Raw genomic sequence first — 56,578 nt, 5'->3', positions numbered from 1 at the left:
GCTGTTGCGGAACACATCCACCATATCGACCGAAACGCTGATGTCTGATAGCTGGGCGACCACCAGCTGACCGTGGATTGTGCTGCCTGCCTGCCCCGGATTAACGGGGATGACGGTATAACCCTGATCAAGCAGGAACTTCATAACCCGGTTTGACGGGCGTTCAGGTTTCGGACTGGCACCGACCAGCGCGATTGTTTTGGTATTATCCAAAAGCGATTTGATTTCAGGATCGGTGGGGTTTTCAAATTTTGTCATCAGTTTCATCCTGTTGGGGCGCGATTACACCATGATAGTGGTATGTTCGGCGGTGCGTCGCAACGGTGAAGTGGTTTATTCTTCTGACTGCGGTGGGGTATACCGGGGGCCTCGCGGAAAGTTGATGGCAATTTAGATGACGTTGCGTGTCAGATGCGCTTTGACTGCAGGGTCGATTACACCTGACAGGCATATATTGAATGTATCCTTGGCTTGATCCATCCGGACGCTTTTCGTTTTTCAAATTGACCGTTTTTGTCGCACTTCTTGTTCCGGCCATCGCTTTGCTTTGGCCCGTGATCGCGCAGGGCGGGGCGACCATACCCGTCAAGGAGGCCATTCTTGAAAGCGGTGAATGGACCATCCGGATTTTACTGCTGACACTTTTGGTCACCCCCTTACGCAGGATCACCCGGTTTTCCAAACTGGTCTGGATACGCCGACAGGTCGGTGTCGCCGCATTTTGTTACGCGATGGTGCATGTCGGGCTATATGCGATTAGCCAGAACCTTGATGTCCTGCGGATCGTAAGCGAGATCGTTTTGCGGATTTATCTGACGATTGGCTTTGTGGCCGTGCTTGGGCTGGCGGTACTGGCCGCGACATCGACAAGGTCTGCGATGCGCAGGTTGGGGGCCAAATGGGTTCGGTTGCACAAACTTGTTTATCCGATCGCCATTTTGGGCGTGGTGCATTTCTTTATGCAGTCAAAAATTGATGTCAGCGAAGCTGCCCTGATGGCTGGAATGTTTGTCGGCCTGATGCTGTATCGTTTTGTCCATTGGCGGGGATGGAAGCTTCGTTCTTTCGTGACGCTGCTTGGTGTTGCGATTGTCGCCGGGCTGGCAACCGCAGGCATTGAATATGCCTGGTACGCCCTGGCAACCGGTGTTCCGGCGGATCGGGTGGCGGCGGCAAATCTTGAATGGATGTGGCCGCTGCGCCCGGCATGGAATGTCTTTTCGGCCGGTGTGGTGATGCTTGTGATCTGGCCATTCGGGCGCGACGGGGCTGCGGGCAGGATGCTTGCAAACCTGATCGCAGCCATGAAGCTTAAACCGCAGCACTTGCGCGGCGGGTAAGGGCGGTCAGCAGGCCGGCCCCGATCATGACACCCCCGCCGATCCGTGTCAGACGCCGCATGGCAGACGGATGACGAAACCGTTCACGCAGTGCGCCGGCCATCATCGCCCAGATCGCAACATTGATCGCAGCAAGACTGACAAAGGTTGCCGTCATGATGATGAACTGCGGCAGGATCGGAGTTCCGGCTGTTACGAACTGCGGCACGAAGGCAATGAAAAAGACAATACCCTTGGGATTTAGGGCCGTGACAACATAGGCCTGCAGAAACATGCGCGATGGGCGATTGCGTTTGGCATCCGGGTTATCGTGAACGGCTTCGGGTTTTTCACGCCACATCTTGATGCCGAGATAGATCAAATAGGCCGCACCAACCAGTTTCAGCACGGTAAAGGCCTGTGCCGAGGCCGCAAGAATTGCACCAGCACCGGCCAACGAAATCGACATGGCGGTCAAATCGCCCAGTGCAACGCCCGGAACGGTGGCCCATGCTGTTTGACGCCCTTTGCCCAATGCATAACTGACAACAAGCATGATTGTCGGGCCGGGGATGGCCAGAACAACAGCACAGGCAAAAGCAAAGGCAAGCCAGATTTCAAACGGCATGGATCGAACTCCGTAACAAGATTATGCAATCAGGATTGCCGCATTTCACGGTCTTTTCAAGGGGCACGCCCCATACATGCCCGTATGTTTTATTCGTGTCGCCAGCTTGGGTGACGTTTCTCGACAAAAGCCCCGATGCCTTCGCGGGCGTCATGCTTTTGCATGTTGGCAGTCATGACGTCAGAAGCATAGGAATAAGCTTGGTTGAGAGGCATTTCGACCTGCTTGTAGAAGGCCTGTTTGCCAAGCCTGACGGTCATGCCGGATCGGGCGGCAATTCCCGCTGCCAATGTGTGGGTGTGATTTTCAAGATCATCACCGGCGACGACATCAGATATCAATCCCATCGAAAACGCCATTTGGGCATCAATCGGATCGCCGGTCAGAAGCATGCGCATGGCATGTTTGCGTGCGATATTGCGACTAAGCGCAACCATCGGGGTGGAACAGAAAAGCCCGATATTGACCCCCGGGGTTGCAAATTTGGCGGTATCTGCCCCAACCGCCAGATCGCAGCTTGCCACCAGTTGGCACCCGGCCGCGGTTGCCATGCCATGGACCTGTGCAATGACCGGTTGGGGAAGGCTTACGATCCGCATCATTAGTTCACTGCACTGGTTAAACAGGCTGGCGTGCTGATCGCATTCGGTGATGCCCTGCATTTCCTTAAGGTCATGCCCCGCACAAAACACCGGGCCATTGGCCGCCAGTATGACGCAGCGAACAGCTTGTTCGTCGGCAATTTCGTCGAATGCCGTGTGAAGGGCTGTCATCATGTCCCCCGACAGGGCGTTGCGCCGTTTCGGGTTGTTCATGGTTAAGGTGACAAAACCGTTGTGGTCTTGTCGGGTGACAAGGTCTGTTTGTGATGGGGCATCAGTCATGGCGTTTATCCCTGATAGCGGTTTGAGTATGATGCTTTTTTTGATTTTCCAAACACAGTGTCTCATAGTAGAATTCTATTCAACGGGTAAGGGGGCTGCCCCACATAATAAAACCCTTGAGATGTGCCGAATTGTCCGGGCAGTCTGCCCTGATGTCTTGAGTCATGTAAAAAACTGATTTCGGCAGTGGTTGTGGATGGCTGAGAATACACCCAGTCGGCGTGGACGCGCACCGGGGCGCTTTTTACCGACCCGTACCGTCCGGGAAGCCGTCAAGCGGCAAAAACCTGTGCGAGAAACACCGATCAAACGGTTTGATCGCAAGGATATGATGGAACGCGACCTTGAACGGTATCGCGCAGAAGCACGTGCGCGGCTGTTAAAAAACGGCTTTGATATCCCCGCTTTTCTGATGCCAAAGCCGAAAACCGAAACCAATCCCGAAGACAACGAGGATGAATACGATCCGGCACATGATCTTGATGTGCAGCCACCGGCATTGATCGGGCCCAAACCAACGCCCTTGATTAGCAATGCGAACCTTGCAAGCGCCAAACAGGAACGGGGGCAGGGCGCTGAGAAAGTTAAACCCCGTCGACATGTTCATGTGCAGAACAAGCCGGGTGGTCTGATGTCGATGTTCCTGCCGCAGGATGAACAGCAGGCACTGCAATCGTCGCAGGGTGGCCCCGCAGCCCAGCGACAAGATCCGACTGTTGGTGCTGATGCACATGCGGCTGCGCAAAAAGCAGCGATTGCCAAGGAAAAAACGGCTTACGAAGAATACATCGACAGCCTGGATGGGGGTAGAACCCTGCTGGATCATGCCCGTGGTGAGGACGACGGGGCGGGGCACAGTAAAAACGACATTTCCGGTCGGGTAGATGACCTGAAAGAAGCAGATGCCCGCAAGTCCCGGATTGATTTGCCTGACAATGATTCGAATTGGGCCTCGCAGGAAGATTTTGCTGCCAAACGCAAGGCAATACTGGAAAAACAGGGGCGCGCGGCAGGCGGGCGTTCCGGGAAGGATCAAAAAGGTTCTGGCCGGTCAAAGAGCTGGAACAAGGCGGTTGCGCGGTTTGCTGCCTATGTGATTACTGCCGTTGCTGTTGTTTATGTGCTGATCCTGACGGTCAATGAATTCTCGCTGATTATCGGGAAGTAGGTCCTGGCCCCTGGCCCGTTCTGCTATTGCCGAACTATTGCCGCAATACCCATATATCAAGAAGCATAGGCATGATCATGTTGGCCGAGGGGATACACATCGGCCGATACCGGGATGTGCCATTGACGGATACGAGGACAGTTTTCGGGGACGACTGAGCGATAACATCCAAAACGGGGGCGTTATGGTTGAAGCACGGCGACATATATGTTTCGACGATGACGAAGGTTCGTAAATTTACCCTTGTCGCAGGAGCCAGCGAGTGACGCTGTGAAATCGCCATGATGTATGACGAAAATGGTCAGGATGACCGTCAGCCTGTTTACTTACCTGAGACCCGCCATCACTGGGCGTCAAATGACGAAGTTGCCAAACCCGTCCAAGACTTGTCACGCGGGCCGGTTCGTCCGCGCCTGAAGTCCAAACGTGATACAGGGCCACGCCCGTCGCCAAGTGAGTGGATGAAGCAAAACCTGCCAAAGATCGGTGCGACAGCAATCGTGGCGATCATCATTTTATGTGTGGTGGTTGCGATCTATACCGATGTCGCGGGAATTGTTGTCGACTAGGGTGTGTTGCATCAAATGGGTATCAATGGACGCAAATTGTTGACGTTAACGTAAACGTTATGCGAGGCTGTCTTCCATCAACCAAAAATGCTGCATTACAAGCGGCAATCAAGGGAGGCTGCCAAGCCATGAACAGTTCCGAAACCCGGACCGGTGTTACGCCTGCGGATTTTGATGCCATAATGCGTGAAAAGGTCCCGTTTGTCGGGGATATGGGCGTGCGGACCGTAAGCTTGTCCGATGATACCGCCATCCTGCGTTTGCCGTTTAACGAACGTCATCTGCGTCCGGGCAATGTCATTACGGGGCCCGCAATTTTCGCTCTGGCTGATATCGCGCTTTATGCGGTTGCGTGGCTGGTTGTTCCCAAGGCGGATCTGGCCGTTACGACCGAGGCGACGGTACATTTCCTGTCCGGGGCAAAGCCCGGTGATCTGATGGCAGAGGCCAAAATCCTGAAGGCGGGCAGGCGGCTTTTGATTGCGGAATGCCATATTCGATCCGCAGTTGATGGCAGTCTTTGTGCGCATGTGGTTGGTACATATGCGATGCCACCGGCGGAAAAATAGACTGGATTTGTGTGGTAAAATAATACCGCGACAAATAAGTCATTGTTTTAAAAAGAAATATTCCTGTTGTTTTCCTGTTGAATGCTGGCATAATGCGCCGACTTTCAACGAGGGAACAATCCCTCCGTGGAACCCAGTTTTCGAGTATAGAAATAATGAAAACCTTCACTGCGACACCGAGCGACATCGAGCGCAAATGGTTCGTGGTCGACGCTGAAGACGTCGTCCTTGGCCGCCTTGCTGCTGTTGTTGCCAACCGTCTCCGTGGTAAGCATAAAGCTATGTTTACCCCGCACATGGATTGTGGCGATCACATCGTCATCGTCAATGCCGAAAAAGTCAAACTGACTGGCCGTAAACTTCAGAACAAGAAGTTCTATTGGCACACCGGTTATCCGGGCGGCATCAAAGAACGCACCATGGACAAGCTCCTGAACGGTGAGCACCCGGAACGCGTCATCATCAAAGCTGTTGAGCGTATGATGAGCCGTGGCCCGCTGCGCAGCCAGGTTCTTTCCAAGCTGCACGTTTACGCTGGTACCGAGCATCCGCATGACGCTCAGAAGCCGGAAGTACTCGACGTTGCGGCTATGAACGAAAAGAATAAGCGGAGTGCTAAATAATGGCCGAAACCAAAACTCTTGAAGATCTCAAGGATCTGGCACAGAGCGGCGACGTCGCTGCTGCTTCTGTAGAAGAAGGCACCCTGCCGGAACCGAAGATCGACGCACAGGGCCGTTCCTATGCAACCGGTCGTCGTAAGAACGCAATTGCACGTGTCTGGATCAAACCGGGTTCGGGCAAAGTCACCGTCAATGGTCGTGAGTTCGAAGATTACTTCGCACGTCCGGTTCTGCGCATGGTGATCAACCAGCCGTTCACCGCAACCGATCGTAAAGATCAGTTCGATGTTGTCTGCACCGTTACCGGTGGCGGTCTTTCCGGTCAGGCCGGTGCCGTTCGTCATGGTATCTCCCGTGCGCTGACCACCTTCGAACCTGCACTGCGTCCGTCACTTAAAGCTGGTGGGTTCCTCACCCGTGACTCGCGTGCTGTCGAACGTAAAAAATACGGTCGCGCCAAAGCCCGTCGTAGCTTCCAGTTCTCGAAGCGCTAAACCGGCACGCTTACGCGATACGCGATTTCAAGATGGCCCGCTGGTTCAGCGGGCCATCTTTTTTTGTGCTTTTTTCATGGAAGTTCCAGATGGGCTTTCCGAAAAGGCAGCCTTGAAACCCCTGATCTGAAAGGGACCCCCGATATGCAGTACAGAAAGCTGCACGACGCCGATCTTGATGCCGCAAACGCATTCCTTGCCAATCATGCTGCAACCAGCATGGTTCTGCGCGGGAACCTGCGAACTGCCGGTATCGAGCGACGTCGTCATCCCCTTTCTGGATGCTATTTTGGGGAAGTTGCCGCTGATGGGACCATTCATGCGATGGTGGCCCAGTTTGCAAACGGCAATCTGTTCATTGAGGCCGGTGATCATCCCGCGATCCCCGCCGGTTTGACCCGGGCCTTTATCAGTGATCCGCTTAAGTCTGTTGCGGGTGTTTTTGGCGATGCGGGCCCGGCGCAAGACATGCTGGGCCAGCTTGGTCTTGGAAACGCACAATATGCCATCAATGCATCTGACATCCTTTATGCGCTTGATCTGAAAGACCTGATCGTGCCGGACAATGCGCGTGCCGATGATTTTCAGATGGTCGATGCCGGGCAGGTCGAACGCAATACACTTTTACGGTGGTTGCGGGCCTATGAAATCGAAGCACTGGGGGCGCAAGATACGCCAAGTCTTGATGGCAAGATCGCCTCGCGGCTTGTGCACGCACTTGATGCGCGTAACATGTGGGGTTTGATCGTTGATGGCAGGCCGGTGTCACTGTCGGGCTTTAACGCGACGCTGCCCGATATGGTGCAGGTTGGCCCGGTCTGGACCCCGCCCGAACACCGATCAAACGGATATGCCCGTATTCTGATTGCCAAGACGCTTCTGGCGGCACGTTCACGCGGGGTTGGCCGCGCGATCCTGTCAACCGACAGCGAAGCCGCCGCCAAGGCCTATGCGGCGTTGGGATTTGAAAAGGTCGGTCGCTATCGCTTGGCGTTGCTGAAAAGCCCGGTTAAGCTTGACGAAATGTTCGTCACAAGCCCGTAAACCGGTGTGAGGTCTGCTCTGTTTCGCAGCCAGCCATTTCATTTCAAATACAGATTGTTCCCGTCATTGGCCGTATTGCTGATGGCGGGAATGGTTGTGTTTGGATGCATCGGTCGTTCGGCGCAGGCGCAAAATCTTGCGCAGGTTTTATACCGTTTTGAAAACCGCGCCTTGACGTTGGGGCGATATGGGTCGGTTGCTGTGTTTCAGCAAAACCTTTTTGCGCAGGCAGCAAATTGTAGCGGCAAATCCCCGGGCAGCTATGGCGGGGCAGACGGGATTGTCGGGGCCAAAACCCGCCAGGCGATCATTGATTTGCAACCGTGTTTGAACGCAGCCGTGAGGGCTGCAGTCGGGGCGGAAAATTATGGGGCGATCACGGTTGGGCTTTGGCGGTTGTTAATGCCGACCAACATGGCACCACCCGATGCGATCACACGTGCCAATCATCTGACCTTCGCGCTGGAAGGTACCGATTATGACGTGATCCAGTTCAATTTCTGTCAGTCGAGAAATCCGCGCAGTGGCAAGACGTTTCTTGAAGGTGATCCCTATTGCCATACAAACGATCCACGCGCCTATCTGACCTGGGGGCCGCGCGGGGCGACGGCCGGGGCCGGGGCGGAAATCCAGCAAATCCTTTTTGCCGCAGAGCGCGCCAATCCCGGCCTGCTGCAAAGCGTGTTTGGCCCGTTTACCGAAGACATGCACAGACTTGCCCTTGGCAATAATGACGCGGCCTTTGATGTATTGTGTGCGATCTGGGTGGATGATCAGAAGCGTGATGACTTTACCCGGCGCTTTGCTGCCTATGGCGCGCGGGCAGAAGTACAGGCCGCCTATCATCGGGTTTATGACGCAGTCAATGCAGATGGCGGTAAGATAGCGCGATTTTTCAATCTTTATGGTGCGATCAAATCGGTCATTGGGCGTGATCCGACCGAGATTGATCTGGCATTCTTCATCGACCGGGCAACGCACGGGTCCGTGCCGCCGGGTGATATCAGCCAGCTTGTGGAACGGATGACAAAATTCGTCACCCGAACAAGCGATGTCCCAAGCCCCGGCGAGCTGCGCAAACAGCTGGCGGCGTGGCTGCCGACGCATCATAAATACAATGACCGGCTGGCACGCGATGCGATCTTTTTGGTCGATGATCCGCAGGTTGTCCTGTCTGACGCCCATCAACGGATGTGGCTGCAGCGATCGGGTTTGAAGGCCAGCGACTTTGGACTGTCTGACCGTCGATATGTCGCAAGCTATCCGGTCGCACGCCCGACCGGGTATGAGGCGATCGAAAAATTCTATACCGTATTGCCCGAGGACAAGCGCGCCTGTCCGTCCACCGTTCGCCGCGCACGCCAGAAATAGTGGGGGGGGAACTGCGGGCATGTTCACGCCTCATGTGAGCCACGAGGGCATGTTGCGGAATATAAGCGATATTTGCCGCCTAATTGCTTGCATCTCGGGGGCTTGTTTGCCAACATCCGCGCGTTATTGATACCTGCCCATCTTCGGGCAGCTTTTAGGAGCAAGATTTGAAATGAGTGACGTTAAGGTCAAAGTCGGAATTCTCGGTGCCAGTGGCTATACCGGGGCGGAATTGGTTCGTATTCTTGCGCACCATGATGCTGCGGACATCACCCTGTTGACCGCAGACCGACGCGCCGGACGTCCATTCGGGGAAGTGTTCCCACATCTTGCCCATATCGATCTGCCGACCATGATCAAGATCGAAGATGCTGACTGGTCAACGGTTGACCTGATTTTCTGTGCGCTGCCGCATGGCACGACGCAGGAAGTGATTGCCGGTCTGCCTAAACATGTGAAGGTTGTTGATCTTTCTGCCGATTTCCGTCTGTTTGATCCGGCGACCTATAAGGAATGGTATGGCGCAGACCACGCCGCACAGGATTTGCAGAAAGAAGTGGCCTATGGCCTGACGGAACTGCACCGTGAAAAGATCAAGGCGGCACGTGTGGTTGCCAATCCGGGATGCTATCCGACGCCGGTTCAGTTGGCGCTGACGCCACTGATCGAAAGCAAGCTTGTTCATGCCGATGACATCATCATTGATGCCAAATCCGGTGTGACGGGCGCAGGCCGTTCGCCCAAGGAAATGACGCTTTATGCCGAAGTGACCGAAGGCATTCATGCCTATGGCACCGGCGGGCATCGCCATGCACCGGAAATCGAACAGGGCCTTGCATGGGCATCGGGCAGTGATGTTGTGGTGAACTTTTCCCCGCATCTGATGCCGATGAGCCGCGGCATTCTTGAGTCCATCTATGTCAAAATGACCGATGGCACGACCGCCGAGGACATTCAGGCCGCCCTTGCAAAACGGTTTTCTGACGAGCCGTTTGTGCGCATTCTGCCATTTGGTGTCACACCGCAAACCCGCCATGTGCGTGGGTCGAACTATGTCCTGATGGGGGTCGTCAAGGATCGTGTGCCGGGGCGTGTGATCATTGTTGCGGTGGAAGACAACCTGGTCAAAGGGGCATCGGGGCAGGCGGTTCAGAATATGAATGTCATGCTGGGCCTGCCGGAAACCATGGGGCTTGAGATCGAGCCACTGTTCCCGTAATCGGACCAACAACAAAGCATCAAGGGCGGAGCCAGACGGTTCCGCCTTTTTTATTTTGCGCTGTTGTTGTCTTTGGTTGGGCGTTGGTCGAATTTTGTCACAGCAGTCTTTCATGTCGGGGGCGTCGCCCTTAAACTAACAGCAATTGTCAGAGCGCCATTTTGTGAAAGGTCCCATAGCCATGCGTTTGTCTTATCGCGGGGTGAAGCCCACCATTGATGAAACCGCGTTTATCGCCCCCAACGCGACCATCATCGGCGATGTCGAGATTGGGGCCGAAACCGGTATCTGGTTTGGCTGCGTCATCCGTGGGGATGTGCATGAAATTCGCATCGGATCTCGCACCAACATTCAGGACCTGACCATGGTGCATGTCGCCAAGGGCAAGTTCGGGACCTATATCGGTGATGACGTTACCATCGGTCATTCAGCAATCATTCATGCCTGCACCCTTGAAGACCGAAGCTTTGTTGGCATGGGGGCGACCGTGATGGATGGCTGCGTGATTGAGCAGGGCGGGATGCTTGGCGCCAATGCGCTGCTGGCACCGGGAAAACGCATTCCCGCAGGTGAACTTTGGGCCGGTGTTCCTGCGCGCAAGGTGCGTGATTTGACGCAGGAAGAGATCGAATTCTTCAAAGTGTCGGCCGATCGCTATGCCGATCTGGCACAGGAATACGTTCAATCCATCCCGAAGGATTTGGCGTGATTGTGCCAAATCAGACCGTACTTGCGATCGAACGATCATTGAAAAGGCGAACTCTTTGATTTTGCACCATTTTGGTGCATGATCTTTGGCAGGTGGCGGAGGAAGCATTCACCAAAAGGCAATAGAATTTCAGACAGCCCGATGCGTTCAAAAGAAAAAGGGTGTGCTGAACCAATATGGGGTGAGGGGAGAATATCATGGCCGCTTGGCGCCGTTTGCCATGCTTGGCTTTGTTGTTGATCTTGCTTGTGGGGGGCGAGACGGCAAGCATGGCAGAGCCGCTCAGCGCGTGTACACGACCGCTGACAATCAGAGCTTCGGAGAGTTATAGCCCGTTTAGCGTCAAGGACTCGAATGGCGTGGCGGTTGGCATCGACAATGTTTTTATTGCCAAGGTCATGGAGGCTGTCGGGTGCGAATTCCGTTTTGTCTTCCTGCCCTGGAAGCGATCCCTTTATGCGCTTAAGCACGGTCAACTTGATGTGTTGCCGTCTGCTTCCTTTACCGAAGAAAGATCAAAGATTGGCTGGTTTTCGGTCCCGTATCGCAATGAATTGATCGGGTTTGCCGTAAGGCAGGGTGATGCACAGGCCCTGCAAATTGACAGTTTGGATGATGTGATTACACAGAATCTTGTAATTGGGTCTGTCAACGGCGCATATCGTGGTGAAGCGTTCGAGGCGTTTCGCAATAGCCCGCAAGGGGCCAAACATGTCAGTGGCGTTTCTATCAGCGGGCATGGTTTACAGTTGTTACTGGCAGATCGAATTGATCTTTTGCTTGGTATCCCGGCGACCTATATCGCGCAGGCCAAAAAACAGGGATATGGCAACAGTGTCGAAGAACACCCCTTTGTCTTGGGCAGGGAGCCAGTCCGCCTGATGTTTTCAGCCAAAAACATTTCGTCTGACTTGGTGCGCAAGATCAGTCACGAGATCATCCGCCAGTCGCAAACACCCGAGTACCGCGCACTTTATGGGAAGCACGGCATCGGGGCTAACTGAACGACCATTGACTTTTATCAAGGCAGGGGGCAACTCTGTAGGTGTAAATGCAAAGCGTTCGCGATAGAAAAGCTGTCTGAACGCCACCAATCGCCGCCCCAGTCAAAGTATTATCCATGCGTCACATCAGTCACCATCGTTTCCGTGTTTGCATCTGCGCCACCATTGCGGGCCTGATGTTTGGCGTTGCAGGTGCCAGCATACCCGCCAAGGCCGAGGAAACATCAGCGTTTCTTGAACGACTTTCCGCCGCAACACCGCGGGATATTGCCGAGGTTTCCGCCGCACAAGATAACCCGTTTGCCAGCAAGGCAGAATTGGGCGAGGCGCTTTATTTCGATCCCAATCTGTCGGCCAACCGGACGATGGCATGTGCAACCTGTCACGAACCGTCAATGGCGTTTCGCGATCCGCGGGTTGATGTTGCCGGTGGGGCATTTTCACTTGGCGATGATGGTAAAAGTCTGGGGGATCGCAACACGCCAATGGCAGCCTATACCAAGTTTTCCCCCCCGTTTCATGTGCGTGATGACGGTGTGGCTGTTGGCGGCCAGTTCTGGGACGGCCGGGCAAAGGACTTGGCCGAGCAAGCCGCAGGCCCGCCCTTAAACCCGATTGAAATGGGCATGGCTGATGCGCCAAGCGTTGTTGCGCGCCTGCGTGAAGATGAAGACTATGTCGTCGGGTTCAAGGCGCTGTTTGGCGATGATGTCTGGTCAGACAGTGATCAGGCGTACGCCGCAATGACGCAAGCGATTGCCGCATTTGAACAGCAAGACCAATTCGCCCCGTTTGATAGCAAATATGACCGTTTTCTGCGTGGGGAATACAAAATGACACCGCAGGAAGAACTGGGCCGTGTTTTGTTCTTCTCGCAGCAATTTACCAATTGCAACACCTGCCATCAGTTGAAAACCAGCCCAACGGCAGAAGGTGAAACTTTCACCAATTACGAGTTCCACAATATCGGTGTGCCGCGCAATGTCGCGATGCGTGATGCGCACGATAAGGACGTGGCGTTTACCGATAACGGGTTGCTTGATAATCCGGCGATTGATGATCCGGCCTATCGCGGCAAATACAAAACGCCGTCTTTGCGCAATGTCGCTGTGACCGGGCCCTATATGCATAACGGCGTGTTTGCTGATCTTGAGACCGTGGTACGGTTCTATAACAAGTACAACAGCAAGGCCGAAATCAACCAGACCAACCCGGAAACCGGCAAGCCGTGGGGGCCGCCAGAAGTCAGCGATACGATTTCGCTTGAAGAACTTGAGCAGGGCGATGCGCTTGATAACCAACGCATCGATGCAATTGTTGCCTTCCTCAAGACGCTGACAGATGAACGTTATGAGCCGTTGCTGACGGAGCAGAAGTAGAAATACCCCAATCAGTTTCCTTTTTGCGCGCCTGAAGCTCTAACCAAGTGGCATGGGGTCGCCGCCCAGGGCAATGGCGGTTTGCTCTGCCATGGTTTGCAGGGTTTCAAACAGGCTGTCAGACAAGGTGTTGTCTGTACCTTGTACTTTCACGGCAGCCTTGCGGGCGGCGTCCTGATTGAGCGTTCCGGTTTTGGAAACCTCGACCTCATCTTCCTCGACGAATTTCACAAACAGATCGGAAAGCAGGAAGTAACTGTTTTGCGTGTCATTGATGATGGATGTCGCCTGTTGTGCCGCACTGTTGGGCTTCTTGTTGCTGTCCAGTCCGATGGTGTCGGAGATTTTGTCAAACGCCGTACAGCTTGTGATGATGTCATCGACATATGTTTTCAGTCGCTTGATGTCTTTGCTGCTGCGCTTGGTTTCTTGCTGATAATATGTCCAGGCGCGCTGCGCGGATTTTGCGTAGGACGAACCCATTTTTGGTCTCCTTAAAAGTAACGTGGCAAAAGCCATGTGCCCCACGCGGGGAGGCTCCACCAATGGAAATCATCATATTGAAGCGGGACGATGTATGTTTGACCGGCGACAGGTGGCGCATGGCCGAAATTGGTGAAATTCGTCGTTGCACGCTGACGCCAGTTGTCGGGCGTAAGGCCCGCTTCCCAGTGATTGAAGATTGCGGTTCGTATTGCGGTGACTGTGGTCGGATCTTCGATCATGGCGGTGACTTCCCCGTCATAATCCATGCTGCGGAAGGTCCAGTTGCTTGATCCGACAAATGCAACCCGATCATCAAACAGGGCGATTTTCGAATGCACATAAGGCCAGCGCCGATTGTTATCCTGCACAATCGGACTGTACATAACCGGCGGCGCGACGATGTTTGAAAGGTTCTTGAATTTGGTCTGGCCAGTGGTTCCGTCATTCAGGCGCCAGTTAAAGGTGCGCTGTTCGGACCAGGCAAGGGCACGGCCCCCGTTCACACCGCTGACATTCGTAATCAGATTGGCAAGTGTTCGACGATTTCTGCGAAACTCCGTGCGGCCAATATTGTTGCCTGAAATGATCGTGGAACTGCCGCCGGGAATGAGTGACGACAACTCGCCGCGCGCGATTTGCGTGCGCGTCATATTGACATTCGGGCGCCAGCGCCTTGCCGTTACCGACGTCAGATTGGCAAGGGCAAGAGTCATGTAGGTGTAGTACATCATGTAGGAGTAACCCGCATAACTGCCCATACTGGTGTTGAGCGGATGCGGAACAACAATGATCACCCGGACATGGGGCTGTCGGGCGATTTTCTGCGCCAGCGCCTCGACGATAACCGGGTCTGTCATGACCTGATTTTCCATATAGATATATCTTGCCGCGCGATCAATCTGATCGAGGATGAGGGGGCGGATATCGCGTGCAGTGTTGGGCGCATCGGTTTCCGTGGTGGCTATTGTAACCGGGAAACCGTTCGCCACGGCCGGGGCTTGTGGGATCGCTGATGCGGCGACAGCGGGATGCTGGTTGCCAGCGACGTTCCAGCGTCGCCGCCACAAATCTTCCAGTGTGTCACAGACGGGGCCTTGCAAGGCACATCCGCCGTCATGCCAGTAATGGGCAACGGTATGTGCCGGTGGCGACATATAGGAATTGCCGATATTCAGGCCGCCGACCAGGCCGGTCATCACGTTATTTGCCCGAAACAGGGCAACTTTCATATGCATGCTTTGGGCAGGATTCCAGAAGGCGCTGCCATAGGGATCAAGGTATATCTCGACATTGGCGACCCCATTGAGTGCATTCTGAAAGGCCCGCCACGCATTGCGGACTTCGGGGTAAAGGCCCTTCCACAACATGATCTTGATCGGACAGCCTGCGGTGGCCACTGCTGTCAGTGCTGCATCGACAGTGCGGGCAACCTGACCTGGGATCGCCGGAAGCATGGTGTTCGGTTCGGCTTTCCAGAACATCAGGCGAATATACGCGCTTCCGGCAGCGGGTGCCGGACCAGCATAAAGAGCCTCAATAGCGGTCAATTCCTGATGAAAGCGCGCAAAGAAGTGGTCGCCATCAAGAAGGAAGTCTGACGTATTGTTTAGCGTTCGTTGCTGCATTTTGGCTTCCGCTGTTTTTTCGTGCTGCGCTACAACGACGAAAAGACAGGTGCCCCTGTGACGTGGAATTTTCCCACGTCAGGCAGAACAGAAAATGCATAAAGAGGGTCGGGAAATAGTCCCGGAGCCGGCCTAGCTTTTGGCGACAGTTTCAATCACGGCACTTTGTGCCAGATCGCCCAAGCCTGCCCTGGTGGTTTTTTCGAAGACATCATGGGCGGCCTGTCCGACAGGGACGGTCATCCCGTATTCCTGTGCCAACGCCAGCGCATAGGATGCGTCCTTGGCGCGCAGGGCGCCGGTGAAATGGATGCCTTCGTGATGGTTGCCACTGACCATGCCCGGCACAGTCATAAGCCCGCTTGGGCTGGCGTTGGCACCATTCGAAAAGGTTTCCGCAACAAGATTACCATCAAGTCCGGCCTGCTTGGTAACGGCCACCAGTTCGGCCGCTGCGGCGATATGAACCGCACCCAGCAGGTTATGCATCAGCTTATAAACCGTGCCCGAGCCAATCGGGCCGAAATGGATGGTTTTCTTGCCGGTGTCGCTCAGGATCGGGCGAATGCGATCAAGGGTATCTGCCGCAGCCCCAATCAGGAAAGTCGTATTGCCCGCTTCGATGTCTGCGGGGATGCCGGTGACCGGGGCATCGACATATGCGCATCCGCCATTTGTAATTAATTGCGACAATTCCAGCACAAAGCCATGTGACAGGGTGGAACATTCAATGGCAACAGCCCCGTTCGTCATGGCCGCAAGCGCGCCATTTTCATCTAGCCAGACAGACTTGGCCGCCGTGTCGTCGGCCATAAAGGACATCACAACATCAACATCACGCGCCGCATCGGCAGGGGTGGTGCAAGCGATTGCGCCAAGTGCCTCAAGCGGTTTGATTTTATCCGCGCTTCTGTTCCAGACCTTAACGCCATACCCTTTGGCAAGAAGGCGTTTGATCATTGCGGCGGCCATGCGGCCGGCACCAAGAAAACCGATTGTCTGCGTCATATCTGGGTCTCTGAACAAGGTTGTTTGATGAAGTCGGGGTAAACGAAAGCGGCCCGCCGGGATGGCAGGCCGCGTTCTTGTGAATTACGGTCTGCGGATCAGGATAACCTTACTTTGACATATTCGCCCGGTGCGGGGCCAAGCACCTTCAGCTTGCCATCGCCTTCCTTGCGGGCATCGACCTTGCCGCCGGACCGGCGACTGATCCAGTTTTGCCAGTCAGTCCACCAGGACCCGTCATGCTGGGTTGCCTTGGCCATCCAGTCATCGGGGTCGGCCGGATTGCGGTTGTAAGTCCAATAGCAGTATTTATTGGCCGCAGGCGGATTGACCACACCGGCAATATGACCGGATGCGGACAGAACAAATTTCACCTGACCTGACAGCAGTTGAGTTCCGGCATAGGTCGCCTGCCAGGGCGCGATATGGTCTTCGCGGGTGGACAGGAAATAAACCGGGATCTTGATATCGCGCAGATCGATCGGTTCGCCGAACATCTTGATGCCGCCCGGTTCACGCAGCAGGTTCTTGTTATACATGTTGCGCATATAGAAACTGTGCATCGCCTTGGGCATGCGCGTGGAATCGGAATTCCAATACAGCAGGTCAAACGGGAAGGGATCTTTGCCCAGCATGTAATTGGACACGACGAACGACCAGATCAGGTCATTGGCGCGCAGCATGTTAAATGACATCGCCATGTCCCGGCCATCAAGATAACCGTCCTTGGACATCTTGTTTTCCAGACTTTTGATCTGTTCATCATCGACAAAGACAGACAGTTCACCCGATTTTTCAAAATCCATCAGGGTGGTAAAGAACGTCGCCGATTTGATCCGCTCATCCCCGGTCTTGGCCATATAGGCAAGGGTAGAGCCAAGCAGCGTACCACCGAGGCAATAGCCAATCGCGTTGACTTCTTTTTCTCCGGTGGCCTGTTCGATCATGTCGAGTGCGGCAAGAACACCGTCCTTTGCGTAATCTTCGAACGATTTTTCGGCCAGTTCGCTGTCCGGGTTGACCCAGGACAGGACAAATACAGTGTGACCCTGATCAACAGCCCATTTGATAAAGGAGTTTTCCGGGCGCAGATCAAGAATATAGTATTTGTTGATCCATGGCGGGACGATCATCAAGGGGCGTTTGGCGACCTTGTCGGTGCTTGGGGTGAAGTGCAGAAGTTCCATCAACGGGGTTTTGCCAATCACCGACCCCTTGGAGGTGGCGACATTTTCTCCGACCTTGAAGGCATCAAGATCGGTCATGCGGATTTGCAATTTCCCCTTGCCGCGCTCCAGATCATCCAACAGGTTCTGCAAGCCTTTAAGAAGGTTCTCGCCGCCGGTTTCGATGGTTGTACGCAGCACTTCCGGGTTGGTCATCAGGAAGTTGGTGGGGGAAATCGCATCCACAAACTGGCGGGTATAAAATTCAACCTTCTGGGCCGTTTTGTCATCCAGCCCGTCGACGTCATGGACAACATTTTGCATCCATTGCGAGGACAGCAAATAGGATTGCTTGATGTAGTCAAACAGTTCGTTGTTTTCCCATGCCTCGTCACGGAAACGACGATCACCTTTTTGCGGGGATACAACGGGTTCGGATTCTTCGCCCATCATACGCAGCGTCGTGTTGTGCCACAGCGTATAATACTGTTGCCACAGATCTATCTGTGCTTCGACCAGTTTGGCCGGGTTTTGCATGATGTGGCTGGTCAGTTCGGCGAAAGCAGATCCGATATTAAGCGGGTCAGGATCGGATATTTCCGGATCTTCTGCCTGTTTGGCGAGAAAATCAGAGACAAGTCGTTGACTTTTTTCGGCAATCTCTGACATTGCAGCAGAAAGCTTTTCGGGGTCCGGGTGCTTGATTTCAGTTTCGATGGCCTGTTGATCGCTCATGGGGCATTCCCTTATGATATCGCCGCAGATACCTTGTAACTTCTGAACGTTTTTTGCATCTTTGCGATATCGCAAGACTTTTGACGTTTCATGTTACAGATGTCTGATTGGCGTTCCGGGTTGAAACTTTGCTTGATCCCAAGCTTATCATGGCCTTAGCCTAGCGCGTCGTTTAGGGGTAGTACAAGAATTATAAGGTGACGTTCTTGCTCAGTGTATTGATGCAGACGTCGTCCAACTGAATTTGGAGCAGCGAAAACAAATGGGCGTTCTGAAATCGACGGCCGGGCAGGGGTCGTGGCAGGAGACTGCAAGGGGGAAGCTGCGGGTATTGCTACAGACTGGCTCGGCGCTGGCTGTGGTATTGACGCTTGGCGCTTGTTCTTCTGTTCCGGATGCAATCAACCCGGTCGAGTGGGGAAAATCCGTTGGCGACATGTTTGACGGCGAGGATGAAGAAGCCGCCGCCAAATCAGATGAAGCCATTCCCGGCGAAGATGGCGAATACCCAAGCCTTGCCAATACCCCGACCAAACCGGTTGTGACCGGCGATGCGGAACGTGATGCGCTGGTTGCGGGGCTGGCAGCAGATCGCCAGAATGCGCAATATACCCAAACTGGCCGCCGTCAAAGCAGTCCGCCGGTAAACGCGCTGCAAAGCGCCCCGGATGTTCCGGTGTCCGAACCGGTCATCAACCCGGCACCGACCACATCGGTCTCCAGCAGCACAATGGCAGAAACCACGACGACCGCAGCACAGAGTGAAACCACACGTGCGGTCAGTTCGGCGTCATCCGGATCAAAGATTGCCGATGAATGGAATGCCAAGGCACCGAGTTCGGGCCCATCGGGTGGCGCTGCAGCAGGGGCAGCAGCCGGTGCGGCAGCAGCGCAATCTGGTGATGCCAGAGAACAGCAGCTTGCTGCCTATGAGGCTGCACAAGCCGCACAGGCCGGAAATACGTCAAGCGCCTCCGGGGGTGTTGCAGGATCATCAGGGAATGACCCAGTGATGGATCAATATCAGCGCCGCCTTGCCGAAGGTCAGGGCGTGTTTGCCGACGAGCCATCATCTGTGGCCGCACAGGAATTCGATTATTCGATGTATTCCGACAACGGGTCGGTCACTGTTGATGAAAGCCAGTTTGGCGGATCTGATCCGATGTATGGCGACTCCGCATCGGTTGACATGACCGTGACCAATGATGCCCTGGCGTCGCGCCTTGGCGTGCGCTCCATTGATCAGGCGGGGCCGCCTGTAAATGAAGTGCAGGTCGCGCAAATTCAGTTTGCACACGGTTCAACCAAACTTGGTGGCGCGGACTATGCGGTGCTTGAACAGGTTGCAGCGACCTGGCAACAGACCAGCGGTTTCATTCGCGTGATTGGCCATGCGTCGATGCGTACCGGCAACATGTCGCTTGAACAGCATCTTGCGGTGAACCGCCGCGTTTCCGAAGGCCGTGCGTCGGCTGTTGTGTCGCGCCTGCTGTCGCTTGGTGTCAGCCCGGATGCGATCTTTGTCGGTGCTGATGGGGCCATGGACCCGCGTTATTACGAAGGTGTTCCGGCCGGTGAGGCGGGCAACCGCCGGGTCGAGATTTATCTCGATTATTGATCGCCAAGCCCGGGCCGATCAATCCGGGGCAGATCAATACAGAACAATATCAACGCGGAAGGAAATCTCCTTCCGCGTTTTTTTGTTTTCTGGGGCGGTGGAGAGCATGTTCGTTTTACAGGGCTTTATTCTGAACTTCGCCAAACCTGCCGAATTTATGCCGTTGCCCTGCCGCAAATGGCAATTATGCGTATTTTCCGCGCATTAATTCGTTGTGTCTGATTTCCAGAAAAGGTACATCCTTCGAATTGTGCGCTTTTAACTGCCCGTTTTAAGGGTGTTTACGCAACTTTTGTAAATTCGAGGATATGCTTTTCGCATAAAATTCGAAAAACAGTAATTTGATGAGGATATCGGATAATGTCCCAGGACTTCCACCGCATAAAACGTCTTCCGCCCTATGTATTCGCAGAAGTAAATGCGATGAAGGCGGCGGCGCGACGCGCGGGTGAGGACATTATCGATTTCGGCATGGGTAATCCGGACCCGGCCACGCCACAGCATATCGTCGACAAGCTGGTCGAGACGGTTCAGAACCCGCGCACCCATGGGTATTCGATGTCGCGTGGCATTCCCGGCCTGCGCAAGGCTTTGGCGGCGTATTACGACCGTCGCTTTGGTGTTGATATTGATCCCGAATCCGAAACGGTTGTGACGCTTGGTTCCAAGGAAGGCCTGGCCAACCTTGCTGCTGCCATCACAAGCCCGGGTGATATCTTTTTGGTGCCCAACCCGTCTTATCCCATTCATGCGTTTGGGTTCATCATTGCCGGAGCCGCTTTGCGCCATATTCCGATTGGTCATGATGATCAGGGCACGTTTAATACCGAAAGCTTTATGGAGCAGCTTCATCGCGCGGTAAAACACTCGGTGCCGAAACCCAGTGCGGTGGTGCTGAACTTCCCGGCCAACCCGACGTCGCTTGTGGTTGATTTGGCGTTTTATCAGGAAGTGGTCGATTTCTGCCGCAAGCATGAAATCTATGTTCTGTCTGATATCGCCTATTCCGAGATTTATTTTGATGGCAATCCGCCGCCTTCGATCCTGCAATGCAAGGGGGCAAAGGATATTGCTGTTGAATTCTATTCTTTGTCGAAAACCTATTCGATGGCGGGATGGCGTATCGGGTTTGCCACGGGCAACAAAAAGCTGATCAATGCGCTGACCCGAATTAAATCATATCTTGATTACGGGGCCTTCACCCCGGTTCAGGTTGCAGCAACCGCAGCGCTTAATGGTCCGCAGGATTGTGTCGAGGAATTCAGAAACCTGTATCGGGAACGTCGCGATATCTTTATCGAAGGGGCGCAAAGTGCCGGTTGGGAAATACCAAGCCCGGCAGCGACCATGTTCGCATGGGCGCCGATCCCCGATGCTTTTGCCGAACTGGGATCGCTTGATTTTTCCAAGCTGCTTTTGCAGGAAGCAGGCGTTGCCGTGGCACCGGGTTTGGGCTTTGGCGAGTATGGTGATCGCCATGTCCGCATTGCACTGGTGGAAAACAAACACCGTATTCGACAGGCCAACCGCAACATCAAACAGTTCTTTGCAAAGTGCCCTGATGCAGAATCTGCACGTGAACTGTTGAAGAAATCCGTCTGATATCTCATAAAGCACACTGTGTTTCGCCCGGGACATGTCCCGGGCGTTCTATTATGGGGGTGGGGTGACCTGTTTTTGTCACTTGCGCGCCTGCGGATGTAACCACGTGCTAAGGAGTTATCGTGAAAGACGTCGTTAAAATCGGTGTGGCAGGCCTGGGTACGGTCGGTGCCGGAACCGTTAAACTGCTGAGTGAACATCGCGACATTCTGACCGACCGTTCGGGCCGCCAGATCGTCGTCACAGCGGTATCGGCGCGTGATCGAACTCGCGATCGTGGTTTTTCAACAGATGGCCTGACCTGGTACGAAGATGCCCGTGAACTGGCTACGGATAAAGACATCGACATTCTGGTCGAGCTGATCGGTGGATCAGATGGCATTGCCTATGACACCTGCAAGGCAGCATTGGAAAACGGCAAGCATGTCGTGACCGCGAACAAGGCGCTTATTGCGCTTAAGGGCGCGGAACTGGCCCAGATTGCCGATGCCAATAATGTGACCATCGCCTATGAGGCGGCAGTGGCCGGGGGCATCCCGGTGGTCAAGGCACTGCGCGAAGGGCTTTCGGGCAATTCAATTTCGCGTGTGACCGGCATTTTGAACGGCACGTGTAACTTTATCCTGACCACCATGCGTGAACAGGGGCGTGACTTTGCTGACGTTCTGGCCGAAGCCCAGAAACTTGGCTATGCGGAAGCCGATCCGACCTTTGACGTTGATGGCATTGATGCCGCGCATAAGCTTGCAATCCTTGCCAGCCTGGCGTTCGGGGTTGAGGTCGATTTCGATGCGGTTTCGGTCGAAGGCATCCGCAGCGTATCTGCCCTTGATATTCAGCTTGCCGAAGAACTTGGCTATCGCATCAAGCTTCTGGGCATTGCCAAGCAGACCGCAGAAGGCATCGAACAGCGCGTTTCCCCGGTCATGGTCGATCGTGCGACGCAGATTTCCAAGGTCGAAGGTGTGTTTAACGCCGTCGCCCTTGAAGGTGACTATGTTGGCCCGGTCGTGCTTCAGGGCCGTGGTGCGGGCGAACGTCCGACGGCATCGGCCGTTGTTGCCGATATTGTTGATATCGCCGCAGGTCGTGCGGCACCGGTATTTGGTGTGCCTGCCGACCGGCTTAAGAAGAACGTCCGTGCATCGCTTGAGAAACATACCGGTGCTTATTACCTGCGTCTGATGGTGTGGGATCGCCCGGGTGTCATGGCTGAGGTGACCGCAACCCTTGCCAAGCATGGTGTGTCGATGGCCTCCATGATCCAGCATGGCCGGGCAGAGACAGAAGGCGGCGTCGTGCCGGTGGTGATTGTGGCCCATGAAACCACGGAATCTGCCATGTCGGGGGCGGTCAATGACATTGCGGCATTCGAAAGCAATTCTCAGCCGCCGGTTCTGATGCGGATTGAAAGCTTCGCTTCGTAACAAAATCAACAACACATATTCGCCCCGTATCTGTCATGATGCGGGGCGCTGTTGTAAAGTTCGGGTACAAAACCGGGCATCATAAATAAGAAGACAACAACGAGACGGGGCCCCCAGACCCCGCATCAGCAATACGAGGAAGACAATATGGATCGAAATCTCGCGCTTGAAACGGTTCGTGTGACCGAGGCAGCGGCACTTGCGTGCTCTGGTCTGATGGGTCGCGGTGACGAAAAGGCAGCTGATCAGGCCGCTGTGGATGCGATGCGCAATGCGCTCAACAGCATGGACATCAGAGGCACGGTCGTGATTGGCGAAGGCGAACGCGACGAAGCGCCGATGTTGTTCATCGGCGAAGAAGTAGGTTCCGGCGAAGGTCCGGAAATCGATATCGCGCTTGATCCGCTTGAAGGTACGACCATTTGCGCGACCGGTGGCCCGAACTCTTTGGCCGTTGTTGCGATGGCCGAAAAGGGTGGCTTCCTGAACGCGCCGGACACCTATATGGACAAAATCGCTGTTGGCGGTGGTCTTCCCGACGATGTTGTTGATCTTGATGCCAGCCCGGCCGAGAACCTTAAAAGCCTGGCTGCGGCCAAGGGATGCGATGTTGCTGATCTGGTTGTTTGCATTCTCGATCGTCCGCGCCATCAGGACATCATTGCCAAAACCCGCGAAGCGGGCGCACGCATCATGCTGATTGGCGATGGGGACGTTGCCGGTGTGATCGCAACCTCGCAGAAAACATCGGGCATTGACCTTTACATGGGCACGGGTGGCGCACCGGAAGGCGTTCTTGCCGCTGCTGCCCTTCGTTGCATCGGTGGTCAGTTTCAGGGCCGTCTTGTTTTCCGCAACGATGATGAAATTGCACGTGCGAAAAAATGGGGCATCGAAGACCTGAACCGCAAATACAAGCTGGGCGAATTGGCCCGCGGCAATGTCATGTTTGCGGCGACCGGTGTTACTGATGGTGCGATGCTGCGCGGTGTACGCCGTTTCGCCAATGGGGCCGAAACCGAAAGCATCGTGATGCGTTCCCAGTCGGGCACCGTGCGTTATGTCCGCGCTGTGCACGATTTCAGCCGGAAAATCTGGTACAAATAAGTCACCAGCCTCAAATTTCTATAAAGGGAGTGCCTTGATATAATTCTCGGCACTCCCTTTTTGTTTCTAAATGCTTGCAGCGAAGGGCGGTCCGCGTTACATCCTCCGCCCCCTTTGCTGAAGATCAAACGCTGGAGCCTGTGAAATGTCGGAAATTATTGCCCTTGATTTCGGTACGACCAACTCGGTTCTGGCTGTTGCGGACAGTTCTGGGAACGTGCAATCGGCAAAGTTTGAAGTTGGCGCTAACAGCTTTGATACCTATCGCACCATCCTGTATTTCTGGGAAGATCAGGATCTGAAGTCGCCGGGGGCACCGACGCATACCAAAAGCTGCTCCGGCCCGTTTGCGATTGCCGAATACCTCAAAGAAAGCCACGACTGCCGACTGATCCAGTCGATGAAATCCTATCTGGCGGCCAAGGATTTTGAGGGCACCGATATTTTCGGCACGACCTATTCGATCGAAGATCTGGTTGGAACGTTTCTTACGCAAATTCATCATTTTGCGCAGCACAGTCTTGGTTGGCTGGGACAGCGCGTGATTTCCGGGCGTCCCGTTGCCTTTGCAGGGAACAATCCGGACAATGATTTTGCTGAAATGCGTTTGCGCGATGCCTATGAACAGGCGGGCTTTGATGTCGAAGCCATGGTGTTTGAACCGCTTGCGGCGTCTTACTATTACGGACGCGAGCTTGAGAAAGAAGAAACCGTTCTGGTCGCTGACTTTGGCGGCGGTACGAGTGACTTTTCGCTGATCCGCTTTACGCCGGGACTTGGTATTCGCGGTGTGCAGCCGTTGGCGCATACCGGTCTTGGCATCGCTGGTGACCGGTTTGATTATCGCATCATCCAAAAGGCCGTCTGGCCGCGCCTTGGTTTTGGCTCAAGCTATAAATCCATGGGGGCGACGCTTCCGGTGCCGCGCCAGTATTACACGGCATTCTCGCGCTGGCATGAGCTCGCCATGATGAACCAACCCAAAACCATCAATGAAATCAAAAGCCTGATCCGATCGGCAACCAAACCCGACGATATCGAGGATCTGGTGGCGATTATTGAAGATGAAATGGGTTTCCATCTGTATCAGACGGTCTCAAAAGCCAAGGCAGAATTGTCATCCAAAGACAGCACCGTTCTGCAGTTCTCCCACGGCGGGGTTGAGATCGAAGAAAAATTCACCCGTGCTGATTTTGAAGCCGCGATCGCGCCTGACATGGCCGAAATTGAGGCCGCCGCAAAGCTTTGCCTGTCACAGGCGGGCGTAGATGCCCGCGATGTTTCGAAGGTCTTTATGACCGGCGGCACATCTTATGTTCCGGCCGTGCGTAAAATCTTTGAAGACGGCTTTGGCAAGGACCGCATCGAAATCGGCCAGCCGTTCCTGTCGGTCGCGCACGGGCTTGCGTTGATTGCGGCGGACGAGGGGATTGTCTGATCAGCAGGCAAAATCCCCGCCGCATTGAATTTGCAGCAACACGACCGCAACAACAAAAAGCCCGATCGCCAAGCCGCTTAGCGCATATAGCCAGATGCCAAGACGGTGGCGTTTGAAAACCCACGGCAGGATGCCACCCATCAGGCAGAGGACGGGGAAGGCCAGCACGCTGTAGAACAGTATCTGGGTCAGGGGATTGTTTTCCGATCCCGGCGCATCAAACATCATTGGCGACATCATCACCAAGGGGGCCGAGAAAAGGGCACCAAGCACGGACAGGACTGTAAGTCCGATCCGCCAGCCTTTTTTATCGTTCATTGCTTATGTCCATTCTTGTTTGTCGGTCAGTCTGCACAGGTTGTTCTTGCGTGCAAGGGGTGGCAGGCACCTTTTGTTTTCCGCTTTGTTTTCCACGATGCGCAAAAGTCCCTTCTTTGTGATTGCGCCGACCACATCTATGGTGAGGGCAAAGCGGGTGTGAAACGAAGCTCGCGCCAAAGAACACGACAGGGAGAACGCAATGAGTTCAGAGAGTGAAACGCACGTCATCGCGCGGTTGACGGGGCAGATATTGCCAGCTCTTCCACTGTCGGCAACCGATGGGAGTTCGGTTGATTTATCCGAACTGTCCGGGCGCACGGTTGTTTATGCCTATCCGCGCACGGCCAAGCCCGGTGTGCCGTCGCCAGACGGATGGGATGAAATCCCCGGGGCCAAGGGCTGCACGCCGCAATCCTGTTCCTTCCGTGATCACGCCGCCGAATTACGCGCCGTTGGCGTCAAGCACCTTTATGGGCTTTCAAGCCAGACAACGGACTATCAGAAAGAAGCAGCAGAGCGGCTTCATCTGCCATTTCCCTTGCTGTCGGATGCTGATCATCGGTTCATGGAAGCCATGGCCATGCCGGGTTTTGAGGCAGCAGGCATGCGGTTGTTCAAACGCCTGACCATGGTTCTTGACGGTGGCAAAATCACCAAGGTTTTTTATCCCATCGATGATCCGGCCGCAGATGCGCAAAACGTTTTGGGGTGGTGTCGGGAAAACCCTGCCAATTAAGGCCCGGTTCAGATTGGGGAAGTTTGCCTTTGGCCAAAATATCCGGTTCCAGCCCGCCCGAGATTACGCTATTTCATAGGGCATGACAGATCATCCGCAAGAAACGACTTTTATGGGTATTGAGCGATCCGTTACCGGCAAATGGTGGCGAGAACGCGCAAATGATGAACGATTGGCAACCACGATTGCCCAGCGCTTTGGCGTGCCGGAAATTGTCGGCCGTGTGATGGCCGCACGGGGCATCGATCTGGATGATGCCGAAAGTTTCCTGTCGCCGACTTTGCGTGATTTGATGCCCGATCCGTCAAGTTTGCAAGATATGGACAAGGCCGCAGCCCGCATTGCTGACGCCATCGAGAAGGGCGAAAAACTTGCCGTTTTTGGTGATTATGACGTTGATGGCGCGACCAGTACTGCCCTTTTGAAGCGTTTCTTCCGTGCGCTTGGCGCAGATGTTCCTGTTCACATTCCCGATCGCATGACAGAGGGCTATGGCCCGAATGCACCGGCCTTGCTGGCGCTGCAGCGCAATGGTGCCAATCTGATTCTGACGGTCGATTGCGGGGTGACGGCCTATGGCCCGCTCCAAGCAGCCAAGGACGCCGGGATCGAGGTGATTGTCGTTGATCACCATGCGGCCGAACCGGAATTGCCGCCTGCGGTTGCGGTGGTAAACCCCAACCGTCTGGATGATGAAAGCGGGCTTGGGCATTTGTGCGCGGCCGGTGTGGCATTCCTGCTGTGTGTGGCGATGCTGCGCGAACTGCGCAATCGTGGTTGGCTGGAGAAGGCCGGCGTTCGTGCGCCTGATTTGCGCAATTGGCTGGATCTGGTGGCCCTTGGCACGGTGTGCGACGTTGTGCCGTTGCGCGGGCTGAACCGGGCCTTTGTGACCCAGGGTATCAAGGTCATGAAGCATCGGACCAATATCGGCATGACGTCGCTTGCCGATGTGGCCGGCGTCAATGAAACGCCAAACGCCTATCACCTTGGATATGTGCTGGGGCCGCGTGTGAACGCCGGTGGGCGCGTTGGCGAGAGTTTTCTGGGTACGACACTGCTTTCGGGTGAAGACCCCGCTGAGGCGCAGGATATCGCGCGCAAGCTTGATGAATATAACCGCGAGCGCAAGGCGATTGAGGATATTGTGCTTGATCAGGCCATTAGCGCGGTCGAAGGCAAATCAAAAGTCGGTTCCATGGTGCTGGTGGGGGGCGATGACTGGCACCCCGGCGTGATCGGCATTGTCGCAAGCCGCCTTAAGGATCGCTACCACGTGCCGTCGCTTGTGATGGGGATGGTTGATGGGGTCTATAAGGGATCTGCGCGATCCGTGCGCGGAATAGACCTTGGTGCGGCGATCATTGCCGCACGCCAATCAGGGCTTTTGATCAATGGCGGCGGGCATGGCATGGCGGCGGGCTTTACCCTTGACCCGGAAAAGCGCGATGCATTTGAAGAATTTCTTGAAGAACGCTTTGCCAAAATCATCGAAGAAAACGACATTCGCCCGACCATCACGGTCGATGGTGCGCTTCATGCGCATGGGGCGACGCTTGATCTGATCAGCGCGCTTGAGAAACTTGGCCCATTTGGCGCGGGCAATGCTGAACCCCGGTTTGTTTTTGTCGATTGCCGTGCGGTGAAGGCCGATGTGGTTGGGGCTGATCATGTGCGGTGTATTCTGACCGGGGCCAATGGCAAGGGCAGGCTGAAGGCGATTGCGTTTCGATGCCTTGATAATGATATGGGCCAGACCCTGATCAAGCATGGTGGGCGGCCCCTGCACGTTTTGGGGCATTTGCGTCGCGATAGCTGGCAGGGTCGTGACGGGGTGCAGCTGATCATTGATGATGTTGCGCTGCCTGTCTGAGGTGCCGGGGCGGGAATGCGCATATTTGCCATGTTGTGCAATTACTTGCGGTTCCGACAGGATGGGATTATCCCAGATAACATCATGACAGATCACGCAAAAAAAACATCGCCATCGCATACGACGTTGGATTTCATTCTGGTTTTGGCGCCCATTCTTTTGGCGTTTTCACTCAGCCAGTTTTTCCGTTCGGCCCAGGCGCTTCTGGCGGAGCCGCTTCGCGGTGAGCTTGCCATTACCCCGGAACAGATCGGCCTGATTTCAGGCAGTTTCCATTTCGCATTTGCCCTGATGCAGATCCCGGTCGGTGTGATGCTGGATCGTTTCGGTCCGCGCATGACCAATGGCGCTTTGATGCTGGTGACGGTGATCGGCGTGATCATATTTGCCAATGCGCATTCGGTGATTGGCCTGATGATCGGGCAGGCGGTGATTGGAATTGGCTGCTCGGCAGCCTTTATGGGTGCGCTTGTTTTGGCTGCGCGCTGGACCGCGCCGGAAAAATTCGCCGCTGCCTCGGGATTGATTGTGTCGTTTAGTTTGCTTGGTGTTCTGGCATCGGCAACGCCATTGGCGGCATTGGTGGAAACCCATGGGTGGCGCACGGTTTATTATGGCCTGGCAGTGATTTCCCTTGTCGCCGTGGTGCTTGATTTTGTCGTTGTGCGCGATAATCCACCCGGATATGCCGCCCATGCCCAGCGTGGTGAAAGTATTTTGGATGTTTTGCGCGGCATGGTGTCGGTCTGGTCTAACCGGCAGGTTTGGTTGTTGTGCGGTGTGGCGTTCTTCAGTTATCCGGCCATCCTGACTGTGCGTGGACTTTGGGGTGGGCCGTATCTGCACGATGTATTTGATCTTGGCGCCGTTGACGTTGGCAATATCCTTCTGGTGATGACGATTGGCATGATTTTCGGTCCGCCGGCCTATGGGCAACTGTCGCGCATGATGCCGGACAATACCCGTGGTCTGATCGTTTTTGCCGTTCTGGTGGGGGCAGTCGCCTGTTTGCTGCAGGCCTTTGTCGGGCCTTTTGGCGCCGGGTTTGCCATGGTGTTCATGCTGCTGCATGGTTTTATCGGCAGTAGTGCGACATTGAATTATGCCGCTTCACGCAAGGCCGTACCAGAACATCAGATTGGCCGTGCGCTGACCACGATCAATCTTGCGACGTTTGCCGGGCTTTTTGTCCTGCAGGGGATCGCCGGTCTGATCATCGGGCAGTATGAAGACAATCCGGCTGCAGGTTATCAGGCAATGTTTGTTTTTCTGGGGATTGGTTTGGCGCTGGCAGGTGGTTGTTTCTGGTTCGGGACACGTCGCAAGACCGGGGCGTAAGAAAGTTTTCCCCCTTGTTTGCACCGGTTTGAAGATGCACCAGACGGGCAAGGTTGAAAATAAACCGTCTGGTTAAACAGTGGTGCTGGTTTTTTCAGTATTTGGTCGGGAATGACGTCATTTCGGGTGGGGGATTAAAAAAAACGTCACAGCGACGAAAAAGCCGCTTGACCTGACCCCACCCAATCGCTAAAAACCGGCCTCGTTAACGCGCTGCGTCCCCTTCGTCTAGAGGCCTAGGACACCGCCCTTTCACGGCGGCAACAGGGGTTCGAATCCCCTAGGGGACGCCACCCGTTAACATAGACTGACTTCGATTGGTGCGTTATGTGTCCCCTTCGTCTAGAGGCCTAGGACACCGCCCTTTCACGGCGGCAACAGGGGTTCGAATCCCCTAGGGGACGCCACCAACCGATGTCACGACATTTGCGCATATGCCTTTATGTGCCTGTGTCCCCTTCGTCTAGAGGCCTAGGACACCGCCCTTTCACGGCGGCAACAGGGGTTCGAATCCCCTAGGGGACGCCATCTTTTCTGACAGAGCAACCGGCTCTTGCATGAATGCCCGCAGCGTTTTGCTGACGGGCGTTTTTTGTTTCAGGCCGTATTTTCATCACGGTGTGCTGTCACGGTAAAGGTTGCGATCAGACCGCCTTGGGGGTTGTGCTCAAGCCAGATTTGCTCGCCATCTTCGCGGCAAAGGTCGCGACACAGTGAAAGCCCGACACCCGCGCCAAGCTCCCCCGATGTACCTTCTGTTGATGTCTGAGATCCGCTGGAGGTGGCAAAGTCGGCGATCATCTGATCTGTGACGCCTGCGCCCTGATCGATAATCTGGATTTTGATTTTGGTGTCTGCGATCTGGGTGCGCACCTTGATTGTGCTGTTCTTCTTTGAAAATTTGATGGCATTGACCAAAAGGTTGCGGCAAATCATTTCCGCATGTTGGGCAATGCCAAAGCCGATCAGTTTTTGTGGTGCATAGTCAACGGCGATTGATTTTGCTTGCAAAAGCGGGTGGGCAACCTTGACCGCACCTTCAATCAATTCATCAAGTGAAATTGTGCTGGGTTCAGTTTTACGATCGTCAATCAGGGTTCGCCCCCAAATCAACAAGTCATCAAGAAAACGCAGCGTTTCAGACGCAGATGAATGCAGCATTTGAATTTTACTGCGTGCCTCGTCGTGATTGCCTTTTGCGATATCCTGCTGTGCAAGCATGGACAGCCCCGCAAGGCCGTTAAACGGGCTGCGCAGATCATGGGCAAGAATTGCAAACAGGCGGTTTTTCGACTTTGCCTCGGCGCGGAGCGAACTGTTGAGCCCGATGATAATCATCGCGGTAAATCCGACCGCGGTTAACAGCTGGAATAAAATAATATCCAGGAATGCAAACATATGAACGGTTGGCGCATTCATGAAGCTGGTGATTTGTTGTCCGTCCAGCCACGTGTAAACGGCGCGCAGCATGTGGAAAAGACCATGTGCAAGAAAGGTGATCGCCATGATGTGCTCTGGCGCAGAGTTTTTGGCGGTGTCTTGAAGCCACAACGTCTGAACGCAGCCAAAAGAAAGCAGGGCGAGGACGGTTGAAATCACAATCACACGCGCTGGAATATCTGGCGAGACCTGGCTGAAATAAAAGAACAAAAGCACGACCGCAGTGATCGTGATGCCAGAAAGCCAGATGCTTGGTTTGCGCTCGGTGTAGCCTTCAAGGCCCAACCAGTAGAAAACGTGGGACAGGGCAATCAGGGTGTTGGCGATAATGATTGAGGCGAAGTCAGGCAATACTCCCCTGTAGCCCAGCAAGACAAAGCCGGTTGCAGTGCTGATGCCGCCGATGGCCCAAAGCAAGGTGCTGGATCGATGCCGGGATACCATCCATAGTGAAATGAATGTTATGGCCTGTACAAAAGCAGCAAGCGTTGCAATAAACGCAAGGGTCCGGATATCCAGTTCAACACCAAACAATTCAAACCCCCCATTCGAGTTCAATTTTGGCCTGATGTGCGTGTCGAGCTTAACTGTGCGCGATCATTACATAAATTGCCAGTTTCCTAATGCTGTATTGCATCTTGGGTGGGGTGTTGCGCATTACAATAATGCGGGTGTTGAATTATCTGTGAATGGCTTGGTCGAATGCGCGCTGTTTGGCGATGTTTGGTGTTGTGCCGCGCCAAACAAGCGGGGACAAATAGCAATGCAAGCGAAACGGAGCCGGTTTTAGAACGGGAACCGTTTCTGTTTGCTTTTGGGTCTATGCAGGCGATAGCGCCGTGTCAGGCTTTCGCGCAGTTGTTCTGCAGTGGGGCGGGGAAGATCGATGGTTGTGCGTTCGGAGCGTGGGGTGTTTTCGAGTATGGCGGTCTCTGTTGGCGGTGGGGAAAGGTTTGCACTTCCATCTGCAAACAGATCGACCGGGTCAGCCTGATCCGCGTCATATAGATCCGCAACGCCAACGCCTAACAAACGGTATTTCGTCCCATCGACTTCCTTTTTCAGCAGGGTCAGGGCAGCATCAAGAATGACGTCTTCGCGTAGCGTCGGATAGGTCAGGCGCATGTTGCGGGTGCGGATTTTGAAATCTGATGATTTCAGTTTGAGCACGACGGTATGCCCGGCAATTTCCTTGCGCGTCAGATCGCTGGCAACGCGTGCGGTCAATCGGGTGGCGATTTCTGTGAGTTCTTCGAGCGTTCCGACGTCTTCGTTAAAGGTGGTTTCCGAAGACAGGCTTTTGCGTTCCGTGCTTTGTTCAACGCGCCGGTTATCTTCCCCGCGTGAGAAGAAATAAAACCGTTTGCCGATACTGCCATAACGTCCCTGCAGGGCATGTATATCGAATTCCTGAAGCTGTCCGATGGTTGTGATGGCGTCTGCGTGGAGTTTGCGTTCCATTGCAGGCCCGACCCCCCACATCATGCGCACCGGCTTGTCAGCAAGAAATTCGACCGCCTCTGCACGGCCAATCATGGAAAAGCCGAACGGTTTGTTCAGGTCAGATGCAATTTTGGCGAGGAACTTATTATAGGACAACCCAATGGAAACGGTAATGCCGACGTCACGCTTGATGGTGGTCTGTAAACCCACAAGACATTCAGCGGGCGATTTGCCATGGGTTTCAAGCGCGTTTGACAAATCCATGAAGGCTTCGTCAATCGACAGCGGTTCGATGTCGGGTGTCAGGGCACGCATCATGTCGCGAATGCGATAACCTTCGCGCTGGTATTTCTTCATATCCGATTTCAGAAACACGGCGTCGGGGCATAGCTCGCGGGCCTTGAAGGCAGGCATGGCGGAACGCACACCATATTTGCGTGCGACGTAGCAGCAGGTCGCGACAACGCCGCGGTGACCACCACCAATGATAACAGGCTGATCAATTAGTTCCGGCCGGTCGCGTTTTTCAATCGAGGCATAAAATGCATCACAATCAAGATGCCCGATGGCAAGGTCAGGAAGCTCTGCGTGGGCGAGGGCGCGATTGCCGCGACAGACCGGACAGGCCACATAGGACCCGGCACCGCTTTTGGAAAGCGGTTGGTCAAGGTTCAGTCGCCATTTGTGATGGCAGTCCGGGCACAGTGCGTACAACATGCTTATTTGTACTTCTTTTGTTCCGGGTTTGCCAAGGGCCGTAATGCTGCTTCCTGTCAGGTTTTGTCAGGTGGGATCAATATATTTGACGCGTGGACATCATCGCGACAAAGCCACCGGTTCAAGCGCCCGACAGTGTCTTGGGGTGGCGGCGTTATTTTTGCTGCTGGGCTGCTTTTTTAGCCTTTTTCGCCCGGCGCTGACGGGCGATCATATTGTCGATATAGCGCCCTTGGAACAGGGTAATGCCAAGTGACTGGCCAAATTTAATCGCGGTTGGTGAGTCGCAGCGACACAGGATCACGCGTTCGCGGCCCGAATTTTTCACAAGATTGTCCATTTCGGAGTATTTCTTGCGGATGACATTATCGGTCATCTCGTCGCGCCAGGCGACCTTGATAAAATCAGCCTTCAGGCTTTTGCGATCAACAAATGACAGTGATTCCACCGTCAGGTTATCAATCAGAATGCGATACCCGCGTTCGTGGAAATCATCGCGAACACTCAGATATGTTTCCAGATTGGAAAACAGATCAACCTGATTGAGTTCAATGATGACATTGCCGGGCCATTTCCGGCGCACGGTTTCATCAAACTTGTCAAAATCCTTTGACGTCAGGGTTCCCAGATTGAGGTTGATCGAAAATGAACTCGCATGGGTTTTGAACGTCCGTTTGCACAGATAGTTCAGCATGCGTTTATCAAGGACTTCAGTCATGTGCTGGAACAGCCAGCGGTTTGATGCCAGATCAATGGTCGGCATCAACGCATTGCGCAAATCCGCAATAGAGACAAAGAACTCGTCAAAGACCGGGTGCAGTTCCTTGGATCCGCCATGCGCAAACACGCAAACCGGTTGCTGACGAATGTGTTCGGACAGATCGGCGGTGTGGATGGTTTCTTCAAGCTGTGCGAGGTTCTCGGCTGTGATCGGTGCAAGGCTGGTGTCTTTTTCGCGCTGGATGGCCGTGCGCATATTGCTGCTTTTCTGCAGTTTCTTGGCGCGCTCATCAAGATGCTGGCACAGCAGCAGGAATTCCTGAAACTCGGTATTAAGGTTGTACCAGGTGCAAAAGCCGGTTTCTTCGCTTTCGTCCTGTGACAGCGGATCGTCGCGAAACAGATAGCGCAGGGTATCAACAGCCGGTTCAACATCGGCGATCGATTTGTCTTTCCAGACAAAGATCAGATCATTGTTGGTCAGAACAAAGATACGCCCGACATAGAGCTTTACGTAACTTTCAAAGGTATTTGTCGCAACGCGGATGTGATAGTCGCGGCGATGGAACGGCTTCATGCGCGACAGGTGAATATGCACAGCACGGTGCCCGTACTTGCGGGTTTCAAGCCGCTGTACATAGTCCAGCAACAGGTATTCCTGAAGGGCCTGTTGGCCAAATTGCTGCGGTTCAATCACGCGAAACCCCTAAGAGAAAACGTTTTTTGATCGTTATAGGCCCGTTGCATACACTGAAGACGCAAGGTTGATCAAATCATAATGTTCTGAAGGGCAGGTTAATGCCGTACGTCCTGTTTTACTTATATGAACTATACATATGGCAGGACAAGTGTTGCGTTAAATCGACTTGTGGATGCGCTTTAACGAATTGTTGGCAAGCAGAGTGCAAAATCAATGCGGTATAAGAAAGTTCGCACCGGATTTGCCAGCATATGCTGGAATAACCGCGCAGGGCTTTCCGGGACAGGTTTTAAGGAATAGGGGATTGGCGCCATGCAGGTATCCGCAAAGCGGACCGGAAACTGGCTGAAGATCAGCAAGGGGATTGCTGTGATCGGTATGGTTTCATGGGTGTCGGCCTGTGCGCCGCTGCTGGATCAGGATTTTTGGGACGAAGCGACGTCTTTTGCTGATGATAATTACACGGCACTTGGCCTGCAGCAGCTTGCCACCGGCGATTATGCATCGGCTGAGAAGTTGTTTGACGAGGCGCTGCGCAAAAATCCGCAAGATGGTCATGCGATGTTGTGGCGCTCGGTGCTGTATCAAAACACCAACCGTCCGGATCGCGCACTTGATGGGTACGATACCCTGATTGCCATGAACCCGCCCGGTACTGTTCTGATGTCAACCGCCGCAGGAACGCAACCGCGCCCGTTACGTGATGCCGCAGAGTTTAACCTGTCACGCCTCAAACGCGGGTTGCCCGGATCGCTTAGCATCAATGATCAGATCGTCAGTGGCCCATCGGGACTGGGCAATGGTGCCGCGGCTGTTGCAAGTGGCAGATCCCCCGTGGTGGAAAGTCCAAATGCGATGATGGCAAGCGGACCGGTTAAGGCGATGGATATCCCTGCTGGTGCTGCACTTTCGGTCGGGGATGAGGCCATTGCGAAACGGTTCTCCATTTTGCGCAATCTTCAGGCGACCGGCCTTGTAACCCCCGAAGAATATTCTGCCCGGCGATCTGCCAACCTTGGTGCGTTGCTGCCCATGAGCCAGCCCGCCCCATCGGCGTTTCTGAACAATCCGCCGCCAGAAGGCACGCAGGTCAAGCAACGCCTTAATCAGTTGAACCGTGCGCTTCAGATTGGTGCGATTACGGTGCAGGAACATGTTGCCGAACGCACAGCCATTCTGGATGCATTGTTACCAGCTCAACCGCGTCAACGCGCAACCCCGCCGCCAGCCCCGCAAGGGTTGATGGATGCGGCTCGTCAGATTGCCCGGATCGAAGATCTGCAACAGATGAAGCTGGTAACGCCTGATGAATTCAAGCGCGAGCGTGATGCCATCGAAGCCGCCATTGTCGAACCCGCACAAGGTACGGCCGTGACGCTGAATTCTGGTGAACCAGTGCGTCGTGTCGCAACCGGTGAAAGCCGCCCGGTGCAGGCTGCTGAGGAAGCATCAGGTGCTGATGCCATGCCGGTTTCCAGCGGTTCCAAATCCGTTCATCTGGCGTCCTATCGTAACGAAGCCCAAGCTGAACGCGGTTGGCAAATCCTGCGTGGGCGCTATGGGCAGCTTGCCTCCCTGCAGCATGGGGTGACCCGTGCAAGTATTCCCGGCAAGGGGACCTATTATCGCCTGATGGCGACCGGGCTTAGCAACAGTGCAGCAAGCGCGCTTTGCGCGGATTTAAAACGGCGTGGGCAGTTCTGCGAAGTGAAGTAACACTTCGCTGCAGATGCCGTGTAACGGAATGAACAACGCCGGTGGGGACAAAGGTTGCCACCGGCGTTGTTGTTTCAAGGCATGGATCAAAGCGGATACCTTGGCAGCATGATCTTTATCTTTAGCGATTTTGGTGTGAATGGCCCCTATAGCGGGACGATGCGGTCCATGGTGATGCGCGGGGCCGGTGACGTTCCCGTGTGTGATTTGATGTGTGATGCGCCGGACCGTAATCCCAAGGCTGCAAGTTATCTTCTTGCTGCTCTGTCCCGCGAATTCAGGGCAGGCGACGTTGTATTGGCTGTGGTTGACCCCGGGGTCGGAAGTGTGCGCAAGGGGATTGTGGTTGAGGCTGATGGGGTTTCTTATATCGGGCCGGACAACGGTTTGTTTGAATTGATCATCCGTCGTGCAAGCAAGGTTACAATCAAATCAATCGACTGGCGCCCCGAGGCAGCATCTGCCAGTTTCCATGGGCGCGATATTTTCGCCCCGGTTGCAGCATGGGTTGCGACCAATCAGGCCTTTCGCGCAAGTCCGATGCAACTGGCCGATCGATGTGTCGCGGCACAAGAGTGGCCCGATGAATTGGACGAGGTCATTTATGTTGATACATACGGCAATCTGATGACCGGAATTTCCGCACGCGGGCAGGATGAAAAGCTTGTCATCAATAACCATGTTCTTGGCGGTGCGCGGACATTTTCTGATGTGCATCCCGGGGATGGTTTTCACTATGCCAATTCGATCGGGTTATGTGAAATCGCGGTTAATTGCGGGCGGGCCGATCAGGTGTTTGCCGCCGGGATTGGTACAAGGGTCTGTGCAGGTTGAATATAATTGCACAATCCTTGATTGATGTGATGTTATCGGTCGGTGATGCAGAAGCAATCCATTAGCGGGATTACGTGAATGGCGATTGAGGTCAAATTTTGGGGCGTACGGGGCAGTATTGCATGTCCATCACCGGATCATGTGGTGTATGGCGGCAATACCAGTTGCCTTGAAATGCGCATTGGCGATGAAGTTCTGATTTTTGATGCGGGTACCGGTATTCGTAACCTTGGCAAGGATTTGATCCGGCGCAAGGTGACCCACGCCAACATTTTTCTGACCCATACACATTGGGATCACATCAATGGATTCCCGTTCTTCGTGCCCGCCTATAACCCGAATGCAGCCTTTCGCGTGATGGCGGGGCATCTGACCAATCAAGGGGGTGTCGAGCGGGTGTTTTCCGCGCAGATGGCAGACCCGACGTTTCCTGTGCCGTTATCTGCGATGCAATCCAGGCTGACATTTGAAGACTTCAATGTTGGCGAAGAACTTCATCTGGATGGTGGCATCGAGATCAAGACAGCCCCATTGCGCCATCCCAATGGGGCGACGGCTTTTCGCGTTGAGCATGAGGATAATTCGGTTTGCTATGTGACCGATACCGAACATGATCCGGAAAAGCCCGACGAGATCATTATTGATTTTATCGCCGATGCCGATCTGGTGATTTATGACAGCACCTACACCGACGAAGAATTCCCGCAAAAAGTCGGATGGGGCCATTCAACCTGGCAGGAAGGCATTCGGCTGTGCCGGGCGGCCAATGCCAAGCGACTGGCACTTTTCCATCATGATCCGGACCATGATGACGCGGCAATGACCGTTATCGAACAAAAGGCACGTGCCACATGGTCAGGCGCATTTGCCGCGCGCGATGAAATGGTCTTGCATATCGAATGAGGCGGCTGTGATCTGTTGTCGCAAAAGGGCTCAAACGGCCCTTTTTTCCATTTCAGCGCCGGTACACAGTTTGGCCGGTTCTCAGGCAGAAAACGCCCTAGAAGACACGGGAGTATTTCGGGAATATCCTGATTTCGATCCGGCGGTTGGCCTTGCGGTTTTCCGGGATCGGTTCGCCGAAATCATCACGGTTGGGCAATTTCGGTTTTGTATCGCCATAGGAAATGGCCCGCATGCGTTTCTGATCCGGGTCAACACCCAGTGCGCTGAAGAAGCGCACCACGGCAATAGATCGTCCTGCGGCCAATTCCCAGTTTGATGGAAAACGCGGGGAGCTGATCGGGCTGTCATCGGTATGGCCGGTGACCTCAACCTGAAAGCCCAGATAGCGGGGTTCCTTAAGCAGATCAGCGACATCTTTCAGGAACAGCACGGCATCATTGGTCAAATTGGCGGACCCCGGCTTGAAGAAGGAGCCACTGCCCATTTCCATCAGGATGCCTTCATCATCGGTCGAAACATCTACGGCACTGTCCATTGCCATGTTGAAGACAACATCGCGCAGATCGGTTTCAAGAACCTGCGTTGGACGGACGACTTCGCGTTTGCCGATTTCTTCTGCGATCCCGGCTTGTACCTTTTCAAAAATCGGGATTTCAACCTTGGAGAAGCTGACAAGCATGACAAAGAAGGCCATCAACAGGGTGATGGCATCGGCATAGGTGGCAAGCCAATCTTCGTTGACTTCCTCTTCCTTGACCGGTTGCATGCCTTTTTTTCCGCGTGCCATGGTTATCCTCTATTTCGACGATTTGTCGATGTTGAAGTGAATGGCCGGATCAAGGAAGGAATTCATCCTGTCCTGAATGGCGCGCGGGCCCTTCCGGTCGGCCAGCATGATCAGGCCTTCGGCAATCAGATAGTTGCGAAACCGCATGATTTCTTCGCGCTGCTGAATTTTGCTGGCAGCAGGCATAAAGAAGAAGCGCGCCGCGACAATTCCGTAAAGTGTGGTGATCAACGCGATCGCAAGACCAGCCCCCAAGGATGTGGGGTCATCTGCCATTTTATCAAGCATGATCACAAGGCCAACCAGTGTCCCGATCATGCCAAACGCCGGGGCGGCTGCCGCCATGCTTTTTAGGATCGAGACAGGCACAAGATTGCGATTGAATGCGTTATCAATGGCGTTGTGAAGCATCTCGGCGGTTTCTTCGCCGTCATAGCCGGTAATGACCACTTCCATCGCCCAACCCAAAAAGGGTTCGTCCTTGCCAACGCGTTCGGCTTCCTGCTCCAGGGCATTCACACCCTTTTTCTGCAGAAGATACCCCCATTTGACTACACGGCCGACTTCGCCGGTCAGTTGGCCACGGCCCATCTGCGGGGCGCGAAAAATTTTGAAAATCAGTTTGAGCGCCAACAATACATAACGCGCTTCATAGGCAATAAAGGTCGCCGCCAATGTGCCGCCAACCACCATCAATGCGCTCGAAAGGCTGACAAAGACCAAATAGTTATCGGTTGAAATAAAGATCGATCCGATAAACAGGCCAAGGCCGACCATGATGCCTAAAATCGTCGTAAACGACATTGTTCCCAAAATCCCCCGGGACGTCCGATTGGGGTTTCAATATCTGAAACCGTCCAACATTTTAATGCAGTTTATAAGTTTTACGTAAGAATAGGCCTGTAAATCGTTGCGGTTAGGTTAATTTGGGCGCTGTTGACCCCGAAAACCGGCGCATTTCCCCGTTATTCTGAGTTCAGTTCCAGCGAAAATGCGCCGGGCAACGCTTGCGCATGGTGCATCATTTCTAGTTTTGATTGTCTGAGGAAAAATACAAGCCCGCTGATGCCCGACAATAACATCTCATCATGTCGCGGGGTGGCAGGGGTGCCCATGGGGACGGGGCTTGTCAGTGATGTGGCAAACAGGCATAAACACGCGAGAAGCAAAACGCATGAAATAACAGGATAGTCTGATGACGCTTTCCTACAGCGACACCCGCAAGAAGCTTGATCAGATCACCGCAGAGATGCTGGGGCTGATCCGCAAGTATGATCTGGATGCGGCAAACCCGTTTGACGTAATCGAAGTGGCCCGCGCCAAGATTACCGATCAAAATGACTATATCCGCTTTTTGGAGCTGTCGCTCGAAGGTCGGATTTACGGCGAATATGGCGATGCCCTGCAAAAGCAGATCGACGCAGAAGCCAAGCAGGCAGAGGCCGCCAAAAAGCTGAATTAAAGGCATCGCGCGCGTAGATCACGCCAATGCGATTAAGATATCAACAGCCCGTCTTCGTATCGTGAAGGCGGGCTGTTTTCAATTGGGGCAGGGGTGTCACAAAAGCTTCCTGATCTTGTCACCGTCTTGCGCTTTCGAGGTCACGAACTTCGGCTTATATCGCTGCTGTATAAGATGCATCGGTAAACGGTGCCTTCTTTCGCAAAAACGGTTTTGCGAAAATCAGCATGAGCAACAGGATGGCTGACATGAAAAAGAGTTATGTCCAGACTCTGATGGAAGTCGAAAAAGTATTCGGTCAGATCAATGACCATGATTATCGGCTCTACCGGGCGGTATGGGGCAATCGCGAAGCTGCTCAAACCGGTCTTTCGCGTGGCACGCGTGCAGAAATCAGTAAAAAGCTGGCCAATGACTTTGTGTCTATCGCCAAACCGGTGCGCAGCCCTGCAATGGGTGAAGCGACATCCCACGCAGCCTGAGTGCCGGTCAGGAATGCCTTGACTGCGGCGAAAGGGCACAAAACGGTTGTGCCTTGCCAATCGGGTTGGTTTCAGGCATCAAATGGCGCCGTATGTGATCCGGTCATGATGTTCATGGCCGGGTGATCGCGTGCGTTTTCCTGATTTCTGGCCGGAGCATTCCATGTCGATCAAATCCTTGATCCGTACCATTCCCGATTACCCTAAAAAGGGCATCATGTTTCGGGATATCACGACCCTGTTCGAAGACCCGTACGGTCTAAGCGAAGTTATCGACAGTTTCGCGGCTGAGTTTCAGGACAAAAAGATCGACATGATCGCCGGGATTGAGGCGCGCGGGTTTGTCATTGGTCCGGCAGTTGCGGTCGCACTTGGCATCGGCTTTGCCACCATCCGCAAAAAGGGCAAACTTCCGGCCGAAACCATTGGTGTGGAATATGAACTGGAATACGGATCGGACGTGATTGAAATCCACAAGGATTCGGTCAAACCCGGCAGTCGCGTTCTGATTATGGATGATCTGATTGCTACGGGTGGAACAGCCCTTGCCGCAATTGATCTGATCGAAAAGATCGGTGCCGAGGTTGCCGGTTGTGCCTTCATCATCAATTTGCCCGATCTTGGCGGCGCACAAAAAATCCGTGATCGCGGTGTTGATGCGTTCCATCTTGTCGAATTTGAAGGCGACTGATCACGCGCCCAAAAAGGGCAGGGATTGCGATTTCCCTGCCTTTTTCTTATATATTCATGTAGAATGTATAGGTTGAAATATATCTTTGGTTTTGCCGTTTTGCGGCAAGGAAGAGGAAAATGATCGCACCGCTTCAAAGCGCACAATCCGTATCACAGGTCGGCCAGTATGGCCGTCTTGCGGCGGCTGGCGCGCGCGGTGTATCGACGGTTGACCGTGAAAGTCAGGTTGAGGCGTCCTCTCAGAATTACACCTATGATCCGGATGACGACGGGATTTTGTTCAATGCCTATATCAACGGCAAGGAAAAACGTCAGTCCGGGCAGGGCAACCCCGGTGAACAAAAGGACCAGCGAGCCGAACAGCGCAATCTGTCGGCTGCACGGCGTGCAAGTGACCGCGAAGGTGCCGTCGAGGTGCAGGGTGATGTGGATTTCGCAAGTCTGCTTGATCCGTCAATCCCGCTTGATCTTAAGGTCAATACCGGAACGTCGTTTTATGCGGTCGTCAATGCGGTGACCCATGGTTTCGGGGTGCGCGGAATGCATCTTGATGCATCGGTTTAGGCTGTCGGGACTTCGCCCCCTTCAGGCCGATAGTTTTCTCGAAAAATGGAAATCTTAAAGCGGAATGCTTGTTGGCATCTGCCATAGCCCCTATGATCGGGCTGTGATTGAGTGTTCCCAAAGACCATCGGGCCCAGCATGAAGAACAAGCCGGTTCTTAGTACGGTATTTGAAGCTGCATTCAGGTTTATCGACCTTGCGCTTAACGATAACGAATATCTGCAGCCACAAAAGCTGCACCGTTTGCTGTATCTGGCACAGGCCTATTACGGGGCGAATTACCACGGCAATATGTTGATGCCTGCCATCTTCGTTGCCGAGGAATTTGGCCCGGTGGAACCAAATCTTTATGCGGTGATGGAAGAATGTCGGCCGGATGTGCGCCTGAAATCGGTGGATCCGAAAACCATCCATTTTCTTGAAAGCATCTGGTCACAGTTTGGCCATCACACGGTCGAGCATCTTAGCATGACGGTGCGCAATCATCCGCCCTTTACCAAAGCCTATAAGGAAGGGATCGGGACGATCATTCCGTATGATGAGCTGGTCGATTTTTATGCCTCTGTCCGCAAAACGGCGACCACGCCCGAGGCAAAGGAAGTCGTGCGCCCACGCGTGATGCGTTCGCATAAGGGTAAGCCGGTCGCAACAACCGACTGGCTGCCGCGCAAAATCAAATAAGTCAAAACTGTCGGGAAGGTTGCCGGGCTGATTTGTCGCGGCTGAATATCTGTGGTGTGGCCGTCGTTATCAGATGGGGCTATTGCCCGATGCGAAGGCCTTTGCAGGGATCATCGCGTTCAATGTCATTGGTGAACCACATGAAGTCGATGTCATCCATATCCCCGAACCGTTTGGCGTAATCTTCGATGTTGGCCGGGGCGTCATCCAGGTCGTCGGTTTCTATCAGGCTGACAACCGCGATATCGTTGTCTTCCAATTCGGGATCAAATCGGCGCAAATGCCATGGCACCGCAATGGTTTGGCGCACATGCATGGCACCGGCAATCAGGAACGCGCCATCAACATCGTCGATTGTCACCGCATCCGTCATGGCATGGGCCAAGGAGGCATCCCGTGCAAACTGCACACCGGAAAACCCGCCAAGCATGTTCTTTGGCAACATGTTGCAATGGCCCTCGGCAATTTCGGTGTTAAAGCGTTCAAGAATGTCTGATGGAATTTCCGGTAGATCGAGTTGGGTTGCCAGAACATCTGGCAGAACCGCGTTCCCATCATTGATCATCGGGCGGAGCAGCCCATCAGGAAGGTTGCCCGCAACCATCATCAGGTCGTTATTGCGCGCGGCCTCGGCGATTGGGGCATAGTCATGCCACGATGGCCAGCCGCGTTCTTCCCATTGGAGGGCAGGGCCGAGATCAGCAATCGGTGTTTCCTGCCAGTTCTGATCAAGCGCAACTTGTTGATCGCGGGTGAACATTTCCCAGACGAGTGCGCGGTTAAGGCCATCTGCTTGGCTAAGCGCGTCGACAAGCTGCGCCTGATGGTGATGGTGGATCGGATTGTCGTGCTTTTCGCCGATCAGGATGTATTGACGGCCCAAAAGACGTTCGATGAGCACATCAAACATGATGTATTCGCCCGCCTGCACATCAAAAATAAGCCCCGGTGCGGGCGGAAGGGCATTCACATCCATAAGCGTGTCAATCGGGGGAACTGTTTCCTGCGCACGGGCCACGGGGGATAAGACAGCCACGGCCCCAACAAGAATGGTCGATGCCCAAGCCACAGAAGCGACACGATAGAGTGCCTTGCGTGCAAATGACCTGATCATGAATTGCTTGGGCATCGATGCAGAGGTTCCGAATTAAAAAGCCTTGCGCTTTATTTGCTTAACGTCAGGGCTGTTTCAAGGTCGTTAACAAGATCACCGCAATCTTCAATGCCAACCGAAAGACGCAGCAAATCGCCGGGAACCGGGCTGGTTGGTCCTTCGACTGATGAGCGATGTTCGATCAGGCTTTCAACCCCGCCAAGGGACGTTGCGCGTTTGAACAGCTTGCAGTGGTTGTGGAAATCAACCGCACGCTTTTCACCGCCCTTCACGCGAAGCGACAGCATGCCGCCAAAACCACCTGACATCTGTTTTTTGGCGATCTCGTACCCGACATGGCTTTCAAGGCCGGGGTACTGGACCTGTTCGATTTCAGGATGGTTTTCAAAATGCTTGGCAATCGCCATGGCCGTTGCACTTGCGCGTTCAACACGGATCGAAAGCGTGCGCATGCCACGCAGCAGAAGCCATGTTTCAAACACCCCGAGAACAGCCCCCCCTGATGCATGCTGTTTACATACTCGCTGCCAGAATTCGCTATCCTTTGCGGCGGTCAGGGACCCGGCAAGAACATCGCTGTGACCATTAAGGTACTTGGTCGCCGAATGCATGACGATATCTGCACCCAATTCAAGCGGGCGGGTCAGAAGCGGGGTGGCGACGGTATTGTCCACGGCCACCACAGCACCCGCCGCATGGGCAAGATCGACAACGGCCTTGATATCGGTGATCTGCCAATCGGGGTTGGCCGGGGTTTCAAGCCAAACCAGCTTGGTTTTACCGGCAATGATATGTTTGTCCCAGTCGGCGATATCGGCGTTATCGACAAAATCAAACGTCAGGCCCGCACGCACGCCGCTATCAAGCATGAAACTGCGCAGCGCCCAATACATGACCTTGGGGGCAACTACATGATCACCGGGGTTCAGCGCATGCAAAACAGCAACGGCTGCCGCCATGCCCGATGCGAACAGACGGGTTTCGGCGCCGCCTTCAAGGGCGTTCAGAACTTCGCAAGCCTGATCATAGGTCGGATTGTCTGCGCGCGTATAGCAGCGCCCGTCATGATAGCTAAGGTCGGTGTTGCGTTCGAACGTGGTCGAGGGATAAAGCGGCGGGGTAACGGATTTGGTGGTCTCATCTACCCAGCCAAGCGCCTGGGCGGCTACGGTGGCGGGAGACTGTTTTTTTGCATGATCAGACATGGTAGCACCTGATTTGGTTGTGATTTATTGCCGCGCAACATAACTTGGTTTGCGCCACATACCAAACTGTAATCAGTATAAATTCCCACCCGGAAAGGCCCCACATGACAAATTATCCCGAGTTCGAATTGCCCAAGGAATGCGATGTCGTTGTCATTGGTGGTGGTATTCACGGGTCTTCCTGTGCCTACTACCTGACCAAGGCGGGCATGAAGGTCGTGTTGCTCGAAAAGGACACCATTGCATCGCATCAGTCTGGTCGGGCATGGGGATTTGTCCGCCAACAGGGCCGCGACCCGGTTGAACTTCCCTTAATGATCGAATGCAACCGGATCTGGCAGGGCCTGGAAAAGGAACTGAATGCCGATCTTGAATGGCGGCAGGGCGGGGTATTGTTTGTTGCCCGCGATGAGTCTGAAATGTCGGATTTTGAACAGTGGATTGACGATTCAAAAGGGTTTGGCGTTGAAACCCGGACGCTTGGCACCAAGGGCGTTGAAAAACTGATCCCCGGTATTACAGCACCCGGTGTTGGCGGCATCTACACCCCATCTGACGGACAGGCCGAACCCAAAAAGGCCGCCCCGGCGATTGCCAGACGTGCTCGTGAATTGGGCGCTGTAATTGCAGAAGGGTGCGGGGCGCTTTCAATTGAAACCGAGGCAGGTGCAATCAGCTCGGTCGTGTCCGAGCAGGGTGAAATCAAATGTAAATATGTGATTTGTGCGGCCGGTGCAGCCACCCATAAGTTCGTTGCGAAATTTGGCCGCCGCCTGCCACAGCAGACGACACGCGGCACGGTCATTCGCACAACACCCGTGCCCGATATTTCGTCGGCTGGGACCCTGGCCGCCGGGCTGGCATTTCGTCAACGCGCCGATGGATCGATGAATATTGCCGATGAATTCATGACCGATATTGACCTGACGCTGGGGCGTTTTAAATACGCACGTGATTTCATGCCGGGGCTTTTTGATAACTGGGCAACCTTCAAGTTCCACTTCAACAAGCGGTTCTTTGATGATCTGGTGGATCGTGTGCCGGGATCGGATGCGTCAAAACAACCGATGATCGGACGGCGTACCAATCAGGCGGAACCGTATCCAGTGCGCGTCAAAAATGCGATGCGCAACCTGCAAACGGTCCTGCCGCAAATCAAGAAAGTCGGCATTGCCGATACATGGGCGGGCGACATCGACGTTACCCCGGATGCGGTGCCGGTGATTGATCAGTTTGAAAACCCCAAGCACTTCTTTGTCGCATCGGGTTTCTCCGGCCATGGCTTTGCCATGGGGCCAGTGGTGGGAAAGGTCTTGTCAGACTGGATCACCACAGGGCAACCATCCATCACCCTGAAAGGGATGGAACTTTCAAGATTTGAAGATGGCACGCGCCGTCGTCCCCGCACGCGGGCCTGATTGAAATTCGGTAGGGCCTGTTGATGATCAGGATATCGCCGTGGTTGCCGCCTATGGGCGCGAAATTAGGAGTGAGGACGCAGGACATGCTTGGCATATTCAAGGACGAGGGACGCGGGTTCGCGCCCTTAGGCAGCAATCCCTCTGGACGGGGCGTATTTTCCCACCTGCGGCGTCGCGGCTGGCTTTCGTTGGACCTGCCACGCTGCGCCATCGACTTCTTGCAGGTGGGAAAATACGATCCCGCCACGACGGCATCCTGATCATCAACAGGCCCTAGGCCGGGTCGGTTACAGGCTGCGCGCCAGACGCAGGATAATCGCCCCGCCCAGCGTCATCATGGTTGACGACAGCTTTAAAAGATTAAGCTTCTCACCCATGAAGAACACGCCGATCAAAAGCGCAAAGACAATGCCCGTTTCGCGAAGTGCAACTACAAGCGGGATCGGGGCCTGTGTAAAGGCCCACATGACAGTGGCATAAGCCGCAAAGGACGCCGTGCCCCCAATAACAAAGACCTTTTTGCCCGACTTTGCGATATCGGCAAGGATGCGCGGACGCATCAAACTCGCGATCACCCCAAAGATCAGCACATTGCCAACGGTCTGATAGCTGTAGTAGGCAAGAGAACTTCCCGCCAATCTCGCCCCCGTGCCATCGACCAGTGAATAGCTGCTGATAAAGCAGCCGGTGATGATGGCGGCCAAGGCAGCATTGCGATTGCGAAGGCCATCGGCCTGCCGTGTGATGCACATGCTGATGATGCCAACGCCAATCACAACAATGGCCAGCCATTCACTGACATGCAGGGTAACGCCCAGCAATAATACCGATACAGCCGCAACAATCAGCGGCGAGGACCCGCGTGCAATCGGGTAAACCTGACTAAGATCGCCAAGCCGATAGGCCAGAATTAAAAACAGCTGATACCCGGTATGCAGCACAAGTGATCCAATCAGATAAGGCCAGCTTTCCGGTGCCGGGACGTCAACCATCGGCAACAGGACCAAAACCACCGGAATATGACCCAGCACGATTGCCGTCATATTCATAAGTTTGTCCGACCCACCCTTGACCAATGCATTCCAGACGGCATGCATCAGGGCAGCACCCATTACGGCAAGAAAGACGGTTAAACTCATGGCGGCGCAATCAATGTTACGGTTTTATGACGCAATCACTGATGCTTAGCATAGGCGTTTGGGATTTACCAAACCGCTCTTGCCGGGGCTGCTATGTTTGGGACGCTGTGTGCTCGACCTTTTGCGATGTTGTCTGTTGGCGCGATGTCTTGCCTGGAAAGAACCGTGTTGCACCAACCGGCGGGGCGATGAAATCGCCGTCATCAAGTCCGGCCGCCTTGCGTGCGGAGGCCAATCGAACGGGCGGTTCATCCACCGGTTCGGCCGTCAGAACGAACGTGCCCCAATGGATGGCAAGTGCGTGCTTGACGCCCATCTTTTGCATGATTTCGATGGCCTCTTCGGGGTTGCAGTGCGAGTTGCGCATGAAATCACGTGGGTCATAGGCGCCAATCGGGATCAAACCAAAATCAATCCCGCCATGCTGTTGCCCCAGTTCGGTAAACAGGGCTTCGTTCCAACCGGTGTCACCAACGAAATAGAACCGGTAGCCATCACCAAACTCCAGAACATATCCACCCCAAAGCATTTCCTTGCGATCCTTGGTGGTGCGGCTCGACCAATGGTTGGACGGCACATGGGTAATGGTCACATCATCATGGGCATGGCTTTCATCCCAATCGAGTTCGACATAACGATCGGGTGAGATGCCAGCCTTTTCCAGAAGCGGCCCGTTTTTAAGCGGCAGGACATAACGCGGCGCATTACCCAGTTTGCCAAGACTATCAAGATCGAAATGGTCGTAGTGATTGTGTGAAAGCAAGACCAGATCAAGCCTGGGCAATTGATCAATGGCAAGTCCGGGCAGGCTATAGCGTTTCGGACCAATGCGTTTAAACGGCGATGCGCGGTCGGAAAAGACTGGATCGGTCAGGATGTTGAGCCCGCCATATTGCACCAGAACCGTGGCATGACCGACCCATGTGACCTGCAAACGCGATGGGTCCGGGTTTTGGATGGCATCATGATCAGGTGTTTCGGTCGGGATCTTGCCGATCTGATGTTTGGCCTTGGGCCAATTGTCATCGCCGAAATAGCGCCGACGCAAAAACCGCCAGAATGATCGTTTGACCGGATCGGGCAGGGGGTGGCGGTTTTCAAATCCGGTGTCTGTGTGATGGGCTGGTTTTGTTTTTTGCTGCACGTCGATGTCCTGATCCGATGGTGGTGTCATGATCCGGCTGACCTATAGACGACCCAATATAAGGTAACGAGCAAATTCACCAGCGCAAGGGAAAGGCCGGAATACGGGGCGCATATTCCGGCCTTCCAGGATGGTCTGCACATGCGGACATGCAGCCAAACGCGGGGGGCGTTATCGGTTATTCGATTACTGTGACATAGGTCTCAAGTGCCGGGCTTTCATCGATCAGCCCCTGCTTGACCATGTAATCGGCAAATCGGGAATACCGTGCACGGTCGATGGCAGCCGGACGCAGCGCAAAGCGCGGCAGGGTATCGGCCCATGCCTTGATGTTAAGTTCATCATCAAGGTTCGGATAGGCACTGATAAAGGCGTCCCAGCTATCATCCGGGTGGTTGATCAGATATTGTACGCCTTCTTCCAGGGCATCAAGCATGCGGGCATAACGCGGATCATCGACCGCATCGTTACGCACCGTCAGGATCAGTTCGTCATAGGGCGGAACGCCTTCTTCCTCGACATAGAATGCCTTGCCCGGCTTGCCTTCTATTTCCATCTGATTGAGCTCAAAATTGCGATAGCCGCCAATGATTGCATCAACCTGCCCGGAATAAAGCGATGGCGAGAGCGAGAAATTCACGTTGATCAGTTCGACATCATCTATCGACACAGCATGATTGCCAAGCATCGTGCCAAGCAAGGCATCTTCGAACCCGGCCAGCGAATAACCGATTTTCTTGCCCTTGAGATCCGCGATTTCCTTGATCGGGCCGTCTTCAAGCACGATCAGGGTATTCAGCGGGGTGGCAACAAGCGTCCCAATGCGCGTCAGCGGCAGGCCTTCGGCTGCCTGAACATGCAGTTGGGGCTGATAGTTCACGGCAACATCGCCCTGACCGGCGGCGACAAGGCGCGGCGGGGCAGACGGGTCAGAGGGTTCGATCAGTTCGACATCAAGATCATGCTTGGCAAAGAAGCCCTTTTCTTTGGCAACGATCAGCGGTGCGTGATCTGGGTTCACAAACCAATCGAGAAGAATGACCAGCTTGTCAGCGGCAAATGCCGATGACGACGTGCCAAGAACCGCTGCGCCCAATGTGGCCGCTGTGATCATGGATTTCAGGCGTGACATGGAAGAACCTCCGTATTTATGCGCCATTGCGCTTTTGTATGAGGATTGTGCCCACCGCATCTTGCAGCAGGATGTGGTGTCAGTTTCTTGGCTTCAGGCTGTCTGGCTGCCAGGGCAGGGCGGCGCGCAGCACGCGATCGACAATGAAATATTGCGTGATTGAAAACGCGCACAGGATCAGCAGGCAGGCAAAAACCATATCAATTTGAACCCGCGCATTGGCATGCAGCATCAAATAGCCAAGCCCATGACTGGATCCGACCCATTCGCCAATCACCGCACCGATGGGGGCAACAGCGGTGGCGACACGAAAGCCCGATGCAAAGGCCGGCAGGGCTGCAGGCAATCGAATATGGGTCAAAAGTCGCCAACGACTTGCCCCCATGGTGCGTGCCAAATCAAGCCAGCCGGTTTCGGTGCGCGACAATCCGTCAAAGAAGGCGACAGTGACCGGAAAGAAAATAATCAGGGCGGCCATGGCGATCTTGGACGCCAACCCAAACCCCAGCCACAACACCAAAAGCGGGGCCAGCGCAAAGAACGGAATGGCTTGTGATACCAGCAATATCGGCATCAACCAGAAGCGTACCGGCGAAAACAGTGCCATCGGAATGGCCGCCAACGTGCCAAGGGCCGCCCCGGCAAACAGGCCAATCACTGTTTCGGCAATGGTGTAGCGCGCATGATCAAACAAAACATCATAGCGCGACAGCAACGTCGTCCAGACATCGACCGGGGTTGGCAGCATGTATTTTGGCGCGCCGGTGATCACCACCAGCAATTGCCAGGTTGCGATCAGGGCCGCGATGATGATCAGCGGGCGGGCAAATATGAGCCAGCGCCGTTCAGACAGCGGTTTTCGGTTTGTATGAGGATTGTTTTGCATGTTCATGACGGGATTTCCGCCATGTCGGAATTCTCGGCCCCAAGCTGGCGAAGAAGCTCTGCCTGTTGGGCGAGAATTTCCGGATCGGCAATGTTGCGCGGGCTTTGACCTTTGGGCGTGATGGCGTTTTGCAGTTTCGCCGGCGCGCCCGCCAGAACATGCACATCATCACCAAGCCGCAATGCTTCCAGCGGATCGTGGGTTACCAGTAATACGGTCTTGCCGCGCAAAGCCCGTGCGGCCAGTTCCTGCAGGCGCAAACGGTTCAGCGGATCAAGGGCGGAGAACGGCTCGTCCATCAGAACGACCGGTCGGTCTTCCATCAGGGTGCGGGCAAGGGCGGCGCGCTGTTTCATGCCGCCGGACAATTCCGCCGGGCGCAAGTGCGCCGCATCGTTCAAGCCGACCTGTTTGAGTAAATATGAGGCTTTCTCATGTTTTGGCTTTTCACCGCGCAAAACAGTGCCAAGCACGACATTTTCATGCACTGTTCGCCATGGCAAAAGCAGGTCCTGCTGCGCCATATAGGCGACCCGGCCCGTCAGGGGCAGGTTGTCTGAACAGGTGATGGTACCGCTAACATCGCCTTCAACAAGGTCTGCGAAATAGCGCAAAAGCGTGCTTTTCCCGACCCCACTTGGTCCCAGCAAACAGGTAAAACTGCCTGCCTGTAACGTCAGGTCAAGGTCATGGAAAATGTCCGCCCCGCCAAATGCCACGCGGGCAGCGCGCAGGTGAATGTCAAATCTGGTTGGATTTTGTGCCGGATTGGGCGTGTGGTCTGTATTGCGCATGCGATCCTTCCTACGCCGGTCTTAACCGGTTCAGGTTCTAAGGGTCGTTCGGCAACACCGAACCTCTCAGCCGATTTACGATCGGCCCCCCCGGAGATGACGGGACTATGCGCAGACATTTTGCTTTCGTCAAGTTTTGTGACAGCAGATTGCAGCACTGCAAGGTCGCATTCCTGAACGTTCCAACAATCAAAGCACAGCAGTGAGGGGCACGTGAGCGGTGAAAGACTTCACTTGCCCGCAGGTTCGTTTTCGGGCGTATTCGTTTGAAGTACAGGCGATCAAACAGGTGAAACCGTAAAACATCATGTCAGAGCAAAAAATCCGGATTGAACAAGGTTTAAGCGAGATCCACCGTGAGGCGGCCTGTGGCCTGTTTTGGGAAGCCTTTCGCCAAAAACTTGCCCCTGTCATGAAACCCGAAGACAAAGCCCGTGCCTTTTTGATCAAGGTAATCAGGTCCGATCATGCCATCAGTGTAGTTGCTCAGGATGGGCGGCTTCTTGGCGTTGCCGGGTTTAAAACGCCACAGGGGGCGTTTGTCGGGGGAAAGCTGTCCGATATGTGTGCTGTTTACGGTGGCTGGGGCGGGCTTTGGCGCGGTGTTGTGCTTGATATCCTTGAACGTGATCTGGAAGACAAGACGCTTTTGATGGATGGGATATTTGTTGATCCCGGTGCGCGCGGGCAGGGGGTCGGCACGGCCCTTTTGGATGCTGTTGCAACAAGGGCATCCAAAGATGGCTTGTCGAAGGTCCGGCTGGATGTAATCGACACCAATCCGCGTGCACGTGCGCTTTACGAAAGATATGGTTTTCGGTCGACCTCAACCGCGTATATGGGCCTGCTGCGTTACGTGTTCGGGTTTACGTCGGTAACGACCATGGTCCACAATACTGATCGACAGGCGGGTTGAACGTCTAAAACACCTGAAGTGGGATCGTTGTTGCCCAGAGATTTTTGGTCTACGCGGAGGCATTTTGGCTGAGTGACCTTTTGCAACATTTTGTTCAAAAATGATGTAGGGCTCTGTGTGGTGCTAGAAAACTCAGCCTGAGAGGGTGGCAATTCACGACTAGTTGTCACTCAAGTATTTTAGTCCAGACGTGTCCAAGTCTGCACGATTGTTCGCAAAAAAATCGAAAATCGCGAACATAGCTATTATCAAGCCAACGACGACCAATGGCAAAATTTTTTCCCGATGGGTCCTAGCTTTATTGAATTGGCTTGAAATCTGTGTAGATAACTTCGATTGATAGCCTTTGGGTAGCAAGTGTAAGAGAAAACAAATAAGCAGAATGGCCAACCAAAATGTTATGAGAACTGCGTAATCAACGCGCGCAACATCTTGATATTTGTCGTCGAACGGGCCGGTAAACAAAAAACCAAAACCAACGCCCAGTATGTTGCCGCGGCCTTCAAAATAAAATGGGGGAAATAAGGTTGTTAGTGAGATCACAGCGATTGCGAAGATCACGAGCCATGGTTTGATTTGCTTCATTTCTACCTGATTTCTTGGCGTTTGATGTTTTGAAAGTAGCATATTTTGGGTAAACTTGATCGTTCTTTCGCTGCTCAACCTGCTGGGAGAAAGTTAGATGCTTCTCAATTGAAGGAGTAAGCATCCTACTATTTATACACCTCTTGCGCAAAGCCGTGCTGACGCGCAATGATGCTGACACGCTTTGATCGAATTGGCTTATACCCACCGTGACCTTTCCCCATACCCTGCCTGACCTTCGTGCATCTCAGATTCCGCCACGCATGATCGCGGCAGAGATTTACCGTGGATCAAGCTATGGCCCGAAACATCCCCTGGCGATCCCGCGGGTGTCGCTGGTGGTGGATATGGTGCATGCCATGGGATGGGTCGATGAAAACACTTATTTGACCGGACCGGTGGCAACGCCCGAACAGCTCACGCGGTTTCATGATCTTGATTATGTAGAAGCCGTCATGCAGGCCGAACGCGATCAGGCCTTGCCAGAAGACATGATGAACCGGTTTGGGTTGGGCAAAAACGGCAACCCGATCTATCCGGAAATTTTCCGGCGTCCGGCGACCGCTGCCGGATCATCGATCATGGCCGCCCAATTGATCGCCGATGGCGGGGTGATCCATCATCCGGCAGGCGGCACGCATCATGGATTACGCAACCGGGCTTCGGGGTTTTGTTACTTCAATGATCCGGTTCTGGGGATTTACGCGTTGCTCGATTCGGGGCTGGATCGGGTGCTTTACGTTGACATTGATGCCCATCACGGCGATGGCGTGCAGATTGCCTTTGCCGAGGATGAACGCGTTCTGACGGTTTCCATGCATCAGGAAGACCTGTGGCCCAAAACCGGCGCAATTGATGACATTGCCGGTGGCATGGCACGCAATCTGCCGATACCTGGTGGCATGAACGATGATGAGATGCGCTATGTTCTACATGAATATTTGATTAATCTTGCATTAAGTTTTGTGCCCCAAGCTATTGTTTTGCAATGCGGATGTGATACTCTTGCCGAAGATCCGCTATCCAGACAGCTTTTGGGCAATCAGTCGATATGGGAAGTCGTGGGGGCGATGACCCGATTAGCACCAAGAAGTCTTGTGCTGGGCGGCGGAGGATATAGTCCATATGGCGTTGCGCGCTGTTGGTCAGGGGTGTGGGCAACCGTTAACGGGATCGAAATACCCCCTGTGCTACCCATCACAGCGGAAAATATCCTGCGCGTCATAAAATGGTCGCATAGCCGTGGCAGACAACCCGCAAGTGAATTGTTTACAACGCTTGCGGATCCATGGCGGGGTGGCGCCATCCGGGACGTGGTTCGGGAGCGCGTCAAAAGACTAAGAGGGTATGGGGTATGAAGTCGCTTTTTCAGATGGCATTTGTTGTGTGCTTTATCAGCGCAGCCGTTGTTGCGGGTCTGAATGCCAAAGCAACCGGATTTGAACGTTCGCGTCTTTTGGTCGATGGCGAGGTCTTCAATGTCGAGATGGCCGTCACGCCCGAAGAACGATCACGCGGATTGATGTTCCGCACCGAAATGGCCAATGATACCGGCATGTTGTTTGATTTCGGGGCCTCGCGGGATATTTCGATGTGGATGAAAAACACCTTCATCTCGCTGGATATGCTGTTTATTGATGCCAATGGCACGATTGTCGGCATTGAAAAGCGCACGGTCCCGCAATCGGAAACCATCATCCCGTCGCCAAAGCCTGTGCGCTTTGTGCTTGAGCTCAATGGTGGTTCATCGGATCGGATGGGATTTGAGATTGGCGAGAAAGTCGAAGGGCTGCCGCGTTAAGTTGCGTTGCGCCGAGCAGGGCGGACCCGCATCGCGTCCAAAAAGATCAATCAGCAATAGCAAGGCCGCGGATGATATCTGCGGCCTTTGGTTTTTGTGGCACTTTTTCGATAAAAAGCGACAATGCGGTCTTGCCCACCCCGCAAGATGGTGCTAAATCCACATCCGCGTCGGGGAGTAGCGCAGTCTGGTAGCGTACCTGCTTTGGGAGCAGGGGGTCGCGAGTTCGAATCTCGCCTTCCCGACCATTTCCCCTTTTGTTGCTTTATCTGATCCCAAACGGGATTTCCAATTGGCAGCAAAAGGTGTAAAAGATGAAGCGTTGGCGGGGGGTTAGAGAGGCCCATATAACTGTCAGCATCATCTTATCCCGACGGTCAAGACGAGGGTCCCGATGAAGGTCCGTGTTTACAAACCTGCCAAGAACGCCATGCAATCCGGTCAGGCCGCGACCAAGCACTGGGTCATGGAATTTGAACCGGGTGCGAAAAAGGTCGCTGATCAACTGATGGGGTGGATCGGTTCCACTGATACCCGTGGTCAGGTTCGCATGTATTTCGATACCCTTGAAGAAGCCCAGGCCTTTGCCGCGAAGCACAAGCTGATCGCCGATATCGAACAGCCCAAGCCGCGCAAAATGCAGATCAAGACCTATGCCGACAATTTCGCGTTCAAACGCGTGGTCTGATCTGGTGCTCGCCAGCGGCATCTGACCAATTCTCGGGGCGGATTTCCGCCCCGTTTCGTCTGACAGGGGACGTTAAACCCTGAAATCATATCGGGCAGGCGTCCAATGCTTTGCCCCGGGGCACTCAACCACCCCACCCAGCGGTCCCTTAGCTCAACTGGATAGAGCAACAGACTTCTAATCTGTAGGTTGCAGGTTCGAGTCCTGCAGGGATCGCCATTTTTCTTCAATAAAAACAAATGCTTGTGGGTTCAGTGTCGTTTGCTGGATTAAAAGTTAGTCACTGCTCGGATAAAAGTTAGTCACTTGCCCGACTTGATCAGCGCGGTTGATTTTGTCAATCGCCATTTTCGCGTTTCTTCGCTGGCGCGTATATTTCTGCACCATCGAGACTGTTTCGTGACCAACAATGTCGGCTATTTCTTCCCATGAAAGGCCGAGCTCTTTGAGGCGCGTTGCCGCTGCGTATCGGCCCCCGTGTGACGTGAAGTCTTCTGGTAAACCAGCTCCTCGATATGCTTTGCGCATGAATTTTGAAAATGCGGTTGCATCCATCTGCATGCCCATAGGCGAGGGGACAAGGTTCATGCTTGTTGTGTTCGGTAACCATGCATCAAGTGTATCTTTCAGTCGGTTTGCGACGGGTATGTCCAAGCGCTTGCCGGTTTTGCTCTGAATGACAGAGACAATGTTTGACCGGATGTGGTTTCGCGTCATGGTCCGCACGTCGCCTGATCTTTGTCCGGTATTCAAGAGCAATTCAAATGCCGTACGTTCCTTTGTGCCAATCGCCCAATGAGAACGGAATTGATCGATTTCGAACTCTTCCCATGGTCTATGGCCATCTCCTTCTTTCAGGCGCTTGAACCGAGATGCAGGGTTAACGGCGACATATTCCATATCAACTGCGAACTGCATCAGAAGGCGCAGTGTCGTAAGCAGGTTGTTTGTGTCCCGCGGTGTATCAGCCCCGGCATTACGGATGCCCAGAACCAGACGACGACTGATCGCGGTGACATGCTTTGATCCACAGAGTTTGCCAATCTTGTCTAGGGTCTGGACTCAATTGGCCCAACATCTGATTGCGAAAATCCGGACCATATTAAGGAAGTTTTCTGCGGACTTTTCGTATCTGATGGTCAGCCGTC

At 54.1% G+C, this 56,578-nt stretch carries 55 protein-coding genes, 5 tRNA genes and 1 riboswitch (1 of these 61 cut by a window edge); of the genes, 38 read left to right on the top strand and 22 right to left on the bottom strand.

The features are described 5' to 3' along the window. A protein-coding gene (locus tag JF44_RS0101900; RefSeq protein WP_156111560.1) for a CoA-binding protein crosses the window boundary here: on the bottom strand, positions 1-258 show its 5' portion. Its footprint begins 165 nt before the window's first position; 258 of the gene's 423 nt are visible here — the first part of the coding sequence; the start codon lies at positions 256-258; the stop codon falls past the left edge of the window. A gap of 200 nt (positions 259-458) precedes the next feature. Between JF44_RS0101900 and JF44_RS0101895 the strand changes: the two genes are divergently transcribed. Next, positions 459-1,340, top strand: a complete 882-nt coding sequence (locus tag JF44_RS0101895; RefSeq protein ID WP_033067266.1) for a protein-methionine-sulfoxide reductase heme-binding subunit MsrQ — start codon at positions 459-461, stop codon at positions 1,338-1,340. On the opposite strand, the gene JF44_RS0101890 is transcribed toward JF44_RS0101895, so the two are convergent. Beyond that, complete coding sequence (locus JF44_RS0101890) at positions 1,312-1,947, bottom strand: LysE family translocator (RefSeq protein WP_033067265.1); 636 nt, start codon at positions 1,945-1,947, stop codon at positions 1,312-1,314. The genes JF44_RS0101895 and JF44_RS0101890 overlap by 29 nt on opposite strands. An 89-nt stretch (positions 1,948-2,036) precedes the next feature. Continuing rightward, positions 2,037-2,831 (bottom strand): enoyl-CoA hydratase, encoded by a 795-nt coding sequence (locus tag JF44_RS0101885; RefSeq protein WP_033067264.1) that lies wholly within the window; start codon positions 2,829-2,831, stop codon positions 2,037-2,039. A 196-nt stretch (positions 2,832-3,027) separates the two neighbouring features. Here JF44_RS0101885 and JF44_RS0101880 point away from each other — a divergent pair, with 196 nt between their 5' ends. The 11 genes from JF44_RS0101880 (at position 3,028) to JF44_RS0101825 (ending at position 12,980) form a co-directional block, all read left to right on the top strand. Further along, positions 3,028-3,999, top strand: a complete 972-nt coding sequence (locus tag JF44_RS0101880; protein ID WP_033067263.1) for a hypothetical protein — start codon at positions 3,028-3,030, stop codon at positions 3,997-3,999. A gap of 281 nt (positions 4,000-4,280) precedes the next feature. After that, on the top strand, positions 4,281-4,568 hold the full coding sequence (locus JF44_RS0101875) for a hypothetical protein (protein WP_033067262.1): 288 nt from the start codon (positions 4,281-4,283) through the stop codon (positions 4,566-4,568). 128 nt (positions 4,569-4,696) lie between these two features. After that, complete coding sequence (locus JF44_RS0101870) at positions 4,697-5,137, top strand: PaaI family thioesterase (protein ID WP_033067261.1); 441 nt, start codon at positions 4,697-4,699, stop codon at positions 5,135-5,137. 155 nt (positions 5,138-5,292) lie between these two features. Beyond that, positions 5,293-5,760, top strand: a complete 468-nt coding sequence (gene rplM / locus JF44_RS0101865) for a 50S ribosomal protein L13 (RefSeq protein ID WP_033067260.1) — start codon at positions 5,293-5,295, stop codon at positions 5,758-5,760. Beyond that, entirely contained in the window at positions 5,760-6,254 is a 495-nt protein-coding gene (rpsI, locus tag JF44_RS19740; RefSeq protein WP_038024820.1) for a 30S ribosomal protein S9, read from the top strand. Before rplM ends, rpsI begins: the two co-directional genes overlap by 1 nt. A 144-nt stretch (positions 6,255-6,398) precedes the next feature. Beyond that, positions 6,399-7,298, top strand: coding sequence for a GNAT family N-acetyltransferase (locus JF44_RS0101855; protein WP_052065399.1), 900 nt, complete (start codon positions 6,399-6,401; stop codon positions 7,296-7,298). A 90-nt stretch (positions 7,299-7,388) separates the two neighbouring features. Next, positions 7,389-8,669, top strand: a complete 1,281-nt coding sequence (locus tag JF44_RS0101850; protein WP_238318352.1) for a hypothetical protein — start codon at positions 7,389-7,391, stop codon at positions 8,667-8,669. Positions 8,670-8,841: 172 nt separating this feature from the next. Then, positions 8,842-9,888 (top strand): N-acetyl-gamma-glutamyl-phosphate reductase, encoded by a 1,047-nt coding sequence (argC, locus tag JF44_RS0101845; protein ID WP_033067258.1) that lies wholly within the window; start codon positions 8,842-8,844, stop codon positions 9,886-9,888. A gap of 181 nt (positions 9,889-10,069) precedes the next feature. Further along, entirely contained in the window at positions 10,070-10,597 is a 528-nt protein-coding gene (locus JF44_RS0101840; protein WP_156111558.1) for a gamma carbonic anhydrase family protein, read from the top strand. A gap of 197 nt (positions 10,598-10,794) precedes the next feature. Beyond that, a complete protein-coding gene (locus JF44_RS19785) occupies positions 10,795-11,601 on the top strand; it encodes a substrate-binding periplasmic protein (RefSeq protein WP_081944304.1) in 807 nt (268 codons plus the stop codon). A 116-nt stretch (positions 11,602-11,717) separates the two neighbouring features. After that, complete coding sequence (locus JF44_RS0101825) at positions 11,718-12,980, top strand: cytochrome-c peroxidase (protein WP_238318351.1); 1,263 nt, start codon at positions 11,718-11,720, stop codon at positions 12,978-12,980. Between the two features lie 39 nt (positions 12,981-13,019). Here the strand turns inward: JF44_RS0101825 and JF44_RS0101820 are convergent, their stop codons facing one another. From JF44_RS0101820 to JF44_RS0101805, 4 genes are all read right to left on the bottom strand, one after another. Beyond that, positions 13,020-13,463 (bottom strand): hypothetical protein, encoded by a 444-nt coding sequence (locus JF44_RS0101820; RefSeq protein WP_033067255.1) that lies wholly within the window; start codon positions 13,461-13,463, stop codon positions 13,020-13,022. A gap of 11 nt (positions 13,464-13,474) precedes the next feature. Then, positions 13,475-15,091, bottom strand: a complete 1,617-nt coding sequence (locus JF44_RS0101815; protein WP_033067254.1) for a phospholipase D-like domain-containing protein — start codon at positions 15,089-15,091, stop codon at positions 13,475-13,477. A gap of 132 nt (positions 15,092-15,223) precedes the next feature. After that, positions 15,224-16,099: an NAD(P)-dependent oxidoreductase gene (locus JF44_RS0101810; protein ID WP_033067253.1), complete on the bottom strand. Its 876-nt coding sequence runs from the start codon at positions 16,097-16,099 to the stop codon at positions 15,224-15,226. 98 nt (positions 16,100-16,197) lie between these two features. Beyond that, positions 16,198-18,000, bottom strand: coding sequence for a PHA/PHB synthase family protein (locus JF44_RS0101805; RefSeq protein WP_033067252.1), 1,803 nt, complete (start codon positions 17,998-18,000; stop codon positions 16,198-16,200). A gap of 331 nt (positions 18,001-18,331) precedes the next feature. Between JF44_RS0101805 and JF44_RS0101800 the strand changes: the two genes are divergently transcribed. The 5 genes from JF44_RS0101800 to JF44_RS0101780 all read left to right on the top strand — a co-directional run bounded on the left by JF44_RS0101800 (position 18,332) and on the right by JF44_RS0101780 (position 25,192). Next, the gene (locus JF44_RS0101800) at positions 18,332-19,618 is read left to right on the top strand and encodes an OmpA family protein (RefSeq protein WP_238318350.1); all 1,287 of its coding nucleotides are present in this window, start codon (positions 18,332-18,334) and stop codon (positions 19,616-19,618) included. A 360-nt stretch (positions 19,619-19,978) separates the two neighbouring features. Then, positions 19,979-21,220, top strand: coding sequence for an LL-diaminopimelate aminotransferase (locus JF44_RS0101795; protein WP_033067250.1), 1,242 nt, complete (start codon positions 19,979-19,981; stop codon positions 21,218-21,220). Between the two features lie 122 nt (positions 21,221-21,342). Beyond that, positions 21,343-22,647: a homoserine dehydrogenase gene (locus JF44_RS0101790; RefSeq protein ID WP_033067249.1), complete on the top strand. Its 1,305-nt coding sequence runs from the start codon at positions 21,343-21,345 to the stop codon at positions 22,645-22,647. 147 nt (positions 22,648-22,794) lie between these two features. Then, the gene (gene glpX, locus JF44_RS0101785; protein WP_033067248.1) at positions 22,795-23,754 is read left to right on the top strand and encodes a class II fructose-bisphosphatase; all 960 of its coding nucleotides are present in this window, start codon (positions 22,795-22,797) and stop codon (positions 23,752-23,754) included. Positions 23,755-23,899: 145 nt separating this feature from the next. Continuing rightward, a complete protein-coding gene (locus JF44_RS0101780) occupies positions 23,900-25,192 on the top strand; it encodes an Hsp70 family protein (RefSeq protein ID WP_033067247.1) in 1,293 nt (430 codons plus the stop codon). On the opposite strand, the gene JF44_RS0101775 is transcribed toward JF44_RS0101780, so the two are convergent. Then, complete coding sequence (locus tag JF44_RS0101775) at positions 25,193-25,510, bottom strand: hypothetical protein (RefSeq protein WP_238318349.1); 318 nt, start codon at positions 25,508-25,510, stop codon at positions 25,193-25,195. A gap of 202 nt (positions 25,511-25,712) precedes the next feature. On the opposite strand from JF44_RS0101775, the gene JF44_RS0101770 reads away from it, so the two are divergent. The 6 genes from JF44_RS0101770 to JF44_RS0101745 all read left to right on the top strand — a co-directional run bounded on the left by JF44_RS0101770 (position 25,713) and on the right by JF44_RS0101745 (position 29,988). Beyond that, entirely contained in the window at positions 25,713-26,249 is a 537-nt protein-coding gene (locus JF44_RS0101770) for a peroxiredoxin (RefSeq protein ID WP_033067246.1), read from the top strand. Between the two features lie 112 nt (positions 26,250-26,361). Next, positions 26,362-28,122 (top strand): single-stranded-DNA-specific exonuclease RecJ, encoded by a 1,761-nt coding sequence (gene recJ / locus JF44_RS0101765; protein WP_081944314.1) that lies wholly within the window; start codon positions 26,362-26,364, stop codon positions 28,120-28,122. Positions 28,123-28,206: 84 nt separating this feature from the next. After that, positions 28,207-29,460: an MFS transporter gene (locus JF44_RS0101760; RefSeq protein ID WP_033067410.1), complete on the top strand. Its 1,254-nt coding sequence runs from the start codon at positions 28,207-28,209 to the stop codon at positions 29,458-29,460. 217 nt (positions 29,461-29,677) lie between these two features. Next, positions 29,678-29,753 (top strand) — tRNA-Glu (locus JF44_RS0101755). 38 nt (positions 29,754-29,791) lie between these two features. Beyond that, positions 29,792-29,867, top strand: a tRNA-Glu gene (locus tag JF44_RS0101750). Positions 29,868-29,912: 45 nt separating this feature from the next. Then, positions 29,913-29,988 (top strand) — tRNA-Glu (locus tag JF44_RS0101745). A 69-nt stretch (positions 29,989-30,057) separates the two neighbouring features. Here the strand turns inward: JF44_RS0101745 and JF44_RS0101740 are convergent. The 3 genes from JF44_RS0101740 to JF44_RS0101730 form a co-directional block, all read right to left on the bottom strand. Beyond that, positions 30,058-31,434 (bottom strand): sensor histidine kinase, encoded by a 1,377-nt coding sequence (locus JF44_RS0101740; RefSeq protein ID WP_156111557.1) that lies wholly within the window; start codon positions 31,432-31,434, stop codon positions 30,058-30,060. A gap of 252 nt (positions 31,435-31,686) precedes the next feature. Beyond that, positions 31,687-33,060 (bottom strand): DNA polymerase IV, encoded by a 1,374-nt coding sequence (locus tag JF44_RS0101735; protein WP_033067243.1) that lies wholly within the window; start codon positions 33,058-33,060, stop codon positions 31,687-31,689. A 154-nt stretch (positions 33,061-33,214) separates the two neighbouring features. Beyond that, the gene (locus tag JF44_RS0101730) at positions 33,215-34,477 is read right to left on the bottom strand and encodes an EAL domain-containing protein (RefSeq protein ID WP_033067242.1); all 1,263 of its coding nucleotides are present in this window, start codon (positions 34,475-34,477) and stop codon (positions 33,215-33,217) included. 315 nt (positions 34,478-34,792) lie between these two features. Here JF44_RS0101730 and JF44_RS0101725 point away from each other — a divergent pair, with 315 nt between their 5' ends. The 3 genes from JF44_RS0101725 to JF44_RS0101715 all read left to right on the top strand — a co-directional run bounded on the left by JF44_RS0101725 (position 34,793) and on the right by JF44_RS0101715 (position 37,933). After that, complete coding sequence (locus JF44_RS0101725; protein ID WP_033067241.1) at positions 34,793-36,196, top strand: SPOR domain-containing protein; 1,404 nt, start codon at positions 34,793-34,795, stop codon at positions 36,194-36,196. Positions 36,197-36,277: 81 nt separating this feature from the next. Beyond that, complete coding sequence (locus tag JF44_RS0101720; protein WP_238318348.1) at positions 36,278-37,030, top strand: SAM hydrolase/SAM-dependent halogenase family protein; 753 nt, start codon at positions 36,278-36,280, stop codon at positions 37,028-37,030. Between the two features lie 78 nt (positions 37,031-37,108). After that, positions 37,109-37,933, top strand: coding sequence for an MBL fold metallo-hydrolase (locus JF44_RS0101715; protein WP_033067240.1), 825 nt, complete (start codon positions 37,109-37,111; stop codon positions 37,931-37,933). A 97-nt stretch (positions 37,934-38,030) separates the two neighbouring features. Here JF44_RS0101715 and JF44_RS0101710 read toward each other — a convergent pair whose 3' ends face one another. Beyond that, the gene (locus JF44_RS0101710) at positions 38,031-38,723 is read right to left on the bottom strand and encodes an OmpA/MotB family protein (RefSeq protein ID WP_033067239.1); all 693 of its coding nucleotides are present in this window, start codon (positions 38,721-38,723) and stop codon (positions 38,031-38,033) included. A gap of 9 nt (positions 38,724-38,732) precedes the next feature. Continuing rightward, positions 38,733-39,527, bottom strand: a complete 795-nt coding sequence (locus tag JF44_RS0101705) for a motility protein A (protein WP_033067238.1) — start codon at positions 39,525-39,527, stop codon at positions 38,733-38,735. Positions 39,528-39,918: 391 nt separating this feature from the next. On the opposite strand from JF44_RS0101705, the gene JF44_RS0101700 reads away from it, so the two are divergent. The 5 genes from JF44_RS0101700 (at position 39,919) to JF44_RS0101680 (ending at position 42,605) form a co-directional block, all read left to right on the top strand. Then, positions 39,919-40,185 (top strand): hypothetical protein, encoded by a 267-nt coding sequence (locus tag JF44_RS0101700; RefSeq protein ID WP_033067237.1) that lies wholly within the window; start codon positions 39,919-39,921, stop codon positions 40,183-40,185. Positions 40,186-40,433: 248 nt separating this feature from the next. After that, positions 40,434-40,667 carry a hypothetical protein gene (locus tag JF44_RS0101695; RefSeq protein ID WP_033067236.1) on the top strand — a complete coding sequence of 78 codons (234 nt, stop codon included), beginning with the start codon at positions 40,434-40,436 and terminating at the stop codon, positions 40,665-40,667. 163 nt (positions 40,668-40,830) lie between these two features. Then, complete coding sequence (locus JF44_RS0101690; protein ID WP_033067235.1) at positions 40,831-41,358, top strand: adenine phosphoribosyltransferase; 528 nt, start codon at positions 40,831-40,833, stop codon at positions 41,356-41,358. Between the two features lie 119 nt (positions 41,359-41,477). Then, entirely contained in the window at positions 41,478-41,924 is a 447-nt protein-coding gene (locus JF44_RS0101685; protein ID WP_033067234.1) for a hypothetical protein, read from the top strand. 138 nt (positions 41,925-42,062) lie between these two features. Beyond that, positions 42,063-42,605, top strand: coding sequence for a Panacea domain-containing protein (locus tag JF44_RS0101680; RefSeq protein ID WP_033067233.1), 543 nt, complete (start codon positions 42,063-42,065; stop codon positions 42,603-42,605). Between the two features lie 79 nt (positions 42,606-42,684). On the opposite strand, the gene JF44_RS0101675 is transcribed toward JF44_RS0101680, so the two are convergent. Both JF44_RS0101675 and JF44_RS0101670 read right to left on the bottom strand, forming a co-directional pair. Continuing rightward, positions 42,685-43,734: a ChaN family lipoprotein gene (locus JF44_RS0101675; protein ID WP_033067232.1), complete on the bottom strand. Its 1,050-nt coding sequence runs from the start codon at positions 43,732-43,734 to the stop codon at positions 42,685-42,687. A 35-nt stretch (positions 43,735-43,769) separates the two neighbouring features. Beyond that, positions 43,770-44,924 (bottom strand): trans-sulfuration enzyme family protein, encoded by a 1,155-nt coding sequence (locus tag JF44_RS0101670; RefSeq protein ID WP_033067231.1) that lies wholly within the window; start codon positions 44,922-44,924, stop codon positions 43,770-43,772. 104 nt (positions 44,925-45,028) lie between these two features. Between JF44_RS0101670 and JF44_RS0101665 the strand changes: the two genes are divergently transcribed. After that, positions 45,029-46,342, top strand: coding sequence for an NAD(P)/FAD-dependent oxidoreductase (locus tag JF44_RS0101665; protein WP_033067230.1), 1,314 nt, complete (start codon positions 45,029-45,031; stop codon positions 46,340-46,342). 290 nt (positions 46,343-46,632) lie between these two features. Here the strand turns inward: JF44_RS0101665 and JF44_RS0101655 are convergent, their stop codons facing one another. The 5 genes from JF44_RS0101655 to JF44_RS0101635 all read right to left on the bottom strand — a co-directional run bounded on the left by JF44_RS0101655 (position 46,633) and on the right by JF44_RS0101635 (position 51,440). After that, positions 46,633-47,484 (bottom strand): EamA family transporter, encoded by an 852-nt coding sequence (locus JF44_RS0101655; protein WP_033067228.1) that lies wholly within the window; start codon positions 47,482-47,484, stop codon positions 46,633-46,635. A 91-nt stretch (positions 47,485-47,575) separates the two neighbouring features. Beyond that, positions 47,576-48,658, bottom strand: coding sequence for an MBL fold metallo-hydrolase (locus JF44_RS0101650; protein ID WP_052065358.1), 1,083 nt, complete (start codon positions 48,656-48,658; stop codon positions 47,576-47,578). Between the two features lie 148 nt (positions 48,659-48,806). Next, on the bottom strand, positions 48,807-49,760 hold the full coding sequence (locus tag JF44_RS0101645) for an ABC transporter substrate-binding protein (protein WP_033067227.1): 954 nt from the start codon (positions 49,758-49,760) through the stop codon (positions 48,807-48,809). A gap of 79 nt (positions 49,761-49,839) precedes the next feature. Then, positions 49,840-50,652, bottom strand: coding sequence for an ABC transporter permease (locus tag JF44_RS0101640; RefSeq protein ID WP_033067226.1), 813 nt, complete (start codon positions 50,650-50,652; stop codon positions 49,840-49,842). Beyond that, entirely contained in the window at positions 50,649-51,440 is a 792-nt protein-coding gene (locus tag JF44_RS0101635; protein WP_052065356.1) for an ABC transporter ATP-binding protein, read from the bottom strand. The genes JF44_RS0101640 and JF44_RS0101635 overlap by 4 nt, the downstream gene beginning before the upstream one ends. Next, positions 51,431-51,542, bottom strand: a riboswitch (TPP riboswitch). Its footprint overlaps the gene before it by 10 nt. Positions 51,543-51,747: 205 nt before the next feature. Between JF44_RS0101635 and JF44_RS0101630 the strand changes: the two genes are divergently transcribed. Continuing rightward, positions 51,748-52,356, top strand: coding sequence for a GNAT family N-acetyltransferase (locus JF44_RS0101630; protein ID WP_033067225.1), 609 nt, complete (start codon positions 51,748-51,750; stop codon positions 52,354-52,356). A 159-nt stretch (positions 52,357-52,515) separates the two neighbouring features. Here the strand turns inward: JF44_RS0101630 and JF44_RS0101625 are convergent, their stop codons facing one another. Then, positions 52,516-52,941, bottom strand: coding sequence for a hypothetical protein (locus JF44_RS0101625; RefSeq protein WP_033067224.1), 426 nt, complete (start codon positions 52,939-52,941; stop codon positions 52,516-52,518). A 209-nt stretch (positions 52,942-53,150) separates the two neighbouring features. On the opposite strand from JF44_RS0101625, the gene JF44_RS0101620 reads away from it, so the two are divergent. The 5 genes from JF44_RS0101620 (at position 53,151) to JF44_RS0101600 (ending at position 55,649) form a co-directional block, all read left to right on the top strand. Continuing rightward, positions 53,151-54,299 (top strand): acetoin utilization protein AcuC, encoded by a 1,149-nt coding sequence (locus JF44_RS0101620; protein ID WP_337587900.1) that lies wholly within the window; start codon positions 53,151-53,153, stop codon positions 54,297-54,299. Then, positions 54,296-54,742, top strand: coding sequence for a DUF192 domain-containing protein (locus JF44_RS0101615; protein WP_033067223.1), 447 nt, complete (start codon positions 54,296-54,298; stop codon positions 54,740-54,742). Before JF44_RS0101620 ends, JF44_RS0101615 begins: the two co-directional genes overlap by 4 nt. Before the next feature lie 171 nt (positions 54,743-54,913). Beyond that, positions 54,914-54,990: transfer RNA gene (locus JF44_RS0101610), tRNA-Pro, on the top strand. Positions 54,991-55,136: 146 nt separating this feature from the next. After that, on the top strand, positions 55,137-55,430 hold the full coding sequence (locus tag JF44_RS0101605) for an ETC complex I subunit (protein WP_033067222.1): 294 nt from the start codon (positions 55,137-55,139) through the stop codon (positions 55,428-55,430). 142 nt (positions 55,431-55,572) lie between these two features. Then, a tRNA-Arg gene (locus tag JF44_RS0101600) sits at positions 55,573-55,649 on the top strand. Positions 55,650-55,706: 57 nt separating this feature from the next. Here the strand turns inward: JF44_RS0101600 and JF44_RS0101595 are convergent. After that, on the bottom strand, positions 55,707-56,330 hold the full coding sequence (locus tag JF44_RS0101595; RefSeq protein WP_033067221.1) for a tyrosine-type recombinase/integrase: 624 nt from the start codon (positions 56,328-56,330) through the stop codon (positions 55,707-55,709). Positions 56,331-56,578 lie beyond the last annotated feature (248 nt).

This window comes from Thalassospira australica, from assembly GCF_000763295.1.
In the GTDB taxonomy this organism is placed as follows: domain Bacteria; phylum Pseudomonadota; class Alphaproteobacteria; order Rhodospirillales; family Thalassospiraceae; genus Thalassospira; species Thalassospira australica.
This window is presented reverse-complemented; position numbering and strand designations above follow the sequence as displayed.

Bases quoted from the DNA above. Each gene is read 5' to 3' on its own strand.
- JF44_RS0101595 (WP_033067221.1), bottom strand. From the start codon at position 56,330: ATGGAATATGTCGCCGTTAACCCTGCATCTCGGTTCAAGCGCCTGAAA.
- JF44_RS0101675 (WP_033067232.1), bottom strand. From the start codon at position 43,734: ATGCCCAAGCAATTCATGATCAGGTCATTTGCACGCAAGGCACTCTAT.
- JF44_RS0101625 (WP_033067224.1), bottom strand. From the start codon at position 52,941: ATGAAGCAAATCAAACCATGGCTCGTGATCTTCGCAATCGCTGTGATC.
- JF44_RS0101665 (WP_033067230.1), top strand. From the start codon at position 45,029: ATGACAAATTATCCCGAGTTCGAATTGCCCAAGGAATGCGATGTCGTT.
- JF44_RS0101840 (WP_156111558.1), top strand. From the start codon at position 10,070: ATGCGTTTGTCTTATCGCGGGGTGAAGCCCACCATTGATGAAACCGCG.
- JF44_RS0101705 (WP_033067238.1), bottom strand. From the start codon at position 39,527: ATGTCGTTTACGACGATTTTAGGCATCATGGTCGGCCTTGGCCTGTTT.
- JF44_RS0101605 (WP_033067222.1), top strand. From the start codon at position 55,137: ATGAAGGTCCGTGTTTACAAACCTGCCAAGAACGCCATGCAATCCGGT.
- JF44_RS0101640 (WP_033067226.1), bottom strand. From the start codon at position 50,652: ATGAACATGCAAAACAATCCTCATACAAACCGAAAACCGCTGTCTGAA.
- JF44_RS0101715 (WP_033067240.1), top strand. From the start codon at position 37,109: ATGGCGATTGAGGTCAAATTTTGGGGCGTACGGGGCAGTATTGCATGT.
- argC (WP_033067258.1), top strand. From the start codon at position 8,842: ATGAGTGACGTTAAGGTCAAAGTCGGAATTCTCGGTGCCAGTGGCTAT.
- rplM (WP_033067260.1), top strand. From the start codon at position 5,293: ATGAAAACCTTCACTGCGACACCGAGCGACATCGAGCGCAAATGGTTC.
- glpX (WP_033067248.1), top strand. From the start codon at position 22,795: ATGGATCGAAATCTCGCGCTTGAAACGGTTCGTGTGACCGAGGCAGCG.
- JF44_RS0101770 (WP_033067246.1), top strand. From the start codon at position 25,713: ATGAGTTCAGAGAGTGAAACGCACGTCATCGCGCGGTTGACGGGGCAG.
- JF44_RS0101760 (WP_033067410.1), top strand. From the start codon at position 28,207: ATGACAGATCACGCAAAAAAAACATCGCCATCGCATACGACGTTGGAT.
- JF44_RS0101820 (WP_033067255.1), bottom strand. From the start codon at position 13,463: ATGGGTTCGTCCTACGCAAAATCCGCGCAGCGCGCCTGGACATATTAT.
- JF44_RS0101735 (WP_033067243.1), bottom strand. From the start codon at position 33,060: ATGTTGTACGCACTGTGCCCGGACTGCCATCACAAATGGCGACTGAAC.
- JF44_RS0101870 (WP_033067261.1), top strand. From the start codon at position 4,697: ATGAACAGTTCCGAAACCCGGACCGGTGTTACGCCTGCGGATTTTGAT.
- JF44_RS0101855 (WP_052065399.1), top strand. From the start codon at position 6,399: ATGCAGTACAGAAAGCTGCACGACGCCGATCTTGATGCCGCAAACGCA.
- JF44_RS0101680 (WP_033067233.1), top strand. From the start codon at position 42,063: ATGAAGAACAAGCCGGTTCTTAGTACGGTATTTGAAGCTGCATTCAGG.
- JF44_RS0101810 (WP_033067253.1), bottom strand. From the start codon at position 16,099: ATGACGCAGACAATCGGTTTTCTTGGTGCCGGCCGCATGGCCGCCGCA.
- JF44_RS0101700 (WP_033067237.1), top strand. From the start codon at position 39,919: ATGACGCTTTCCTACAGCGACACCCGCAAGAAGCTTGATCAGATCACC.
- JF44_RS0101650 (WP_052065358.1), bottom strand. From the start codon at position 48,658: ATGACACCACCATCGGATCAGGACATCGACGTGCAGCAAAAAACAAAA.
- JF44_RS0101880 (WP_033067263.1), top strand. From the start codon at position 3,028: ATGGCTGAGAATACACCCAGTCGGCGTGGACGCGCACCGGGGCGCTTT.
- JF44_RS0101895 (WP_033067266.1), top strand. From the start codon at position 459: ATGTATCCTTGGCTTGATCCATCCGGACGCTTTTCGTTTTTCAAATTG.
- JF44_RS19785 (WP_081944304.1), top strand. From the start codon at position 10,795: ATGGCCGCTTGGCGCCGTTTGCCATGCTTGGCTTTGTTGTTGATCTTG.
- JF44_RS0101670 (WP_033067231.1), bottom strand. From the start codon at position 44,924: ATGTCTGATCATGCAAAAAAACAGTCTCCCGCCACCGTAGCCGCCCAG.
- JF44_RS0101615 (WP_033067223.1), top strand. From the start codon at position 54,296: ATGAAGTCGCTTTTTCAGATGGCATTTGTTGTGTGCTTTATCAGCGCA.
- JF44_RS0101805 (WP_033067252.1), bottom strand. From the start codon at position 18,000: ATGAGCGATCAACAGGCCATCGAAACTGAAATCAAGCACCCGGACCCC.
- JF44_RS0101825 (WP_238318351.1), top strand. From the start codon at position 11,718: ATGCGTCACATCAGTCACCATCGTTTCCGTGTTTGCATCTGCGCCACC.
- JF44_RS0101780 (WP_033067247.1), top strand. From the start codon at position 23,900: ATGTCGGAAATTATTGCCCTTGATTTCGGTACGACCAACTCGGTTCTG.
- JF44_RS0101850 (WP_238318352.1), top strand. From the start codon at position 7,389: ATGGTTGTGTTTGGATGCATCGGTCGTTCGGCGCAGGCGCAAAATCTT.
- JF44_RS0101890 (WP_033067265.1), bottom strand. From the start codon at position 1,947: ATGCCGTTTGAAATCTGGCTTGCCTTTGCTTTTGCCTGTGCTGTTGTT.
- JF44_RS0101685 (WP_033067234.1), top strand. From the start codon at position 41,478: ATGATCGCACCGCTTCAAAGCGCACAATCCGTATCACAGGTCGGCCAG.
- JF44_RS0101710 (WP_033067239.1), bottom strand. From the start codon at position 38,723: ATGGCACGCGGAAAAAAAGGCATGCAACCGGTCAAGGAAGAGGAAGTC.
- recJ (WP_081944314.1), top strand. From the start codon at position 26,362: ATGGGTATTGAGCGATCCGTTACCGGCAAATGGTGGCGAGAACGCGCA.
- JF44_RS0101775 (WP_238318349.1), bottom strand. From the start codon at position 25,510: ATGAACGATAAAAAAGGCTGGCGGATCGGACTTACAGTCCTGTCCGTG.
- JF44_RS0101690 (WP_033067235.1), top strand. From the start codon at position 40,831: ATGTCGATCAAATCCTTGATCCGTACCATTCCCGATTACCCTAAAAAG.
- JF44_RS0101655 (WP_033067228.1), bottom strand. From the start codon at position 47,484: ATGAGTTTAACCGTCTTTCTTGCCGTAATGGGTGCTGCCCTGATGCAT.
- JF44_RS0101695 (WP_033067236.1), top strand. From the start codon at position 40,434: ATGAAAAAGAGTTATGTCCAGACTCTGATGGAAGTCGAAAAAGTATTC.
- JF44_RS0101645 (WP_033067227.1), bottom strand. From the start codon at position 49,760: ATGTCACGCCTGAAATCCATGATCACAGCGGCCACATTGGGCGCAGCG.
- JF44_RS0101630 (WP_033067225.1), top strand. From the start codon at position 51,748: ATGTCAGAGCAAAAAATCCGGATTGAACAAGGTTTAAGCGAGATCCAC.
- JF44_RS0101815 (WP_033067254.1), bottom strand. From the start codon at position 15,091: ATGCAGCAACGAACGCTAAACAATACGTCAGACTTCCTTCTTGATGGC.
- JF44_RS0101885 (WP_033067264.1), bottom strand. From the start codon at position 2,831: ATGACTGATGCCCCATCACAAACAGACCTTGTCACCCGACAAGACCAC.
- JF44_RS0101720 (WP_238318348.1), top strand. From the start codon at position 36,278: ATGGATCAAAGCGGATACCTTGGCAGCATGATCTTTATCTTTAGCGAT.
- rpsI (WP_038024820.1), top strand. From the start codon at position 5,760: ATGGCCGAAACCAAAACTCTTGAAGATCTCAAGGATCTGGCACAGAGC.
- JF44_RS0101875 (WP_033067262.1), top strand. From the start codon at position 4,281: ATGATGTATGACGAAAATGGTCAGGATGACCGTCAGCCTGTTTACTTA.
- JF44_RS0101635 (WP_052065356.1), bottom strand. From the start codon at position 51,440: ATGCGCAATACAGACCACACGCCCAATCCGGCACAAAATCCAACCAGA.
- JF44_RS0101725 (WP_033067241.1), top strand. From the start codon at position 34,793: ATGCAGGTATCCGCAAAGCGGACCGGAAACTGGCTGAAGATCAGCAAG.
- JF44_RS0101795 (WP_033067250.1), top strand. From the start codon at position 19,979: ATGTCCCAGGACTTCCACCGCATAAAACGTCTTCCGCCCTATGTATTC.